The 55,228-nt window shown below is 50.6% G+C and carries 61 protein-coding genes, 1 tRNA gene and 3 rRNA genes (2 of these 65 cut by a window edge); 53 read left to right on the forward strand and 12 right to left on the reverse strand.

From position 1 onward, the window contains the following. The 33 genes from rpoC to rplQ form a co-directional block, all read left to right on the forward strand. A protein-coding gene (gene rpoC, locus K0I31_RS00800; protein ID WP_220079602.1) for a DNA-directed RNA polymerase subunit beta' crosses the window boundary here: on the forward strand, positions 1–1,195 show its 3' end. 3,020 nt of this gene lie to the left of the window's left edge; 1,195 of the gene's 4,215 nt are visible here — the last part of the coding sequence; its start codon lies beyond the left edge, outside the window; it ends in the stop codon at positions 1,193–1,195. A gap of 190 nt (positions 1,196–1,385) precedes the next feature. After that, positions 1,386–1,760 (forward strand): 30S ribosomal protein S12, encoded by a 375-nt coding sequence (gene rpsL, locus K0I31_RS00805; RefSeq protein WP_011863962.1) that lies wholly within the window; start codon positions 1,386–1,388, stop codon positions 1,758–1,760. Between the two features lie 80 nt (positions 1,761–1,840). Next, on the forward strand, positions 1,841–2,311 hold the full coding sequence (gene rpsG, locus K0I31_RS00810) for a 30S ribosomal protein S7 (RefSeq protein ID WP_011863963.1): 471 nt from the start codon (positions 1,841–1,843) through the stop codon (positions 2,309–2,311). Between the two features lie 75 nt (positions 2,312–2,386). Beyond that, complete coding sequence (gene fusA, locus K0I31_RS00815) at positions 2,387–4,483, forward strand: elongation factor G (RefSeq protein ID WP_220079603.1); 2,097 nt, start codon at positions 2,387–2,389, stop codon at positions 4,481–4,483. A gap of 79 nt (positions 4,484–4,562) precedes the next feature. Beyond that, a complete protein-coding gene (gene tuf / locus K0I31_RS00820) occupies positions 4,563–5,747 on the forward strand; it encodes an elongation factor Tu (RefSeq protein WP_011863953.1) in 1,185 nt (394 codons plus the stop codon). A 361-nt stretch (positions 5,748–6,108) separates the two neighbouring features. Further along, complete coding sequence (rpsJ, locus tag K0I31_RS00825) at positions 6,109–6,420, forward strand: 30S ribosomal protein S10 (RefSeq protein ID WP_011070616.1); 312 nt, start codon at positions 6,109–6,111, stop codon at positions 6,418–6,420. A gap of 27 nt (positions 6,421–6,447) precedes the next feature. After that, a complete protein-coding gene (rplC, locus tag K0I31_RS00830) occupies positions 6,448–7,086 on the forward strand; it encodes a 50S ribosomal protein L3 (protein ID WP_011863966.1) in 639 nt (212 codons plus the stop codon). 16 nt (positions 7,087–7,102) lie between these two features. Next, positions 7,103–7,708: a 50S ribosomal protein L4 gene (rplD, locus tag K0I31_RS00835; protein ID WP_011863967.1), complete on the forward strand. Its 606-nt coding sequence runs from the start codon at positions 7,103–7,105 to the stop codon at positions 7,706–7,708. Further along, positions 7,705–8,004, forward strand: a complete 300-nt coding sequence (gene rplW / locus K0I31_RS00840) for a 50S ribosomal protein L23 (RefSeq protein WP_011863968.1) — start codon at positions 7,705–7,707, stop codon at positions 8,002–8,004. The genes rplD and rplW overlap by 4 nt, the downstream gene beginning before the upstream one ends. A 16-nt stretch (positions 8,005–8,020) precedes the next feature. Further along, the gene (gene rplB, locus K0I31_RS00845; RefSeq protein WP_011863969.1) at positions 8,021–8,848 is read left to right on the forward strand and encodes a 50S ribosomal protein L2; all 828 of its coding nucleotides are present in this window, start codon (positions 8,021–8,023) and stop codon (positions 8,846–8,848) included. 11 nt (positions 8,849–8,859) lie between these two features. Further along, complete coding sequence (gene rpsS, locus K0I31_RS00850) at positions 8,860–9,138, forward strand: 30S ribosomal protein S19 (protein WP_011863970.1); 279 nt, start codon at positions 8,860–8,862, stop codon at positions 9,136–9,138. Between the two features lie 15 nt (positions 9,139–9,153). After that, positions 9,154–9,486: a 50S ribosomal protein L22 gene (gene rplV, locus K0I31_RS00855; RefSeq protein ID WP_011863971.1), complete on the forward strand. Its 333-nt coding sequence runs from the start codon at positions 9,154–9,156 to the stop codon at positions 9,484–9,486. Positions 9,487–9,495: 9 nt separating this feature from the next. Then, positions 9,496–10,185 (forward strand): 30S ribosomal protein S3, encoded by a 690-nt coding sequence (gene rpsC, locus K0I31_RS00860; protein ID WP_011863972.1) that lies wholly within the window; start codon positions 9,496–9,498, stop codon positions 10,183–10,185. An 11-nt stretch (positions 10,186–10,196) separates the two neighbouring features. After that, complete coding sequence (gene rplP / locus K0I31_RS00865) at positions 10,197–10,607, forward strand: 50S ribosomal protein L16 (RefSeq protein ID WP_011863973.1); 411 nt, start codon at positions 10,197–10,199, stop codon at positions 10,605–10,607. Beyond that, on the forward strand, positions 10,607–10,798 hold the full coding sequence (rpmC, locus tag K0I31_RS00870) for a 50S ribosomal protein L29 (protein ID WP_011863974.1): 192 nt from the start codon (positions 10,607–10,609) through the stop codon (positions 10,796–10,798). The genes rplP and rpmC overlap by 1 nt, the downstream gene beginning before the upstream one ends. Next, the gene (gene rpsQ, locus K0I31_RS00875; protein WP_011863975.1) at positions 10,798–11,046 is read left to right on the forward strand and encodes a 30S ribosomal protein S17; all 249 of its coding nucleotides are present in this window, start codon (positions 10,798–10,800) and stop codon (positions 11,044–11,046) included. The genes rpmC and rpsQ overlap by 1 nt, the downstream gene beginning before the upstream one ends. A 179-nt stretch (positions 11,047–11,225) precedes the next feature. After that, a complete protein-coding gene (gene rplN, locus K0I31_RS00880) occupies positions 11,226–11,594 on the forward strand; it encodes a 50S ribosomal protein L14 (protein ID WP_011863976.1) in 369 nt (122 codons plus the stop codon). An 11-nt stretch (positions 11,595–11,605) separates the two neighbouring features. Next, positions 11,606–11,920 carry a 50S ribosomal protein L24 gene (rplX, locus tag K0I31_RS00885; protein ID WP_011863977.1) on the forward strand — a complete coding sequence of 105 codons (315 nt, stop codon included), beginning with the start codon at positions 11,606–11,608 and terminating at the stop codon, positions 11,918–11,920. Positions 11,921–11,932: 12 nt separating this feature from the next. Continuing rightward, a complete protein-coding gene (gene rplE, locus K0I31_RS00890) occupies positions 11,933–12,472 on the forward strand; it encodes a 50S ribosomal protein L5 (RefSeq protein ID WP_011863978.1) in 540 nt (179 codons plus the stop codon). A 10-nt stretch (positions 12,473–12,482) separates the two neighbouring features. Next, the gene (gene rpsN, locus K0I31_RS00895) at positions 12,483–12,788 is read left to right on the forward strand and encodes a 30S ribosomal protein S14 (RefSeq protein ID WP_011863979.1); all 306 of its coding nucleotides are present in this window, start codon (positions 12,483–12,485) and stop codon (positions 12,786–12,788) included. Positions 12,789–12,811: 23 nt separating this feature from the next. Next, entirely contained in the window at positions 12,812–13,204 is a 393-nt protein-coding gene (rpsH, locus tag K0I31_RS00900) for a 30S ribosomal protein S8 (RefSeq protein WP_011863980.1), read from the forward strand. Between the two features lie 10 nt (positions 13,205–13,214). Next, complete coding sequence (rplF, locus tag K0I31_RS00905) at positions 13,215–13,745, forward strand: 50S ribosomal protein L6 (protein ID WP_011863981.1); 531 nt, start codon at positions 13,215–13,217, stop codon at positions 13,743–13,745. Positions 13,746–13,755: 10 nt separating this feature from the next. Then, positions 13,756–14,106, forward strand: coding sequence for a 50S ribosomal protein L18 (rplR, locus tag K0I31_RS00910; RefSeq protein WP_011863982.1), 351 nt, complete (start codon positions 13,756–13,758; stop codon positions 14,104–14,106). A 13-nt stretch (positions 14,107–14,119) separates the two neighbouring features. Then, on the forward strand, positions 14,120–14,623 hold the full coding sequence (gene rpsE / locus K0I31_RS00915) for a 30S ribosomal protein S5 (RefSeq protein WP_011863983.1): 504 nt from the start codon (positions 14,120–14,122) through the stop codon (positions 14,621–14,623). 5 nt (positions 14,624–14,628) lie between these two features. Next, the gene (rpmD, locus tag K0I31_RS00920) at positions 14,629–14,811 is read left to right on the forward strand and encodes a 50S ribosomal protein L30 (RefSeq protein WP_011863984.1); all 183 of its coding nucleotides are present in this window, start codon (positions 14,629–14,631) and stop codon (positions 14,809–14,811) included. Positions 14,812–14,814: 3 nt separating this feature from the next. Further along, positions 14,815–15,249, forward strand: coding sequence for a 50S ribosomal protein L15 (gene rplO / locus K0I31_RS00925; protein ID WP_011863985.1), 435 nt, complete (start codon positions 14,815–14,817; stop codon positions 15,247–15,249). Between the two features lie 7 nt (positions 15,250–15,256). Then, complete coding sequence (gene secY / locus K0I31_RS00930; protein WP_011863986.1) at positions 15,257–16,597, forward strand: preprotein translocase subunit SecY; 1,341 nt, start codon at positions 15,257–15,259, stop codon at positions 16,595–16,597. A gap of 21 nt (positions 16,598–16,618) precedes the next feature. After that, positions 16,619–16,732, forward strand: coding sequence for a 50S ribosomal protein L36 (gene rpmJ, locus K0I31_RS00935; protein ID WP_006083579.1), 114 nt, complete (start codon positions 16,619–16,621; stop codon positions 16,730–16,732). 117 nt (positions 16,733–16,849) lie between these two features. Further along, positions 16,850–17,206 (forward strand): 30S ribosomal protein S13, encoded by a 357-nt coding sequence (gene rpsM, locus K0I31_RS00940; protein ID WP_011863987.1) that lies wholly within the window; start codon positions 16,850–16,852, stop codon positions 17,204–17,206. A gap of 17 nt (positions 17,207–17,223) precedes the next feature. Further along, entirely contained in the window at positions 17,224–17,616 is a 393-nt protein-coding gene (rpsK, locus tag K0I31_RS00945; protein WP_011863988.1) for a 30S ribosomal protein S11, read from the forward strand. A gap of 36 nt (positions 17,617–17,652) precedes the next feature. Then, positions 17,653–18,273: a 30S ribosomal protein S4 gene (gene rpsD, locus K0I31_RS00950; RefSeq protein ID WP_011863989.1), complete on the forward strand. Its 621-nt coding sequence runs from the start codon at positions 17,653–17,655 to the stop codon at positions 18,271–18,273. A gap of 24 nt (positions 18,274–18,297) precedes the next feature. Further along, positions 18,298–19,287, forward strand: coding sequence for a DNA-directed RNA polymerase subunit alpha (locus tag K0I31_RS00955; protein ID WP_011863990.1), 990 nt, complete (start codon positions 18,298–18,300; stop codon positions 19,285–19,287). Positions 19,288–19,326: 39 nt separating this feature from the next. After that, positions 19,327–19,719, forward strand: coding sequence for a 50S ribosomal protein L17 (gene rplQ / locus K0I31_RS00960; protein WP_011863991.1), 393 nt, complete (start codon positions 19,327–19,329; stop codon positions 19,717–19,719). Positions 19,720–19,775: 56 nt separating this feature from the next. Here rplQ and K0I31_RS00965 read toward each other — a convergent pair whose 3' ends face one another. The 6 genes from K0I31_RS00965 to ccmA all read right to left on the reverse strand — a co-directional run bounded on the left by K0I31_RS00965 (position 19,776) and on the right by ccmA (position 23,666). Then, entirely contained in the window at positions 19,776–20,753 is a 978-nt protein-coding gene (locus tag K0I31_RS00965; RefSeq protein ID WP_220079604.1) for an ABC transporter substrate-binding protein, read from the reverse strand. Between the two features lie 134 nt (positions 20,754–20,887). Next, entirely contained in the window at positions 20,888–21,373 is a 486-nt protein-coding gene (gene ccmE, locus K0I31_RS00970) for a cytochrome c maturation protein CcmE (protein ID WP_220079605.1), read from the reverse strand. Next, positions 21,370–21,570 carry a heme exporter protein CcmD gene (gene ccmD / locus K0I31_RS00975; RefSeq protein WP_011863994.1) on the reverse strand — a complete coding sequence of 67 codons (201 nt, stop codon included), beginning with the start codon at positions 21,568–21,570 and terminating at the stop codon, positions 21,370–21,372. The genes ccmE and ccmD overlap by 4 nt, the downstream gene beginning before the upstream one ends. Further along, entirely contained in the window at positions 21,570–22,316 is a 747-nt protein-coding gene (locus K0I31_RS00980) for a heme ABC transporter permease (protein WP_011863995.1), read from the reverse strand. Before K0I31_RS00980 ends, ccmD begins: the two co-directional genes overlap by 1 nt. Before the next feature lies 1 nt (position 22,317). Further along, on the reverse strand, positions 22,318–23,004 hold the full coding sequence (ccmB, locus tag K0I31_RS00985; protein WP_011863996.1) for a heme exporter protein CcmB: 687 nt from the start codon (positions 23,002–23,004) through the stop codon (positions 22,318–22,320). Positions 23,005–23,015: 11 nt separating this feature from the next. Next, positions 23,016–23,666: a cytochrome c biogenesis heme-transporting ATPase CcmA gene (gene ccmA, locus K0I31_RS00990; RefSeq protein WP_011863997.1), complete on the reverse strand. Its 651-nt coding sequence runs from the start codon at positions 23,664–23,666 to the stop codon at positions 23,016–23,018. A gap of 332 nt (positions 23,667–23,998) precedes the next feature. Here ccmA and K0I31_RS00995 point away from each other — a divergent pair, with 332 nt between their 5' ends. Beyond that, entirely contained in the window at positions 23,999–24,292 is a 294-nt protein-coding gene (locus K0I31_RS00995) for a c-type cytochrome (RefSeq protein WP_011863998.1), read from the forward strand. A 178-nt stretch (positions 24,293–24,470) separates the two neighbouring features. On the opposite strand, the gene ccmI is transcribed toward K0I31_RS00995, so the two are convergent. After that, complete coding sequence (ccmI, locus tag K0I31_RS01000; protein ID WP_011863999.1) at positions 24,471–25,721, reverse strand: c-type cytochrome biogenesis protein CcmI; 1,251 nt, start codon at positions 25,719–25,721, stop codon at positions 24,471–24,473. Between the two features lie 411 nt (positions 25,722–26,132). Between ccmI and K0I31_RS01005 the strand changes: the two genes are divergently transcribed. The 8 genes from K0I31_RS01005 to K0I31_RS01040 all read left to right on the forward strand — a co-directional run bounded on the left by K0I31_RS01005 (position 26,133) and on the right by K0I31_RS01040 (position 35,330). After that, a complete protein-coding gene (locus K0I31_RS01005) occupies positions 26,133–28,109 on the forward strand; it encodes a heme lyase CcmF/NrfE family subunit (RefSeq protein ID WP_220079606.1) in 1,977 nt (658 codons plus the stop codon). Positions 28,110–28,126: 17 nt separating this feature from the next. Further along, on the forward strand, positions 28,127–28,684 hold the full coding sequence (locus tag K0I31_RS01010; RefSeq protein ID WP_220079607.1) for a DsbE family thiol:disulfide interchange protein: 558 nt from the start codon (positions 28,127–28,129) through the stop codon (positions 28,682–28,684). Continuing rightward, a complete protein-coding gene (nrfF, locus tag K0I31_RS01015; RefSeq protein WP_011864002.1) occupies positions 28,684–29,163 on the forward strand; it encodes a heme lyase NrfEFG subunit NrfF in 480 nt (159 codons plus the stop codon). Before K0I31_RS01010 ends, nrfF begins: the two co-directional genes overlap by 1 nt. Beyond that, on the forward strand, positions 29,160–29,747 hold the full coding sequence (locus K0I31_RS01020) for a TlpA disulfide reductase family protein (protein WP_220079608.1): 588 nt from the start codon (positions 29,160–29,162) through the stop codon (positions 29,745–29,747). Before nrfF ends, K0I31_RS01020 begins: the two co-directional genes overlap by 4 nt. A 535-nt stretch (positions 29,748–30,282) precedes the next feature. Next, positions 30,283–31,825 (forward strand): 16S ribosomal RNA (locus K0I31_RS01025). A gap of 251 nt (positions 31,826–32,076) precedes the next feature. Further along, positions 32,077–34,969: ribosomal RNA gene (locus K0I31_RS01030) — 23S ribosomal RNA — on the forward strand. A 132-nt stretch (positions 34,970–35,101) separates the two neighbouring features. Continuing rightward, positions 35,102–35,217 (forward strand): 5S ribosomal RNA (gene rrf, locus K0I31_RS01035). The 16S, 23S and 5S rRNA genes sit together here with 1 tRNA gene alongside, the layout of an rRNA operon. A 36-nt stretch (positions 35,218–35,253) precedes the next feature. Next, a tRNA-Asp gene (locus K0I31_RS01040) sits at positions 35,254–35,330 on the forward strand. Between the two features lie 101 nt (positions 35,331–35,431). Here the strand turns inward: K0I31_RS01040 and K0I31_RS01045 are convergent. Next, a complete protein-coding gene (locus K0I31_RS01045) occupies positions 35,432–35,938 on the reverse strand; it encodes an Hcp family type VI secretion system effector (RefSeq protein ID WP_286670327.1) in 507 nt (168 codons plus the stop codon). Positions 35,939–36,148: 210 nt separating this feature from the next. Between K0I31_RS01045 and K0I31_RS01050 the strand changes: the two genes are divergently transcribed. Continuing rightward, entirely contained in the window at positions 36,149–37,423 is a 1,275-nt protein-coding gene (locus K0I31_RS01050; protein WP_220079609.1) for a CinA family nicotinamide mononucleotide deamidase-related protein, read from the forward strand. A gap of 57 nt (positions 37,424–37,480) precedes the next feature. Here the strand turns inward: K0I31_RS01050 and K0I31_RS01055 are convergent, their stop codons facing one another. The 3 genes from K0I31_RS01055 to argE form a co-directional block, all read right to left on the reverse strand. Next, the gene (locus tag K0I31_RS01055) at positions 37,481–38,020 is read right to left on the reverse strand and encodes a YceB family lipoprotein (protein ID WP_011864006.1); all 540 of its coding nucleotides are present in this window, start codon (positions 38,018–38,020) and stop codon (positions 37,481–37,483) included. Beyond that, the gene (gene ppc / locus K0I31_RS01060; protein ID WP_220079610.1) at positions 38,020–40,656 is read right to left on the reverse strand and encodes a phosphoenolpyruvate carboxylase; all 2,637 of its coding nucleotides are present in this window, start codon (positions 40,654–40,656) and stop codon (positions 38,020–38,022) included. Before ppc ends, K0I31_RS01055 begins: the two co-directional genes overlap by 1 nt. Before the next feature lie 117 nt (positions 40,657–40,773). Then, positions 40,774–41,931 carry an acetylornithine deacetylase gene (argE, locus tag K0I31_RS01065; RefSeq protein WP_220080751.1) on the reverse strand — a complete coding sequence of 386 codons (1,158 nt, stop codon included), beginning with the start codon at positions 41,929–41,931 and terminating at the stop codon, positions 40,774–40,776. Between the two features lie 276 nt (positions 41,932–42,207). On the opposite strand from argE, the gene argC reads away from it, so the two are divergent. The 5 genes from argC to argH all read left to right on the forward strand — a co-directional run bounded on the left by argC (position 42,208) and on the right by argH (position 47,670). Beyond that, positions 42,208–43,188 carry an N-acetyl-gamma-glutamyl-phosphate reductase gene (gene argC / locus K0I31_RS01070; protein WP_220079611.1) on the forward strand — a complete coding sequence of 327 codons (981 nt, stop codon included), beginning with the start codon at positions 42,208–42,210 and terminating at the stop codon, positions 43,186–43,188. A 28-nt stretch (positions 43,189–43,216) separates the two neighbouring features. Continuing rightward, positions 43,217–44,002, forward strand: a complete 786-nt coding sequence (argB, locus tag K0I31_RS01075) for an acetylglutamate kinase (protein WP_220079612.1) — start codon at positions 43,217–43,219, stop codon at positions 44,000–44,002. 42 nt (positions 44,003–44,044) lie between these two features. Then, positions 44,045–44,950, forward strand: a complete 906-nt coding sequence (locus K0I31_RS01080; RefSeq protein WP_011864011.1) for an ornithine carbamoyltransferase — start codon at positions 44,045–44,047, stop codon at positions 44,948–44,950. 53 nt (positions 44,951–45,003) lie between these two features. After that, complete coding sequence (locus tag K0I31_RS01085) at positions 45,004–46,227, forward strand: argininosuccinate synthase (RefSeq protein WP_144203908.1); 1,224 nt, start codon at positions 45,004–45,006, stop codon at positions 46,225–46,227. An 81-nt stretch (positions 46,228–46,308) separates the two neighbouring features. Continuing rightward, on the forward strand, positions 46,309–47,670 hold the full coding sequence (gene argH, locus K0I31_RS01090) for an argininosuccinate lyase (protein ID WP_220079613.1): 1,362 nt from the start codon (positions 46,309–46,311) through the stop codon (positions 47,668–47,670). A gap of 171 nt (positions 47,671–47,841) precedes the next feature. Here argH and K0I31_RS01095 read toward each other — a convergent pair whose 3' ends face one another. Then, the gene (locus tag K0I31_RS01095) at positions 47,842–50,427 is read right to left on the reverse strand and encodes a penicillin-binding protein 1A (RefSeq protein WP_220079614.1); all 2,586 of its coding nucleotides are present in this window, start codon (positions 50,425–50,427) and stop codon (positions 47,842–47,844) included. Between the two features lie 184 nt (positions 50,428–50,611). Here K0I31_RS01095 and K0I31_RS01100 point away from each other — a divergent pair, with 184 nt between their 5' ends. The 5 genes in view from K0I31_RS01100 to K0I31_RS01120 are tightly spaced (at most 22 nt apart) and all read left to right on the forward strand, a layout consistent with a single transcriptional unit that may run on beyond the window. Continuing rightward, positions 50,612–51,691 carry a pilus assembly protein PilM gene (locus K0I31_RS01100; RefSeq protein WP_220072800.1) on the forward strand — a complete coding sequence of 360 codons (1,080 nt, stop codon included), beginning with the start codon at positions 50,612–50,614 and terminating at the stop codon, positions 51,689–51,691. Beyond that, positions 51,679–52,260: a PilN domain-containing protein gene (locus K0I31_RS01105; protein ID WP_011864016.1), complete on the forward strand. Its 582-nt coding sequence runs from the start codon at positions 51,679–51,681 to the stop codon at positions 52,258–52,260. Before K0I31_RS01100 ends, K0I31_RS01105 begins: the two co-directional genes overlap by 13 nt. Beyond that, positions 52,257–52,880 (forward strand): type IV pilus inner membrane component PilO, encoded by a 624-nt coding sequence (locus tag K0I31_RS01110; protein ID WP_220079615.1) that lies wholly within the window; start codon positions 52,257–52,259, stop codon positions 52,878–52,880. Before K0I31_RS01105 ends, K0I31_RS01110 begins: the two co-directional genes overlap by 4 nt. Further along, entirely contained in the window at positions 52,877–53,392 is a 516-nt protein-coding gene (locus tag K0I31_RS01115; protein WP_220079616.1) for a pilus assembly protein PilP, read from the forward strand. Before K0I31_RS01110 ends, K0I31_RS01115 begins: the two co-directional genes overlap by 4 nt. 22 nt (positions 53,393–53,414) lie before the next feature. Continuing rightward, positions 53,415–55,228, forward strand: the 5' portion of a protein-coding gene (locus K0I31_RS01120) for a type IV pilus secretin PilQ (protein WP_220080752.1). It continues 238 nt past the right edge of the window; only the first 1,814 of its 2,052 coding nucleotides appear in the window; the start codon lies at positions 53,415–53,417; the stop codon falls past the right edge of the window.

Genomic DNA, 55,228 nt, shown 5'->3' on the forward strand with positions numbered 1-55,228 from the left:
AGACGCAACGGTTAATGCCGGTGAAGTCATCGCTAACTGGGATCCGCACACTCACCCAATCGTTTCTGAGGTAGCGGGTAGCATCAAGTTCGTTGACATGATCGAAGGTGTCACCATGACACGTCAGACCGACGAGCTAACGGGTCTATCTTCTATCGTGGTTATGGATGTGGGTCAACGTCCTACTGCGGGTAAAGAGATGCGTCCGGCGATTCGTCTGGTTGGTGCCGATGGCAATGACCTGATGATCCCTGGTACCGAAGTACCAGCGCAATACTTCTTGCCTGGTAAGGCGATCGTTAACCAAGACGATAACGCACAAATCGCCGTCGGTGACGCGCTTGCACGTATTCCGCAAGAATCATCTAAGACTCGCGATATTACCGGTGGTCTGCCACGCGTTGCAGACTTGTTCGAAGCGCGTAAGCCGAAAGAGCCTGCCATCTTGGCTGAGTACTCAGGTACTATCTCGTTCGGTAAAGAGACCAAAGGTAAGCGTCGTCTAGTGATCACACCTGCCGATGGTGGTAAGCCATACGAGGAGATGATTCCTAAGTGGCGTAACCTGAACGTGTTCGAAGGTGAGAAGGTTGAACGCGGCGAAGTTATCGCCGACGGTCCAGAAGCTGCACACGACATCCTGCGTCTGCGTGGTATTCACAAGGTGGCTAACTACATCGTTAACGAAGTGCAAGACGTTTACCGTTTGCAAGGCGTGAAGATTAACGATAAGCACATCGAAGTGATCATCCGTCAGATGCTGCGTAAGTGTGAGATCACCGAAGCCGGTGACAGTGAGTTCCTCCCGGGCGAACAGGTTGAAGTGTCTCGCGTTAAGATCGCTAACCGCGAACTTGAAGCGCAAGGCAAAGAACCTGCTAAGTTCGAGCGTGAACTACTGGGTATCACCAAGGCCTCGTTGGCGACCGAGTCGTTTATCTCGGCGGCATCGTTCCAGGAAACCACTCGCGTATTGACCGAAGCTGCCGTAGGCGGTAAGAGCGATAAGCTACGTGGCCTGAAAGAGAACGTGATCGTGGGTCGTCTGATCCCGGCCGGTACAGGTTATGCGTACCACACCAGCCGTAACCAGGCTGCACAGAATGGCCCGGCAGAAGAAGTGCCGGCAATCAGTGCCAGTGAAGCAGAGCAAAACCTTGCCGATCTATTGAACCTGGCGGGCAGCCCTGAATAATCAGTGCTAGTCGGTAAATAGATTGTAAAAAAGGCACCTCAGGTGCCTTTTTTTTACTTAAATTGGGTAAAAAGTTGGCTATTTCTTGACAGCGACCCCTTACCTTTCTAAAATTTCGCGTCCCACACCTGTGGGATATAGATTTTTCACACCTTACTGTTGAGTTTAATCAACTGATTCGGAGCTATACATGGCAACTGTAAACCAGTTGGTACGTAAGCCTCGCTCGCCAAAAGTCATCAAGACTAACGTGCCTGCGTTGAATGCGTGTCCACAAAAGCGTGGTGTTTGTACTCGCGTGTACACAACCACACCTAAAAAACCTAACTCTGCACTACGTAAAGTAGCTCGTGTGCGTCTAACTAACGGTTTCGAAGTTACTTCGTACATCGGCGGTGAAGGCCACAACCTGCAGGAACACAGCGTGATTCTAATCCGTGGTGGTCGTGTTAAAGACTTACCAGGTGTTCGTTATCACACTGTTCGTGGCGCATTAGACTGTGCTGGTGTTAGTGAGCGTCGTCAAGGACGTTCTAAGTACGGAGCTAAGCGTCCTAAGTCTTAACGTTTTCCGTTAAGTAAGGCCAAGCTAGAGATAAATGTGATTCCAGTTTTGGGGTCCCTGAAGCATACGGAGAAATTGTTATGCCAAGACGTCGCGTTGTAGGACAACGTAAAATCCTACCAGATCCAAAATTTAATAGTGAGTTGCTGGCTAAGTTCATCAACGTCATTATGCAGGACGGCAAAAAGTCGACTGCTGAAAAAATCATTTACAAGGCACTAGACGTTGTCGCTGAGAAGAAAGGCGAAGAGCACCTAGTGATCCTTGAAGCAGCCCTGGATAACGTACGTCCAACTGTCGAGGTTAAGTCTCGTCGTGTTGGTGGTTCTACTTACCAGGTACCATGTGAAGTTCGTCCAGTGCGTCGTAACGCACTAGCGATGCGCTGGTTAGTTGAAGCTGCACGTAAGCGTGGTGAAAAATCTATGGCTCTACGTCTAGCAGGTGAAATGCTAGATGCTGCCGAAAACAAAGGCACTGCTGTTAAGAAGCGCGAAGACGTGCATCGTATGGCAGAAGCAAACAAAGCGTTTGCTCATTACCGCTGGTAATCTTTTGGTGCAGGCGATTGCCTGCACCATGTTTTACATCACTAAGGTGCCTACCTTAGTAAAGAGGGTTTAATCGTGGCTCGTACAACTCCAATTGAGCGCTACCGTAATATCGGTATCTGTGCTCACGTTGACGCAGGAAAAACCACAACTACAGAACGTGTTCTCTTCTATACCGGTATGTCTCACAAGATCGGTGAGGTGCATGATGGCGCTGCCACCATGGACTGGATGGAACAGGAGCAGGAGCGTGGTATTACTATCACCTCGGCGGCAACGACCACGTTCTGGCGCGGTATGGATGCTCAATTTACCGAGCATCGTATCAACATCATCGACACCCCTGGCCACGTTGACTTCACTATTGAAGTTGAGCGTTCGCTACGTGTACTCGATGGCGCAGTAGTTGTGTTCTGTGGTTCATCTGGTGTTGAACCTCAGTCCGAAACTGTATGGCGACAAGCGGACAAGTACCACGTCCCGCGCTTAGTGTTTGTCAATAAGATGGACCGCGCTGGTGCTGACTTTGAACGCGTCGTTGGACAGATACGTAACCGTCTGGGAGCGACTTGTGTACCTATTCAATTGAACATAGGTGCAGAAGAAGAGTTTAAGGGTGTCATTGACCTGATCAAGATGAAGGCCATTAACTGGAACGAATCAGATCAAGGTATGACCTTCAATTATGAAGAAATTCCCGCAGAGTTGGCCGGCAAGGCCGCTGAGATGCGTGAATACCTAGTTGAGAGTGCGGCCGAAGCCTCTGAAGAACTGATGGACAAGTACCTTGAAGAAGGTGAGCTATCGGAAGAAGAGATCAAGGCAGCATTACGTCAGCGAACTCTGGCTAACGAGATCGTACTGGCTACCTGTGGTTCTGCATTTAAGAACAAGGGTGTGCAGGCGGTACTCGATGCTGTTATCGATTATTTGCCATCGCCAGTCGAAGTACCCGCCATTAAGGGTATTGACGAAAATGAGAATGAAGTCGAACGTCCAGCGGACGACAACGCGCCATTCTCTGCGTTAGCATTTAAGATCGCGACAGACCCATTCGTAGGAACACTGACCTTTGTGCGTGTTTATTCAGGCGTATTGGAAGCAGGTTCTGGCGTATATAACTCGGTCAAACAAAAGCGTGAGCGTATTGGTCGTATGGTGCAGATGCATGCAAACGACCGTAAAGAGATCAAAGAAGTCCGTGCTGGTGACATCGCGGCGGCTATTGGTCTGAAGGATGTTACCACTGGTGACACCCTATGCGATGCTGACCATAAAGTTATTCTCGAACGTATGGAGTTCCCTGAGCCCGTAATCACGATTGCTGTGGAGCCTAGATCTCAAGCCGACCAAGATAAGATGGGTATAGCGCTGCAGAAACTTGCTGCAGAAGATCCCTCTTTCCGTGTTGAGACCAACGAAGAATCGGGTCAAACCCTGATCTCTGGTATGGGCGAGTTGCACTTAGACATCATCGTCGACCGTATGCGTCGCGAATTCAGTGTCGAATGTAACGTAGGTAAGCCACAAGTAGCGTATCGTGAGACTATTCGCTCGAGTGTAGAAGTCGAAGGCAAGTTCGTTCGTCAATCTGGTGGCCGAGGTCAATTTGGTCACGTTTGGTTGAAGCTTGAACCTCAAGAAGAAGGTTTCGGCTATGAATTTGTCAACGAGATTGTTGGTGGTGTTGTTCCAAGAGAATACATCCCTGCAGTAGATAAAGGTATCCAGGAACAGATGAAGAATGGCGTACTCGCCGGTTTCCCTGTTCTGGACGTCAAAGTAACGCTGTTCGACGGCTCATACCATGATGTCGACTCGAACGAGATGGCGTTTAAGGTGGCCGCCTCTATGGGCTTCAAGAAGGGTGCTCTCGAAGCAGACCCTGTGTTACTCGAACCTTGTATGAAGGTTGAAGTAACCACTCCTGAAGATTACATGGGGGATGTAGTAGGCGACTTAAACCGACGTCGCGGCATGATCGAAGGTATGGACGACGGCATTGGCGGCGTCAAAATCGTTCGAGCTGTAGTACCTCTATCTGAAATGTTTGGTTACGCGACAGACTTGCGTAGCGCTACCCAAGGACGTGCCTCATACTCTATGGAGTTCCTGAAGTACTCGGATGCGCCGCAGAATGTTGCAAAATCAGTTATAGAAGCGCGCGGATAACCGCAAACTAGTCTATAACTCATAATTGAATGCTATTACTCAGCAAGGCTGAGTATTTCTGAAAAGAAAGGAATATATCGTGGCTAAAGAAAAATTTGAACGTAGTAAACCCCATGTTAACGTTGGTACCATCGGTCACGTTGACCATGGTAAAACAACTCTAACTGCTGCTATCTCTCACGTACTGACTAAGACTTACGGTGGTGAAGCTAAAGATTTCGCACAGATCGATAACGCTCCAGAAGAGCGTGAGCGCGGTATTACCATCAATACCTCTCACATCGAGTACGACACTCCAACTCGTCACTACGCACACGTAGACTGCCCAGGCCACGCTGACTATGTTAAAAACATGATCACTGGTGCTGCACAGATGGACGGCGCTATCCTAGTAGTAGCTTCTACTGACGGTCCAATGCCACAGACTCGTGAGCACATCCTGCTTTCTCGTCAGGTAGGTGTACCTTTCATCATCGTATTCATGAACAAATGTGACATGGTTGACGATGAAGAGCTGCTAGAACTAGTAGAGATGGAAGTTCGTGAACTGCTATCTGAATACGACTTCCCAGGTGATGACCTACCAGTTATCCAAGGTTCAGCTCTGAAAGCCCTAGAAGGCGAGCCAGAGTGGGAAGCTAAGATCCTAGAACTAGCTGAAGCACTAGACTCTTACATTCCAGAGCCAGAGCGTGCAATCGACGGTGCATTCATTCTGCCAATCGAAGACGTATTCTCAATCTCAGGCCGTGGTACTGTAGTAACAGGTCGTGTTGAGCGCGGTATCGTTAAAGTTGGTGACGAAGTAGAAATCGTAGGTATCAAAGACACTACTAAGACTACTTGTACTGGTGTTGAAATGTTCCGTAAGCTGCTTGACGAAGGTCGTGCAGGTGAGAACTGTGGTGTACTACTACGTGGTACTAAGCGTGATGAAGTTGAGCGTGGTCAAGTACTGGCTCAGCCTGGTTCTATCACTCCACACACTCAGTTCGAATCAGAAGTATACGTACTGTCAAAAGAAGAAGGTGGTCGTCACACTCCATTCTTCAAAGGCTACCGTCCACAGTTCTACTTCCGTACAACTGACGTAACCGGTACTATCGAGCTGCCAGAAGGCGTTGAAATGGTAATGCCTGGTGACAACATCAAGATGGTTGTTACTCTGATCTGCCCAATCGCGATGGACGAAGGTCTACGTTTCGCTATCCGTGAAGGTGGCCGTACAGTTGGTGCTGGTGTTGTAGCTAAGATCATCGCTTAATAGCATTTGATTTTACAAACACACTGAAAAAGGCAGCTTAGGCTGCCTTTTTTATTGCCGGCGATTTGTTGGAGGAAGGGGGCTAGCTTTTCTGATCTGGATAAGTATAATACTCGCCACTTTAAGAGTTAACGCATAACTGCTGTTAATTCGTTCAACGGGCTTGATCTTAAACTTTAGATCAGTATAATAGCCCCTCGCCTTAACCATTAGGCGAAGTTTGTCGGTTCTCGAAACCGACGTAAAATAATACAGCGACTCCGATTTGGAGTCGAACGGTTAAATCATCTCGCTCTGCTTTTCCAGTAAGGAAGAAGCTAGAGGGTGATTTTTTATGTGTCCATTTTAGGAGCTCTGGTCAATGCAGAACCAAAGAATCCGTATCCGCCTCAAAGGATTTGATCATCGTCTGATCGATCAATCTACCGCGGAAATCGTTGAAACTGCTAAGCGCACAGGCGCCCAGGTACGTGGTCCAATCCCACTACCAACGCGTAAAGAGCGTTATACCGTTTTGATCTCTCCACACGTTAATAAAGATGCGCGTGATCAGTACGAACTTCGTACTCATAAGCGTCTTGTTGACATCGTAGAGCCGACTGAAAAGACTGTAGATGCACTTATGCGTCTAGATCTGGCGGCAGGTGTTGACGTTCAAATTAGCTTAGGTTAATTGAGATCCTTAGAAGAGGTTTGAGAGATGGCTATCGGTCTTATCGGTCGTAAAGTAGGTATGACTCGCATCTTCACTGAAGATGGTGCGTCAATACCTGTAACAGTAATTGAAATTGCAGCTAACCGCGTTGCTCAAGTGAAAACTTTAGAAACTGACGGTTACCGTGCACTTCAAATTACTACTGGTACCAAAAAAGCTAATCGCATCACTAAACCAGAAGCAGGTCACTTTGCTAAGGCTGGCGTTGAAGCTGGTCGTGGTTTGTGGGAAATGCGTCTGGCTGACGGTGAAGGCGAAGGCATCGAAGTAGGTGCTGAGCTTAATGTTGATATCTTCGCTGACGTAGCGAAAGTTGATGTTACTGGTCAATCAAAGGGTAAAGGTTTCCAAGGCGGTATCAAGCGTTGGAATTTCCGCACTCAAGATGCAACACACGGTAACTCATTGGCACATAGAGCTAACGGTTCTATCGGTCAAAACCAAACACCTGGTCGCGTTTTCAAAGGTAAGAAAATGTCTGGCCACATGGGTGCAGAGCGTGTTACTACCCAGAATCTAGACGTTGTACGTGTAGACGCTGAGCGTAACCTGCTATTGGTTAAGGGTGCAGTTCCAGGCGCTACTAATGGCGACCTGATCATCAAGCCTGCCGTTAAAGCTTAGGTCTGAGGAGATAGTAATGGAATTGGTATTGAAAGACGCACAGAGTGCTCTTGAAGTTTCCGAAACTACCTTCGGCCGTGACTTTAATGAAGCACTGGTTCATCAGGTAGTTGTAGCATACGCTGCAAACGCGCGTCAGGGTACTCGTGCTCAAAAGACTCGCGCAGAAGTAACTGGCTCTGGCAAAAAGCCATGGCGCCAAAAAGGTACTGGCCGTGCTCGTGCTGGTACTGTTAAAGGCCCAATCTGGCGTGGCGGTGGCGTTTCATTCGCTGCTAAAACCCAAGATCACAGCCAAAAAGTAAACAAGAAGATGTACCGCGGAGCGCTTAAGAGCATTCTGTCTGAATTAGTACGTCAAGATCGTCTTGTTGTTGTTGAGTCATTCGGTGTTGAAGCTCCTAAGACTAAAGAGTTGAAGGCTAAGCTGAAAGACATGAAGCTGGAAGACGTATTAATTGTTACTCCAGAGATTGACGAGAACTTGTTCTTAGCTGCACGCAACCTGTACAAAGTTGACGTTCGCGACGTTGCTGGTATCGATCCAGTAAGCCTAATCGCGTTCGAAAAAGTACTGGTTACTGCCGATGCTGTTAAGCAAATCGAGGAGATGCTGGGATGATAAGCGAAGAACGTTTGCTAAAAGTTATTCTAGCGCCACACATCTCTGAAAAGAGTACTGTTTGCGCTGAAAATAACAACACGGTCGTTTTCCGTGTAGCTATCGATGCGACTAAAGCTGAAGTTAAAGCTGCAGTAGCTAAGTTGTTCGAAGTTGAAGTAGATTCAGTTCGCACTTTGGTTAACAAAGGTAAGACTAAGCGTCACGGTGCCCGTACTGGCCGTCGTAGCGATTGGAAAAAAGCCTATGTGACTTTAGCTGCTGGTGCTGACATCGATTTCGTCGGCGCTGAGTAAGCAAAGGAGAATTATCATGGCAGTTATTAAGTGTAAGCCAACCTCTGCTGGTCGTCGCCACGTTGTTAAAGTGGTGAACAGCGATCTGCATAAGGGTAAACCCTTTGCTGGCCTGTTGGCGAAAAAAGCTAAGAGCGGTGGCCGTAACAACACCGGTCGTATTACTGTTCGTCACGTAGGTGGTGGACACAAGCAGCACTACCGTATTGTTGACTTCAAGCGCAACAAAGACGGTATCCCTGCTAAAGTAGAGCGTTTGGAATATGATCCAAACCGTACCGCTAACATCGCACTTGTTTTGTATGCTGATGGTGAGCGTCGTTATATCCTTGCTGCTAAAGGCATGCAAGCTGGTGATCAAATCCAGTCTGGTATCGATGCTGAAATCAAAGCGGGTAACGCTTTGCCACTACGCAACATCCCAGTAGGTAGCGTTGTTCACGCAGTTGAAATGAAGCCTGGTAAAGGTGCTCAGATCGCTCGTTCAGCAGGTACCTACGTACAAGTTGTAGCTCGTGATGGCGCATACGCCACTCTACGTCTTCGCTCTGGCGAAATGCGTAAAGTGCCAGTAGATTGCCGCGCGACATTAGGTGAAGTTGGTAATGCCGAGCATATGCTACGCCAGTTGGGTAAAGCAGGTGCTAAGCGCTGGAGAGGCGTACGCCCAACAGTTCGTGGTGTTGCAATGAACCCAGTAGACCATCCACATGGTGGTGGTGAAGGCCGTACATCTGGTGGCCGTCACCCAGTGACTCCATGGGGTGTCCCAACTAAGGGTTATAAGACCCGTAGTAACAAACGCACCGACAAGTACATCGTACGTCGTCGTAACAAAAAGTAAGAGGATTCGCCATGCCACGTTCTCTCAAGAAAGGTCCATTCATTGACCTACACTTGCTGAAGAAGGTAGAGAAAGCGATGGAAGCGGGTGACAAGAAGCCTATCAAGACTTGGTCTCGCCGCTCAATGATCATTCCTAACATGATTGGAATGACCATCGCTGTCCATAATGGTCGTCAGCACGTACCTGTGTTCGTAACTGACGAGATGATCGGCCACAAGCTTGGTGAATTTTCACCAACTCGCACTTATCGCGGCCATGCTGCTGATAAGAAAGCGAAGAAGCGTTAATACGGGAGACTCGAGATGGAAGTTTTAGCTAAACATCGTTTTGCCCGTACGTCGCCTCAAAAGTGTCGTTTGGTTGCAGATCAAATTCGTGGACTGCCTGTTGCTAAGGCTCTTGAAATTTTGACTTTCAGCCCTAAGAAAGCAGCTGTACTTGTTAAGAAAGTACTAGACTCTGCTATCGCTAATGCTGAGCACAACGAAGGTGCTGACATTGACGAGCTGAAAGTTGGAAAAGTCTTTGTAGACGAGGGTCCAACTATGAAGCGTATCATGCCACGTGCTAAAGGCCGTGCTGATCGTATTATCAAGCGTACCAGCCACATCACTGTGGTTGTGTCAGATCGCTAGGAGTTAGCAATGGGACAGAAAGTACATCCTAATGGTATCCGTCTGGGTATCACTAAGCCTTGGATCTCGACTTGGTACGCTGATAAATCAGATTATGCCAACAATCTAAGCAGCGACTGGGAAGTGCGTAAGTTTCTAGAAAAGAAACTTAAGCAAGCCTCAGTCTCTAAGATTGTTATCGAGCGTCCAGCTAAGAGTGTTCGCGTTACCATTCACACTGCCCGTCCAGGTGTTGTGATCGGTAAGAAAGGCGAAGATGTTGAAAAGCTGCGCAACGAAGTTGCTAAGTTGACTGGTATTCCAGCTCAAATCAACATCGCTGAAATCCGTAAGCCAGAGCTAGATGCGAAGCTGGTTGCCGAAGGCATCGCTTCTCAGCTAGAGCGTCGTGTAATGTTCCGTCGTGCTATGAAGCGTGCGGTACAGAACGCTATGCGTCTAGGTGCTAAGGGTATCAAAGTTGAAGTGAGCGGCCGTTTAGGCGGTGCTGAGATTGCGCGTTCAGAGTGGTATCGTGAAGGTCGTGTGCCTCTACATACACTGCGTGCTGATATCGATTATTCTACTGCAGAAAGTCACACTCAATACGGTGTGATCGGCGTTAAAGTTTGGGTCTTCAAAGGTGAAGTTCTAGACGGCGTTGTTCCTGCGCTAGAAGAGCCGAAACAGCAGCCGAAGCGTAAGCCTCGCGGTAAATAGGAGAGCTGGCAATGCTGCAACCAAAACGAATGAAGTTTCGTAAAATGTTCAAAGGCCGTAACCGCGGTCTGGCGAACGGCACTGAAGTAAGCTTCGGTGAGTTCGGTTTGAAAGCTGTTGGACGTGGCCGTCTGACTGCTCGTCAAATCGAATCTGCGCGTCGTGCTATGACACGTCACATTAAACGTCAAGGTCAAATTTGGATCCGCGTTTTCCCTGACAAGCCAATCACCTCTAAGCCTCTTGAAGTGCGTATGGGTAAAGGTAAGGGTAACGTTGAATACTGGGTTTGCCAGATTCAACCTGGTAAGGTTCTTTATGAGATGAATGGTGTATCAGAAGAGTTGGCTCGTGAAGCTTTCACTCTTGCTGCTGCCAAGCTTCCTATTAAGACTACCTTCGTAACTAAGACGGTGATGTAATGAAAGCGAGCGAACTAACTCAGAAGAGCGTTGAAGAACTGAACGCTGAACTGCTTGGTCTGCTGCGTGAGCAGTTTAATCTGCGTATGCAACACGCCACTGGTCAGTTGACTCAGACTCACCAGCTCAAAATCGTGCGTCGTAACATTGCGCGCGTTAAGACCATTATTACTTCTAAGGCGGGTGCATAATGACTGATAAAATCCGTACTTTGCAAGGTCGTGTACTTAGCAACAAGATGGACAAGTCTATCACTGTAGCTATTGAGCGTAAGGTTAAGCATCCTCTATACGGGAAGTTTATCAAGCGTACTACTAAGATCCATGCACATGACGAAACAAATCAGTGTAATGCTGGCGATATCGTGACTATTCGCGAATGCCGTCCGCTGTCTAAGACTAAGTCTTGGACTCTGGTTGAAGTAGTAACAAAAGCCTAATTTAATTAGGTGATTAGCGAAACGGCTCCTAGATTTGGGGCCGTTTTTATTTTTAATACTATCTATTCCTATTTTGCGGTGTTATACTTGCGCGCCATTTTAGACGTTATTTGGTCTAGAATGGTTTAAAAATGCCCCAAATATGGGATTAGTGAAGTAACGATAGCGGAGCACTTAAAATGATCCAAATGCAATCGACTCTAGAAGTCGCCTGTAACAGTGGCGCTCGTAGAGTTCAGTGTATTAAGGTCTTGGGTGGCTCTCATCGTCGTTATGCCGGTATCGGCGACGTCATCAAGGTTTCTGTAAAAGAAGCAATTCCTCGCGGTAAAGCGAAGAAAGGTGACGTGTATAACGCGGTGGTAGTCCGTACTAAGAAAGGCGTACGTCGTCCAGATGGTTCTGTCATTCGCTTCGATCGCAATGCAGCGGTATTGCTAAACGCAAACCTTGCACCGATTGGTACTCGTATCTTTGGACCAGTGACGCGTGAACTGCGTACAGAACAATTTATGAAAATTGTTTCTCTGGCACCAGAAGTACTGTAAGGAGCTTCAAAATGGCAGCTAAAATCCGTCGTGAAGACGAAGTAATTGTACTAGCAGGTAAAGACAAGGGTAAACGCGGTAAGGTTTCTCGAGTTTTACCAACTGGTAAATTAATTGTAGAAGGCATCAATCTGATCAAGAAGCACCAGAAGCCTAACCCACAAATGGGTGTGACTGGTGGTATCGTTGAGAAAGAAGCGCCAATACAAGCATCAAATGTAGCGATTTTCAACTCTGCCACTGGCAAAGCTGATCGCGTTGGTTTCCGATTTGAAGACGGCAAAAAAGTCCGTTTCTTTAAGTCGAACAGTGAACTCGTTAAGTAATTGGAGTAAACGATGGCGAAACTGCATGATAAATATAAAGAGACTGTTATCGCTGAGCTTTCTAAGAAGTTCGGTTATACCAGTGTCATGCAAGTCCCTCGGATTGAGAAAATCACCCTTAACATGGGTGTTGGCGAAGCTGTAGCAGATAAGAAAGTTATGGAGCACGCGCTTCGTGACATGACTGCTATCGCTGGTCAAAAGCCAGTTGTAACTGTTGCTCGTAAATCAGTTGCTGGTTTTAAAATCCGTGATGGCTACCCGATTGGCTGCAAGGTTACCCTGCGTGGTGAACGCATGTGGGAATTCCTTGAGCGTTTAGTTGATATCGCAATCCCGCGTATCCGCGACTTCCGTGGTCTGAGCGCTAAGTCGTTCGACGGACGTGGTAACTACGCAATGGGTGTACGTGAGCAAATCATCTTCCCGGAAATCGATTACGATAAAATCGATAAGATCCGCGGTATGGATATTGTTATCACTACTACTGCGAAGAATGACGAAGAAGGCCGTGCTTTACTAGACGCCTTTAACTTCCCATTCAAGAAATAAGGGTAGCGAAATGGCAAAAAGTTCAATGAAAGCACGTGAAGCAAAACGTGCCAAGCTCGTGGCTAAGTATGCTGAAAAGCGTCTAGCTCTTAAGGCTATCATTAGCAATCCAACTACTTCTGATGAAGATCGTTGGGATGCAGTTCTTAAGCTGCAAGGTCTACCACGTGACTCAAGTGCTGCGCGTCAGCGTAATCGTTGTAGTCAAACTGGTCGCCCACATGGTTTCCTACGCAAGTTCGGCCTGAGCCGTATCAAATTGCGTGAAGCTACCATGCGTGGTGAAGTTCCTGGTCTGCGTAAGGCCAGCTGGTAATACTTGTCACGGAGTAAGCTAATATGAGCATGCAAGATCCAATTGCGGATATGTTAACTCGCATTCGTAACGGCCAAGCTGCTAACAAAGTATCAGTATCTATGCCTTCTGCTAAGCTGAAAGTTGCTATCGCACAGACGCTTAAAGAAGAAGGTTACATCACTGACTACACCGTAGCAGGCGAAGCCAAGCCGGTTTTGGAAATCACTTTGAAGTATTTCCAAGGCCAACCAGTCGTTGAGACTATCCAGCGCGTAAGTCGTCCTGGTCTTCGTATTTACAAAGGTAAAAACGATCTACCAAAGGTGATGGGCGGTCTGGGTGTCGCAATCGTGTCCACTTCTAAAGGTTTGATGACTGATCGTGCCGCCCGCCAACAAGGCATGGGTGGAGAAGTTATCTGCTACGTAGCATAAGGAGCTAGCAATGTCTCGTGTCGCAAAAGCACCAGTCGCTATCCCTGCAGGCGTAGAAGTGACTTTAAACGAACAAACTATCACCGTAAAAGGTGCTAAAGGTAGTTTGACTCGAGTAATCAACGCTGACGTTTCTGTTGTTGTTGAAAACAACGAAATCAAGTGTTCACCAGCTGAAGGCGTAACTAGCGCTGCACAAGCTGGTACAGCTCGAGCACTAATCAACAACATGGTTGTTGGTGTTAACGAAGGTTTCGAAAGAAAGCTGACTCTAGTTGGTGTTGGTTACCGTGCAAAAATTGCTGGTAACGGTATCGACCTGACTCTAGGTTTCTCACACCCTCTAGTACACCAGCTTCCTGACGGCGTAACTGCTGAGTGTCCATCACAAACTGAAATCGTACTTAAGAGTACTGATAAGCAGCTTGTTGGTCAGGTTGCAGCAGAAATTCGTGGCTACCGTCCACCAGAGCCTTACAAAGGCAAGGGTGTTCGCTATGCTGATGAACAAGTACGCCGTAAAGAGGCTAAGAAGAAGTAGGTAACGCGATATGGATAAGAAAACATCTCGCTTACGCCGCGCGACTCGCGCCCGTAAGAAGATCCAAGAGCTGGGCGTTAACCGTCTGGTTGTACATCGTACACCACGTCACACATACGCACAGGTTATTGATGCCAACGCGCAAGTTGTGGCGGCAGCTTCTACTGCTGAAAAAGCGGTATCAGAGCAGCTTAAATACACAGGTAACGTAGAAGCGGCTAAAGCAGTAGGTAAGACTATTGCTGAGCGTGCTATCGAGAAAGGCGTAACTGTAGTTGCATTCGATCGTTCCGGCTTTAAGTATCACGGACGCGTAGCTGCCCTGGCAGACGCTGCTCGTGAAGCTGGCCTACAGTTCTAAGGAATGATTAAAAATGGCTAAATTTGAAGCTCCACAAAAAGACGATCTGCAAGAGAAGTTAGTTGCAGTAAATCGTGTTTCTAAAGTAGTTAAAGGCGGACGTATCTTTAGCTTCACTGCACTGACTGTAGTGGGTGACGGCAACGGTAAAGTCGGCTATGGCTATGGTAAAGCGCGTGAAGTACCTGCTGCTATCCAGAAAGCAATGGAAAAGGCTCGCCGTAACATTGTTTCTGTTGAACTTGTAAATGGTACTTTGCACCACCCTGTTAAGGGCCGTCACACTGGTTCGCGTGTTTACATGCAACCAGCTTCTGAAGGTACTGGTATTATTGCCGGTGGTGCGATGCGTGCCGTATTGGAAGTAGCAGGCGTTCATAACGTTCTGTCAAAAGCATACGGTTCTACTAACCCGATCAACATCGTTCGCGCAACTGTAGATGCGTTGGTGCACATGAAGTCACCAGCTCAAATCGCAGCTAAGCGTGGCCTGAATGTTGATGAAATTCGAGGTTAAGCACCATGGCTACTAAAACATTAAAAGTAACTCAGACTAAGAGTTCAATTGGCCGTCTGCCTAAGCACCGCGCCACATTGACTGGTCTAGGTCTACGCCGTATTAATCACACCGTTGAGCTGGAAGATACTCCTGCGGTTCGCGGTATGATTAACAAGGTTTACTACATGGTTAAGGTGGAGGATTAATCAATGAAATTGAATACTCTATCACCTGCTGCAGGTGCAAAATCAGCAGCTAAGCGTGTAGGTCGCGGTATCGGTTCTGGCCTAGGTAAGACTGCTGGTCGCGGTCACAAAGGTCAGAAGTCACGTTCTGGTGGCGGTGTTCGCGTCGGTTTCGAAGGTGGTCAAATGCCACTTAAGATCCGTTTGCCTAAGTTTGGTTTTACTTCGCGTAAAGCGATGGTAACTGCCGAAATTCGTGTAAGCGAACTGGCTAAAGTTAACGGTGATGTTGTCGACTTGAATGCACTGAAAGATGCGAATCTTGTTACTCGCAACATACAGTTTGCTAAAGTCGTTCTTTCAGGTACCATTGAACGCCCAGTGACCGTTAAAGGTCTGAAGGTAACCAAAGGTGCACGTGCAGCGATCGAAGCTGCCGGCGGAAAGATCGAGGAATAATACGTCGATGGCAAAACCAGGACTTGATTTAAAAAGCGCGAAGGGCGGTTTATCAGAATTGAAAGCCCGCCTACTGTTCGTGATTGGTGCGATTATCGTCTTTAGAGCCGGTTCGTTCGTACCAATTCCTGGTATTGACGCAGCTGTATTAGCAGAGCTGTTTAATCAGCAGAAGGGTACCATCTTAGGCATGTTTAACATGTTCTCTGGTGGCGCCCTTGAACGTGCTTCTATCTTTGCTCTTGGTATCATGCCGTACATCTCGGCATCGATCATCATGCAGCTATTGACTGTGGTACATCCTGCACTGGCCGAACTGAAGAAGGAAGGCGAGTCAGGACGTAAGAAGATCAGTCAGTATACTCGATATGGCACACTGGTCTTGGGTACATTCCAAGCGATCGGTATCGCAACGGGTCTGCCAAACCTGGTCCCTGGTTTAGTTGTAAACCTTGGATTCGGTTTCTACTTCGTTGCAGTAGTGAGTTTGGTCACAGGAACCATGTTCCTCATGTGGCTGGGTGAACAGATCACCGAACGAGGCATAGGTAACGGTATCTCGATTCTTATTTTCGCAGGTATTGTAGCCGGTCTACCTTCTGCTATCGGCCAAACGGCCGAGCAGGCGCGTCAAGGCGACTTGAACGTACTAGTATTATTGTTGATTGCAGTGATCGTATTTGCTGTGACCTATTTTGTTGTGTTTGTTGAGCGTGGACAGCGTCGTATCGTTGTTAACTATGCTAAGCGTCAGCAGGGCCGTAAGGTGTTTGCCGCGCAGAGCACTCACTTACCGCTTAAGGTCAACATGGCAGGTGTGATTCCACCAATCTTTGCGTCAAGCATCATTTTGTTCCCAGGCACACTGGCTCAGTGGTTTGGTCAGAATGAAGGCTTGTCTTGGTTAAGTGATTTTTCACTTGCTGTATCGCCAGGTCAGCCGCTTTACTCATTGTTGTATGCAACAGCGATTATCTTCTTCTGTTTCTTCTATACTGCGTTGGTATTTAACCCACGTGAAACAGCAGACAATCTGAAGAAGAGTGGTGCGTTTATTCCCGGGATCCGTCCTGGAGAACAGACTTCGCGATATATAGATAAAGTAATGACTCGCCTAACACTGGCCGGTGCATTATATATTACCTTTATCTGTTTAATTCCGGAGTTCATGTTAATCGCGTGGAAAGTACAGTTCTATTTTGGCGGTACTTCACTACTAATTATGGTAGTCGTGATCATGGACTTCATGGCTCAGGTTCAGACCCATATGATGTCACATCAGTATGAGTCTGTGATGAAGAAAGCTAACCTAGTGAATAAAGCGAACTTAGATCGCTTTGGTCGCTAAGTAGCTTTACGGAGTGATGAAATGAAAGTTCGAGCTTCCGTGAAGAAGATCTGCCGTAACTGCAAGATCGTAAAGCGTAGCGGCGTTGTACGCGTTATCTGTGTTGAACCAAAACACAAACAGCGTCAAGGCTAAAAACTTTTTGACCAGCTCAGTTTCTGAGCTGGTCAAAATATTATTTGCAAAATCGTCATCTGTCGAGTATCCTACCGGGCTTTTCACAGATGGCCTTTAACTTATGAGGAGTGCATAGTGGCCCGTATCGCTGGCATTAACATTCCTGATCAGAAGCACACAGTCATTGCATTGACTGCTATCTACGGTATTGGACTAACTCGCGCACAACAAATCTGCGCGGCTACTTCAATTGCTGAAGATGCTAAGATCAAGGAATTGAGCGAAGCTCAAATAGACACACTACGCGAAGAAGTTGCTAAATACATTGTAGAAGGTGACTTGCGTCGTGAGATCTCTATGAACATCAAGCGTCTGATGGACCTTGGTTGTTATCGTGGTCTCCGCCACCGTCGTAGCCTGCCCCTTCGTGGGCAACGTACCAAGACCAATGCGCGTACTCGCAAAGGTCCACGTAAGCCAATTAGAAAGTAACGGGAAGGTAAACCAATATGGCTAAAGTTCCGTCACGTTCAACGCGCAAGCGCGTACGTAAACAGGTTGCTGATGGCATGGCTCATATCCATGCATCTTTCAACAACACCATTATCACCATTACAGATCGTCAAGGTAATGCACTTTCTTGGGCAACTTCTGGTGGTTCAGGTTTCCGTGGTTCACGTAAATCTACCCCATTTGCTGCACAGGTAGCTGCTGAGCGCGCAGGTGTTGCTGCTCAGGACTACGGTGTTAAAAACCTTGAAGTTTTCGTGAAGGGTCCAGGTCCAGGACGTGAGTCAGCTATTCGAGCGCTGAACGCGGTTGGTTACAAGATAACCAACATTACCGATGTGACGCCGATCCCTCATAATGGTTGTCGTCCTCCTAAGAAACGTCGCGTGTAATCGCCCCGTTTTTAATAGGATAGTTGGAGAAAGAACATGGCAAGATACTTGGGTCCAAAGCTCAAGCTCACTCGCCGAGAAGGTACAGACCTTTTCCTGAAAAGCGGTGTGAGAGCAATTGATTCGAAGTGTAAGCTTGAAGCTGCACCTGGACAACACGGCGCTCGTAAAGCTCGTTTGTCTGAGTACGGCGTTCAGCTGCGCGAAAAACAAAAAGTTCGTCGTACTTATGGTGTGCTTGAAAAGCAATTCCGTAACTACTACAAAGACGCTGCACGTCTAAAAGGTAACACTGGTGAAAACCTGCTTACTCTTTTGGAAACTCGTTTAGATAACGTTGTTTATCGTATGGGTTTTGGTGCTACCCGTGCTGAAGCACGTCAGCTAGTTAGCCATAAGTCAATTATGGTAAACGGCCGCGTTGTTAACATTCCATCATTCAAAGTGTCTGCGAATGATGTAATTAGCGTTCGTGAGAAGTCTCAAAAGCAAGCTCGTATCAAAGCTGCTCTAGAGGTTGCTTCTCAGCGCGAAAAGCCAACATGGGTTGAAGTAGATGCCGCTAAGATGGAAGGTGCTTTCAAGCGTCTGCCTGAGCGTAGCGATTTATCTGCGGATATTAACGAACAGCTGATCGTCGAGCTTTACTCTAAGTAAAGCTAATAAACAAGAGAGGACACAATGCAGGGTTCTGTTACAGAATTTCTTAAACCGCGTCTCGTTGATATCGAGCAGGTTAACCCAACACGTGCCAAGGTTACACTGGAGCCGCTTGAGCGTGGTTTTGGTCATACTTTAGGTAACGCGTTGCGTCGTATCCTATTGTCGTCTATGCCCGGCTGCGCGGTTACCGAAGTCGAGATTGATGGTGTACTGCACGAATACAGCAGCAAGGAAGGCGTACAAGAGGATATCCTAGAGATCCTACTAAACCTTAAAGGTTTAGCAGTGGTTATCGAGGGTAAAGACGAGGCTATGCTTACATTAAGCAAGTCAGGCGCAGGCCCTGTTACCGCAGCAGATATCACGCACGATGGTGATGTTACTATTATGAATCCTGATCATGTTATCTGTCATCTGACTGGTAACAATGACATTAGCATGCGTATCCGCGTTGAGCGTGGTCGTGGTTATGTACCAGCTTCGGCTCGTGCACAAACTGAAGACGACGATCGCCCAATTGGCCGTCTGCTAGTGGATTCATCTTTCTCACCTGTCGCGCGTATTGCTTACAATGTTGAAGCAGCACGTGTTGAACAGCGTACTGACTTGGACAAACTCGTTATCGATATGACCACTAATGGCACTATCGATCCTGAGGAAGCGATTCGTCGTTCTGCAACCATCCTGGCTGAACAGCTAGATGCGTTTGTTGAGCTTCGTGATGTCACTGAGCCAGAACAGAAAGAAGAGAAACCAGAGTTCGACCCAATTCTGTTGCGTCCTGTCGACGATCTAGAGCTAACTGTACGTTCGGCTAACTGTTTGAAAGCCGAAGCGATTCATTACATCGGAGATCTGGTACAGCGTACTGAGGTTGAGCTACTTAAAACGCCTAACTTGGGTAAGAAGTCTCTTACCGAAATTAAGGATGTGTTGGCTTCTCGCGGACTTTCATTAGGTATGCGTCTAGAAAACTGGCCTCCAGCCAGTTTAGCAGACGACCTATAAGTCCTAGTTTGTACAGATTTAGGTAATAAGGATTAGGTCATGCGCCATCGTAAGAGTGGTCGTCAACTAAACCGTAACAGCAGTCATCGTCAAGCTATGTTCCGTAACATGGCAAGCTCTTTAGTCCGTCACGAAGTGATCAAGACTACTGTAGCTAAAGCGAAAGAATTGCGTCGCGTAGTTGAACCTCTAATAACACTTGCTAAGAGTGACAGTGTTGCAAACCGTCGTTTGGCATTTGCACGTACTCGCGACGCTGAAGTCGTAGGTAAGTTATTTAATGAATTGGGTCCACGCTACCAGGAACGTCCTGGTGGATACACCCGTATCCTTAAGTGCGGTCTTCGTACTGGTGATAAGGCGCCTATGGCGTATATCGAACTAGTAGGTCGTCCAGAAGCTGCTGAAGCTGTTGAAGAAGCTGCTGAGTAACACTTAAGTTCATTGTAAAAAGCCGGGCATTGCCCGGCTTTTTTATTGCTTCAAATCTATTCTACCCAATCTGCCTTCTCGGCGATCTCCTTAGGGATCGACAGATGCCATTTGGCCACGCCAGACAGGCTGAATCGAAATGCGCCCTTGCTGTCACTAACATAGCCTAAATTGCTGGCCTGCTCGCCGGCTAACAGTCGATTGACCAGCTTTGCAGCCAGCAGGCCGTGCTCGTAGCCGTTCAGCACATAGCCGCCTGGGTTGGCATGTCTACCCACGGTAAAGTCCCAGAAACCGAAATGGGGTACTGGGGCATGGTCTGCCGTCCAAGTGATCATCGCACTCGGGTCCATATAGTCGCCACCATCTTTGGTTAGTGTGTGATAGAGCCCGGTAAAAATCCCCTGGTAGCCTGCCTTCTTGGCATCGATCACTGCCTGTTGCCACTCCTTGGCCGAATTGGTCAGGGTGAAGGCAATGGTCAGCTTGCCTATCTGTATGGGCTTAAAGTCGGCGCTGATCGGGCTGAAGGCCGCGCGGGAGGTCGCGCTATTGTCAGAAAGGATCAAAAGCTTCTTGGTCTCTTTCCCAGGCAGTAGGCAGTCGACCAAGAGTAGGGAACGCTTGAACAGCGGCCGCTCGAGTATGCCGGTAAATTGCCGATAGGTCGGCAGGCCATGATCTCTGGGATTAGTATTGAGGCCGAGAAACACCACTGGGGTCTTGGTGGTCGCGATGCGCTCGCTCAGTAGTGAGATGGCGTTGTCGTCGGCGAGTATGATGATGTCTGGCTTGTCGCGTTTAACGGCTTCCCAGGCGTCGTCAGCGCGTTTGACATAGGCATCACGGGGGAGACGCTTGGAGTCGAGATAGATCTCCGTCATCTTGGTGGGCTCGCTAAGGTTTTCCAATATCGCCTGGCGATAGTCTCGTACCCAGGGGTAGCCCTCATGATAGCTGTGAATGAACATCAGCCTGGCACCCGATGCCGGAAGGCTGGCCCAGAGCAGTAGGAGGCAGGCAAGTATGCGCATGGATGGATTTCCCTTAAAGCTTTCACCCCAAAGTCTTTTACATAGTTATAGTCGATCTTGCTCCTAAGTTGTGCACAGGCAATAAAAAAGGCCTCAAATGAGGCCTTTAGGTTTTTACGCTAAGAATATGCGGTCTAGTAACCGGATTTCTGTGTAGAGTCGTATTCGAGTTTCTCGTGGGTCTGGCCCATGGCCTCGGCAACTTCTGGCGGCATGTAGTTTTCGTCATGCTTGGCCAATACTTCGGTCGCTTCCAGCTTACCACCTTCGATCAGTACGCCCTGGGCGACGATACCTTGTCCCTCACGGAAGAGGTCGGGTAATAGATCGTCATAGGTCACCATAACTTCGCCACCGGCGGCGTCATGTACGGCAAACTCAACGTGTAGGCTCTCTGGATCGCGTACCAGTGAACCCACAGTAACCATGCCACCGACACGAATACGTTGACCGATTTCTGGCTTAACGCCTGTGTCTTTCTTACCGTGAACGATCTCTGTTGGGGTATAGAAAAGGTTCAAGTTCGAATTGAGCGCATAAAGTAGCAAGGACGCGATGGCGGCTACGCCACCAATCAGGGCGGTTGCTAAGGCGAGTCTTTTCTTACGTCTGGCGTTCACTGTTCTTTACTCCGGTTGGCTTTGAGGCGTTCTTCGCGTTGCATCTTCTTGGATATCTCGGTGAGGATCTTGCGCTTTTGGCGCAGGCTCACCACGATTAAGGTTCCTAGTGCGAAGGCGGTTATGCCGTAAGATAGCCACACATAAAAGGCGTAGCCACCCATGTTAAAAAAATCTGCTAATGAATCGAACTGCATTATTTGACTCCTTCAGCTTGCGCGAGTTCCCTGACCCAGGGACGCATACCGTTTCTGGCAAGGATCTCGGCTCTGAAACGAATAAGCGTGATAGCGCCTATCATCAGGCCGAAACCGAAGATGTTGATCAGCAGTGGATATAACATCTCTGGTGCCATGGATGATTTTTCGGTGATCTTGATGGTGGCAGGCTGGTGCAGTGAGTTCCACCATTCTACTGAGTACTTGATGATAGGAATGTTGATCACGCCAACGATGGCCAGAATACCGGCGGCGCGTGCGGCGAGAACTTTATCTTCGAAAGAGGCGTACAGAGAGATCACACCCAGGTAGAGGAACAGCAACACTAGTTCTGATGTCAGGCGAGCATCCCACACCCACCAGGTGCCCCACATAGGCTTGCCCCAGGCAGCACCTGTGATGAGGGCGATAAAGGTAACGACCGCACCGATAGGCGCGATGGCCGCTGCCGCCCAGTCGGCAGACTTAATCTGCCATACCAGGCCGATAAAGGCCGAGGTCGCCATCGCCATGTAGGCCGACATCGACATAGAAGCCGCAGGTACGTGGATGAAGATAATGCGGTAACTGTCACCCTGCTGGTAATCTACCGGCGCAAACAACAGACCCCAGATAGAACCCACACCAATAAACGCGATTGCAAGCGTCGCAAACCAAGGCAATAGCCTGCCTGAGAGGTTATAGGCTTTTTGAGGGTCTGCGTAAGAATGTAGCCATTTCCACATATTAGTTAGTACTCACTCTTAATGAGGCACCAATTGCAAAAGGTGCCAATATTAACGAACCGACCAGCATAGCGCCTATGATAGCGAGATGGCCGCTGTAGGGTAGATTTAGACCAGCGGCATCGATGGCGCTGGTTGCAAAAATTAGTACCGGTATGTAAAGCGGTAGGATCAACAGGCTCAGTAGCACGCCGCCCTTACGCAAGCCGACGGTAAGCGCGACACCTATGGCGCCCAACAGGCTGAGTACGGGCGTGCCCAGTGCCAGGGTGGCCATTAGCGCGCCATAGCTGTTGGCTTCAAGATGCAGCAGCACGGCGAGTAGCGGGGCAACCAATATCAGTGGTACGCCGGTCAATATCCAGTGGGCCAGCACTTTTGCCAATACCATGAGTGACAATGGCTGTGGGCTAAGTAGCATCTGTTCTAGGCTGCCGTCGACGAAGTCCGCCTTAAACAGGCGCTCGAGTGACAACATAGATGCCAGCAGGGCGGCTACCCAGATGATCCCAGGTGCTACGCGAGTCAGTACCTGCGGCTCGGGACCAATGCCCAGCGGGAAGAGAGTGACCACTAGGATAAAAAACAGTAAGGGATTGAAGATGTCACCCTTGTGACGAATCGCTATTTTAAGATCGCGTCTAAGTAGGGTGAAAAACGCTTGGGTGAAACTGATACCTTTATTCATTCACTGCACCTTTAAATAAAGCGGTAATCGAGGCGAATCTTACGGAGAATATCGTCACCGATAATGCTCATATCCTGGTGGGTGGTCATGATGACACAACCGCCGCTTTGAGCATGTTGTAAAAACAGGTGTTCCAATTCTTCGACGCCTTTCTTATCGATTGCAGTAAATGGTTCGTCCAATAGCCAGACCTTACAGTTGGTATGCCAGAGTCGGGCTAGGGCGGTACGACGATGTTGACCCGCCGACAGGTGGCCGGCCAAAGCCTCTTCGAAGCCAGACAGGTTTACCTTAGCGAGGATCTGGTTGGTTTCGAAATCATCATACCCGCTGATTCTTAAATTGAAGTTAAGATTCTCTTCGGCGGTTAACTCGCTTTTTACACCTGCAAGGTGGCCGAGATACAAAAGGTCGTCATTGTATTCGTCGCGGCAGCGAGTAATGTCAGTACCCTTGTACTTGGCTTCGCCCGCATAGGGACGTGACAGGCCGGCGAGGATCCTCAGCAGGCTGGTTTTACCCGCGCCATTAGGGCCTTCGATTTGAACGATCTCACCCGCTTGGATATCAAAGCTCAGCTCGTCGAAGAGAATTCGCTCTTCGCGGATACAAGTCAAGTTATCGGCTGATACCAGTGTTGTTGCTGTTTTTTCTTCTACCACTGAACCCTCTATCTCAAGCCTGATGTAAACATAAGCGATATTAACATAATCCCCTTGAGGGGTTTAGTCTTGCTATCTGATTAGTGTCAGCAATTTGATATGCTTCCAAAAAGTAAAACCTTTTCGTCATTGAGATTGAACTTTTTCAACAATTGCTAATGTATCAGGTAACTCGGGCACCTATAACATGTTGAACCATCAAATTCTGATATTAATCACAAAAAGGTGAGATTTGTTGAAGTTTGATGTATCCTAGGGCCGCTATAGAATAAGTCTGCCCCAGTTTAGGGTGGCATAGAGCTCTGTTAATATTTGCATTAGGAACATTGAACATGAAAAAACTGTTAGCATTGTCTGCAGTGGCTGCATTGACCTTGTCTGCAAACACTTTTGCACAAGAAGGTGAAGCTGTATATAACAAGGCATGCCATGTATGCCACAGTATGGGTGTCGCCGGTGCCCCTAAAGCTCATGATGCAGCTGCATGGGAGCCTCGTTTAGCGAAAGGCCTAGACGCACTACTAGGTAGTGTTAAGACTGGTCTGAACGCTATGCCACCAGGTGGTATGTGCACAGATTGTACCGACGAAGATTACAAGAACGCTATCGAGTTCATGTCTAAGTAATTTGACTTCGTTGAAAAAAGCCGACCTTATGGTCGGTTTTTTTATGCCTATCGCTAAGTAGTTTTTAATAAAGAGGCTCTCGCGATCATGATAGGTGAGCAATAAAAAAGCCGGCTAATGCCGGCTTTTCTGTGCGATACGGAACCTGATTTATTGAATCGGTAATATTGGACCGAGATTACTGAACCAGAGTATCAATCACCAGCTTAGCGGTTGATCCCACATCCATGGTTTCCAGACGGCCCTGTAGATCGCCAGGCTGCGCCTTAACCGAACCATGCTTAGAGAGCACGGCGATCACTTCAACCTGTTTGGCGTCGCTCAGCTTGATATCGCCGCCCATGCCAGTGCTGTCATCTAAGGTGATAGAGACAGGCAGAGATTTCGCCGATACCTTAGTCGCCGCGAGTGGCACCTTAGGGCCTTGGGTGTTGCGGGCAAAGATAAACAGCATATCGCTACCGCTGACATTCTCTAGCAGCTCGGGTGCGATAGACACATCTATGGTTACTGTCTTACCGGTAGTGGCCTTGGCCTGCTGATGAGTCGCATCGTTAGGCATCTCGCCGGTCTCGGCTTGCATTCTCATCTTGGCGCTCTCGATGGCATTGATGATGGCGCTGCGATCCACATCGCTTCTGTCGCTGTCGAGAATGATCTGCCAGGCATCGATCGCCTTCTTATATTGGGCGCTGAAGAAGGCGTCCATACCCACAAGCAGCAGGGTAGAAGGATCTTCAGGATCTAATGCCAATGACTGGTCGATAATGGCCTGTACCGCAGGAGTGATTCTTTGGTTGGCCTTGTAGTACATGGCTGTGGCCTTAGGACCAAGCAGCTCGGCGTGGGTACCCACTAGCTCCATCGCCTTGTCGAATGCTTTTACCGCATCATCATAACGGTTGGCGCTGATGTAGGCATGGCCAAGGCTAAACAGCAGCTGGCTGTTTTCCGGCTCGGCTTGCAGCTGTGATTCCATCATCTGAATGCGCTGGGTCATGATCTGAGCGGCATCCATTCCTGCGTGTGGATTGTCGGGAACCGCCTTGTCTAGGTTGGCATAGGCACCTAGGTTGGCATAGAAGTAGCCAGAAACACCTAGTACCACTACAGACATCAGGGTTGGCCAGAGTAGGCTCTTAGGCTTGATCTGACCGACCAGAGATTCATCTTCGCCTTGCTTCATGTCCTGTAGCAGGCTGATCTCGAGTTCTTTCTTTAGCGCGTTAAACTCATCTTGATCCAGCAGCTCATCCTCAAGTTCCTTCTCTAGGGTCGCCAGGCGATTGTTAAAAAGTTCGAGGTTGGTGGCCTTACGCACACCGGCTTCTTCGGCCTGCAGCATCTTTTGCTGGCGGAAGTGTGGAAACCAAATCAGCACTAGGCTGACTAATACAAAAAGCGCAATAAAAATCCAGAGTGTGGTCATTATTTCTTTTTCACATTAGTTGCAGGAATGCGGGAATGCCGCGCGATATAGGGATCAGATTATACGGAAAGATTATTCATTGAACAGTAATATAAGGGTTTCCAGTCGTTAAATACTGATACTTTTGCACTGGTTCACAGTTCGATTCTATTTTCAAAAATTGGCTGAAACTTAAGTTTCAAACAAGGGTCAGAGCATAAAATCTGCCAGTTTATAACAATTGTAACCCTGCGTTTCTGTTCGCAAGAATGAGACAGGTCACCCAGAATTGTGCGAAAGAGGCAGACAGATACAATAGCAAATACTAAAATGACTCAAATTTTGTACCTTGAGTAGTGTGAATTGCAAACTCTGGTGAATTAGGTGAAGCTAATGCTTCAACTGGTTCTCATATAGGACTGAGGAAACCCCATGATCCCTGAATTAGGACACTTTTCGTTGATAATAGGATTGGCATTCGCCTTTCTATTGGCCAGCGTCCCCTTAATCGGTGTTGCTCGCAAAGATCAATATCTGGTGCGTTATGCCTGGCCGTTGAGTTACGGCATGTTTTTCTTTATCGCTCTCTCCGTGATCGTCCTGGGTTATAGCTTTGCCGTCGACGATTTCTCTGTAGCCTATGTTGCACACCACTCAAACTCTCAGCTGCCGATCTTCTTCAAGATCGCCGCGGTATGGGGGGGTCACGAAGGTTCATTACTCTTCTGGGTGTTTGCCCTGTCTGTCTGGACGGCATCGGTTGCCTTCTTCAGTAAGGGGTTAGAAGAGGTCTTCACCGCTCGCGTACTCGCCATTTTGGCGATGATAGTAATAGGCTTCTGTCTCTTCATGCTGCTGACTTCTAGCCCATTTGAGCGCCTGTTCCCGATTCCTATGGAGGGACGCGACCTTAACCCTATGCTGCAGGACGTGGGACTCATCTTCCACCCTCCTATGCTGTACCTGGGTTATGTTGGCTTCTCGGTGAGCTTTGCCTTCGCCATCGCCGCGCTCATGGGCGGACGTCTCGATTCTGCCTGGGCACGTTGGAGCCGTCCTTGGACCCTGGCTGCGTGGATCTTCCTGACCGGCGGTATCTCGCTCGGTTCTTGGTGGGCATATTACGAGCTAGGCTGGGGCGGCTGGTGGTTCTGGGATCCCGTCGAAAACGCGTCATTCATGCCTTGGCTGATCGGTACAGCTCTGCTGCACTCAGTGATCGTGACCGAGAAGCGTGCAACCTTCCGTAACTGGACGGTACTCCTCTCTATCTTTGCATTCTCTCTGAGTCTGCTTGGCACCTTCATCGTGCGTTCAGGCGTACTGACCTCGGTGCACTCATTCGCGGCGGATCCTAGCCGTGGTATGTTCATTCTCTTGTTGCTGGGTCTCGCCATCGGCGGCTCACTGACGCTGTTTGCCTTCCGCGCAAGCGACATGAAGAGCCCTGCGCGTTTCGAGCTGATGTCGAAAGAAACCATGCTGCTGGTAGGTAACATCCTGCTTACTGTGGCTTGTGGTACCGTACTGCTGGGTACACTCTACCCACTGCTGATCGATGCCCTCAACATGGGTAAGATCTCTGTAGGCCCACCATACTTCAACGCGGTATTCGTACCTATCGCACTCGTGCTGTTTGCCTTCATGGGTATTGGCCCTAGCATCCGCTGGAAGCGCGCCAAGGCCGGTGAACTCAAGGCCAAGCTGCTGGTGCCTGCCATCGTCTCTGCGGTTATCGGTGTAGTGACGCCTTTCCTGGTGGACGGCAAGTTTAATGCTTGGGTGATGTTCGGTATCGGCCTGGCCGCTTGGGTAACATTTGCGACACTGCGCGCCGCCTACGACATCATGCAGTCTAAAGATGGCCTGAGCCTGGCGCGTATGGGGCGCAGCCAGCTGGGTATGATTATCGCTCACTTAGGTATCGCCGTCTCTGTGGTCGGCGCGACTATGGTGTCTAACTACTCTATCGAGAAGAGTGTTCGCATGGGCCCTGGTATCACCCAGGAGCTGGCGGGCTATAGCTTCCACTACATCGAGACCAAAAATGTCGTTGGTCCTAACTATACCGCCCAGCAGGGTCAGGTCGAAGTGACCAAAGACGGTGAGTTCATCACTCTGCTTAAGCCAGATCGTCGTCAGTACAACGTACGTACCATGGACATGACAGAGGCGGGTATCGATTGGGGACTGTTCCGCGATCTCTATATCACCATGGGCGATCCTATCAGCCGCACCGAGTTTGCCGTGCGTCTGAACTACAAGCCATTCGTGCGCTGGTTATGGTTCGGTAGCATCTTCATGATGGTAGGTGGTCTGTTCGCCGCGTCTGATAAGCGTTACCGCAGAGCCAAGGCGACCGAAACCGACGGCGAGAAAGCCAAACAAGCAAAATTAGCAACCGCATAACTTGAATTGGGGCAAGTATGAAGAAAAGGCTAGTATTATTTATTCCTTTGATTCTGTTTTTGGTGATGGGAGTGTTCCTCTATAAGGGACTCTTCCTGAATCCGCAGCAGCTGGACTCTGCATTAGAAGGAAAGCCGATACCGGCTTTCCAACTGCAAAAGCTTGAAGATGCCAATGAGATCATTACTAATGACAGCATCAAGGGGCAGGTCTCACTGCTGAACGTGTGGGCCACCTGGTGTCCTTCATGTAAGTATGAGCATCCCTATCTGATGCGTTTGGCAAGACAGAACATCTTGCCTATCTATGGTATCAACTATCGCGATGAGCGTGCCATGGCGATCCGTGAGCTGAGCCGCGAAGGCGATCCTTACACTAAGAATATCTATGACCATGACGGGCGTTTAGGTCTGGATCTTGGGGTGTACGGTGCGCCCGAGAGCTATCTGGTGGATCACAACGGTATCATCCGCTTCCGTTATGCCGGTCCTATCGATATGCGTGTCTGGAATGAGACACTCTATCCCATGATTCAAGAGTTACAGGCACAGGCTAAAGCTGAGGGAGCATCTTAATGAAGACCTTAGTCGGGTTTATTACCGCAATACTGTTATCTTTCTCGCTGGTGGGCGCCGCGATGGCGACCCCAGTGGATACCTATGAGTTTAAGTCGGTAGATAACCAGAAACGAGCCCTCGAATTGGCTCACTCGCTGCGTTGTCCTCAGTGTCAAAACCAGAACCTGATCGATTCCAATTCACCTGTGGCGCAAGATCTGCGACTCGAAGTCTATCAAATGGTCGATGCCGGTAAGGGCGACGAAGAGATTATCGAGTTCATGACCAGTCGTTACGGCGAGTTCGTCCTCTATAAGCCACGCATGGAAGCCAAGACTTACATCCTATGGCTAGGGCCAATCGCGCTATTGCTGGTGGGCTTAGTGATCGGCTTTATCTTCGTTAGACAGCAGCGTATCAGCAATGCCGTCGAACAGGAGATCAGCGCCGAGGAGCAAGCCGAGTTGGATAGACTGCTCAAGCGAGACGATAAATGAACTCAAAGTTAGCCACGGCGCTGCTGTCGGCGGCTCTCGCCTTAGGCGGATATGCCGCCAGCGTGCAAGCCTATCCCGGCATGCAGAAGAAGCAAGGCGGTGAGGTGCAGTCGAGTGTCGATCTGATCAACGTGTTGCCAAAAGCCTATCCGATATATCCTGTGCCCTTTACGGATGCCCAGGGTAAGTCGATTGACTTCAGTCAGTATCGCGGACAGGTAGTGATGGTCAACATGTGGGCCACCTGGTGCCCCCCCTGTGTGCGTGAGCTGCCGGCTATAGATCGCTTCAAAGGCAAATTCGATCCTAGACAGTTTCGTGTCCTACCGATATCGATCGATATGAATGGCAAGGAGAAGGTTGAACCCTTCCTGGCCTCGTTGGGGATGGATAAGTTCGAGACTTACTATGATCCACAGCAGCAGCTGGGTCAGGTCTTCCCCCTAGATACGATACCGGCGACCTTTATTCTCAATCAGCAGGGTGAATTGATTGCCTTCGTCAGAACGTTTGTCGACTGGGATGATGAGAAAGCGGTGAAACTGATCGAGAGCTTTATCGCGTCAGAGACTCAAAAGCAGTAAAACACGGCAATATCGGCCGTAAATCATACGAAAAAGATCGCAGTTGCCTAAAAGATCGGCATGCGATCTTTTTTTTTGTAAAAAGCCCTTGCGCAAAAGATTTGGCTCCCTATAATGCGCTCCCACTGACACGGCAAACGGCGCTACTTACCAAGTGAGTAGGTAACGAATGTTGAGTCAAGGCGATAAGCGGTTCGAGTTTTTAAGCCGGTAGTTACAACGCGAAAGCACAGTAATTAACCACTTAAAAATCTTTTGAAAAAAGCGCTTGACGCCGACAGGGAGAAGCGTAGAATACGCAGCCCTAGCCCGCTGGAGTCCAGTATGAGGCAAACGTTCTTTAACAAGATAAAACAAGAAATCTGTGTGGACACTCACAGGTATTGAGTTAATCGAAAACGATTTAAATCTCAATGCAACGATGAGTGTTCATAGCAATATGTACAACATATAGATGATTCTTCCGAGTCATTTATGTGAATCAGAATTCATTGAGTCGCTTCCTTTTGAATAAAGAGTGAAGCAAAAAAACTTTTAATTGAAGAGTTTGATCATGGCTCAGATTGAACGCTGGCGGCAGGCCTAACACATGCAAGTCGAGCGGTAACAGAAAGTAGCTTGCTACTTTGCTGACGAGCGGCGGACGGGTGAGTAATGCCTAGGGAACTGCCCAGTCGAGGGGGATAACAGTTGGAAACGACTGCTAATACCGCATACGCCCTACGGGGGAAAAGAGGGGATCTTCGGACCTTCTGCGATTGGATGTACCTAGGTGGGATTAGCTAGTAGGTGAGGTAATGGCTCACCTAGGCGACGATCCCTAGCTGTTCTGAGAGGATGATCAGCCACACTGGGACTGAGACACGGCCCAGACTCCTACGGGAGGCAGCAGTGGGGAATATTGCACAATGGGCGCAAGCCTGATGCAGCCATGCCGCGTGTGTGAAGAAGGCCTTCGGGTTGTAAAGCACTTTCAGCGAGGAGGAAAGGTTAACGGTTAATACCCGTTAGCTGTGACGTTACTCGCAGAAGAAGCACCGGCTAACTTCGTGCCAGCAGCCGCGGTAATACGAGGGGTGCAAGCGTTAATCGGAATTACTGGGCGTAAAGCGTACGCAGGCGGTTGATTAAGCGAGATGTGAAAGCCCCGGGCTTAACCTGGGAACTGCATTTCGAACTGGTCAACTAGAGTCTTGTAGAGGGGGGTAGAATTTCAGGTGTAGCGGTGAAATGCGTAGAGATCTGAAGGAATACCGGTGGCGAAGGCGGCCCCCTGGACAAAGACTGACGCTCAGGTACGAAAGCGTGGGGAGCAAACAGGATTAGATACCCTGGTAGTCCACGCCGTAAACGATGTCTACTCGGAATTTGGTGTCTTGAACACTGGGTTCTCAAGCTAACGCATTAAGTAGACCGCCTGGGGAGTACGGCCGCAAGGTTAAAACTCAAATGAATTGACGGGGGCCCGCACAAGCGGTGGAGCATGTGGTTTAATTCGATGCAACGCGAAGAACCTTACCTACTCTTGACATCCAGAGAACTTTCCAGAGATGGATTGGTGCCTTCGGGAACTCTGAGACAGGTGCTGCATGGCTGTCGTCAGCTCGTGTTGTGAAATGTTGGGTTAAGTCCCGCAACGAGCGCAACCCTTATCCTTACTTGCCAGCGGGTAATGCCGGGAACTTTAGGGAGACTGCCGGTGATAAACCGGAGGAAGGTGGGGACGACGTCAAGTCATCATGGCCCTTACGAGTAGGGCTACACACGTGCTACAATGGTCGGTACAGAGGGTTGCGAAGCCGCGAGGTGGAGCTAATCTCACAAAGCCGGTCGTAGTCCGGATTGGAGTCTGCAACTCGACTCCATGAAGTCGGAATCGCTAGTAATCGTGGATCAGAATGCCACGGTGAATACGTTCCCGGGCCTTGTACACACCGCCCGTCACACCATGGGAGTGGGCTGCACCAGAAGTAGATAGCTTAACCTTCGGGAGGGCGTTTACCACGGTGTGGTTCATGACTGGGGTGAAGTCGTAACAAGGTAGCCCTAGGGGAACCTGGGGCTGGATCACCTCCTTACCTATACGATTGACTGATATTTGTTGAGTGTTCACACAGATAACTTGTTCTTGTTAGAGCGAGTGGCACGTCCGAGCGACGATGCTTGTTCTTTAAAAATTTGGAAAGCTGATAGTAATAATCGAAAGATTATTGCGAAAAATAATTGAGTTCTCAAAACACACTTTAATCAAGTGACTTGAGTATTCTTTTGGCGAAAGTAGAAACCGTTAGTTGCGATGCAGCTCAGATGAAACTCATTTGGGTTGTATGGTTAAGTGACTAAGCGTATACGGTGGATGCCTTGGCAGTCAGAGGCGATGAAGGACGTAGTAACTTGCGAAAAGCGTTGGCGAGCTAGTAACAAGCATTTGAGCTAACGATGTCCGAATGGGGAAACCCGGCACCATAAGGTGTCATCACTAAGTGAATACATAGCTTAGTGAGGCGAACGAGGGGAACTGAAACATCTAAGTACCCTTAGGAAAAGAAATCAACCGAGATTCCCCTAGTAGCGGCGAGCGAACGGGGATTAGCCCTTAAGCCTAGAGGGTGTTAGTGGAATGTGTTGGAAAGCACAGCGATACAGGGTGATAGCCCCGTACATGAAAACTAACTTTAGGTGAAAACGAGTAGGACGGGACACGTGATATCTTGTTCGAATATGGGGGGACCATCCTCCAAGGCTAAATACTCCTGACTGACCGATAGTGAACCAGTACCGTGAGGGAAAGGCGAAAAGAACCCCTGTGAGGGGAGTGAAATAGAACCTGAAACCGTATACGTACAAGCAGTGGGAGCGGTTCTTGAGACCGTGACTGCGTACCTTTTGTATAATGGGTCAGCGACTTACATTTTGTAGCGAGGTTAAGCGAATAGCGGAGCCGTAGGGAAACCGAGTGTTAACTGCGCGTTTAGTTGCAAGGTGTAGACCCGAAACCCGGTGATCTAGCCATGGGCAGGTTGAAGGTTGAGTAACATCAACTGGAGGACCGAACACACGTATGTTGAAAAATGCGGTGATGACTTGTGGCTGGGGGTGAAAGGCCAATCAAACCGGGAGATATCTGGTTCTCCTCGAAAGCTATTTAGGTAGCGCCTCGAGCGAATACCATTGGGGGTAGAGCACTGTTAAGGCTAGGGGGTCATCCCGACTTACCAACCCTTTGCAAACTCCGAATACCAATGAGTACTACTCGGGAGACACACGGCGGGTGCTAACGTCCGTCGTGAAAAGGGAAACAACCCAGACCATCAGCTAAGGTCCCAAAGTTATTGCTAAGTGGGAAACGATGTGGGAAGGCTTAGACAGCTAGGATGTTGGCTTAGAAGCAGCCATCATTTAAAGAAAGCGTAATAGCTCACTAGTCGAGTCGGCCTGCGCGGAAGATATAACGGGGCTAAGCAATACACCGAAGCTATGGGTACTAGCGCTTGCGCTAGTGCGGTAGAGGAGCGTTCTGTAAGCCGTTGAAGGTGAAGGGGTAACCCACGCTGGAGGTATCAGAAGTGCGAATGCTGACATGAGTAACGATAAAGGGGGTGAAAAACCTCCTCGCCGAAAGACCAAGGGTTCCTGTCCAACGTTAATCGGGGCAGGGTGAGTCGACCCCTAAGGCGAGGCCGAAAGGCGTAGTCGATGGGAAACGGGTTAATATTCCCGTACTTCTGCTAACTGCGATGGAGAGACGGAGAAGGCTAGGCTAGCGCGGCGTTGGTTGTCCGCGTTTAAGGCTGTAGGTAGGGTACTTAGGCAAATCCGGGTACCTAATACTGAGAGTTGATGACGAGTCACTACGGTGATGAAGTAGTTGATGCCATGCTTCCAGGAAAATCTTCTAAGCTTCAGGTTAGCAGGAATCGTACCCCAAACCGACACAGGTGGTCGGGTAGAGAATACCAAGGCGCTTGAGAGAACTCGGCTGAAGGAACTAGGCAAAATGGTACCGTAACTTCGGGAGAAGGTACGCTCCTGTTGGTGATGAGACTTGCTCTCTAAGCTGACGGGAGTCGCAGATACCAGGTGGCTGCAACTGTTTATCAAAAACACAGCACTGTGCAAAATCGCAAGATGACGTATACGGTGTGACGCCTGCCCGGTGCCGGAAGGTTAATTGATTGGGTTATCTTCGGAGAAGCTCATGATCGAAGCCCCGGTAAACGGCGGCCGTAACTATAACGGTCCTAAGGTAGCGAAATTCCTTGTCGGGTAAGTTCCGACCTGCACGAATGGCGTAATGATGGCCACGCTGTCTCCAGCCGAGACTCAGTGAAGTTGAAATTGCGGTGAAGATGCCGTATACCCGCGGCTAGACGGAAAGACCCCGTGAACCTTTACTATAGCTTGGCACTGAACATTGACCCTACATGTGTAGGATAGGTGGGAGACTTTGAAGCGGGAACGCCAGTTCTCGTGGAGTCATCCTTGAAATACCACCCTTGTAGTGTTGATGTTCTAACTCTGGCCCCTGAATCGGGGTTGAGGACAGTGCCTGGTGGGTAGTTTGACTGGGGCGGTCTCCTCCCAAAGAGTAACGGAGGAGCACGAAGGTTGGCTAAGTACGGTCGGACATCGTACGGTTAGTGCAATGGCATAAGCCAGCTTAACTGCGAGACATACACGTCGAGCAGGTGCGAAAGCAGGTCATAGTGATCCGGTGGTTCTGAATGGAAGGGCCATCGCTCAACGGATAAAAGGTACTCCGGGGATAACAGGCTGATACCGCCCAAGAGTTCATATCGACGGCGGTGTTTGGCACCTCGATGTCGGCTCATCACATCCTGGGGCTGAAGTCGGTCCCAAGGGTATGGCTGTTCGCCATTTAAAGTGGTACGCGAGCTGGGTTCAGAACGTCGTGAGACAGTTCGGTCCCTATCTGCCGTGGGCGTTGGATGATTGAAGGGAGCTGCTCCTAGTACGAGAGGACCGGAGTGGACGAACCGCTGGTGTTCGGGTTGTCATGCCAATGGCATTGCCCGGTAGCTACGTTCGGAATCGATAACCGCTGAAAGCATCTAAGCGGGAAGCGAGCCCTAAGATGAGTCATCCCTAGACCTTTAAGGTCTCTAAAGAGCCGTCCGAGACTAGGACGTTGATAGGCAGGGTGTGTAAGCGTTGTGAGGCGTTGAGCTAACCTGTACTAATGACTCGTGAGGCTTAACCATACAACCCAAAAGGGTTTTACTGCAAAGTAAGTAATGGTTTACCGAATCAAAAGAATACGAAGTACTTGATTGAAGTGCGAACTCTAATTGACTCTTGAATAAAGAGTACAGCTTTCCGAATTTCCAATTTTGTCTGGAAACCATAGCATTGTGGTCCCACCTGATCCCATCCCGAACTCAGAAGTGAAACGCAATCGCGCCGATGGTAGTGTGGGGTCTCCCCATGTGAGAGTAGGTCATTTCCAGGCGCCTAATTTAGTATCCCGCGTAAGCGTGTTACTAAAGGAGCGGTAGTTCAGTTGGTTAGAATACCGGCCTGTCACGCCGGGGGTCGCGGGTTCGAGTCCCGTCCGCTCCGCCAACATTAAGATGAAAGCCCTAGCAGCAATGCTAGGGCTTTTTTCGTTTCTGTTTCTTCAAAATCTTCATGCACTAAGCCATAGGAATACAGTCTCTCATCGCCTATCTGCATTTCTCGCTTGTGATGGTGGCCGAGATCGCTGGCCCACCGCTGCCATCTGCCTTTTGTGGCGTGTATTGGTATTTGAGCTCTTCAAAGTTTAGGGTGATGTTCTCGGTGAGGCGATCTTCGCCGCCTGAGCCGCCGGTAGACAGGCTGGAGACCCATACGTCGCGTAATTCGATCACTATATACTCAAGAGGCGTTCCACCCGCCTTGCGCACCGTCAGTGTCGCTCTAGGGTATTGCATGTGGCTCATTTGGTTCATGAGGAGCTGGGGTGAGGCGCTATCCACATACTTGGTCACACTGATATCTTGAATGCAGGTGCGTCGCATATCGCTGCTTGCTCCCCAAGACCAGGCGAGTACATCGATCTCGTTGCGGTGCTGCGCGTCCAGGCTCTCGCCATCGACGCCATCTATCTTGAGAAACATATCCGTAGCCGCGTTCAGCGACAAGGAGCTGAGCGCTAATAGGCCCATGGCTGCGAGTTTATAAATAATCATTCTACCTATTGCCGAGTTGGGTTAATTGTTTATTGAGTCTAGTTTGCATTTAGAAATGGGTTCGCTTTTGCTTAGAACTAAAGAATCTGTAAACACCTCATAACGCCCAGTAGCATGAATATCGAGCGAGCCGCCAGTTTGTCTATTGCTATTCCACGCGGCCTTACCTACCTTATGGCCAAGTGAATGGCTTAGTCTCAAGGGATGGATATGAAAATAGAAATGATCTGCACCGGTGAAGAGGTGTTATCCGGACAGATAGTCGATACCAATGCGGCATGGGCGGCAAATGCCTTGATGGATCATGGCATAGAGATGCAGCAGCGGATCACGGTAGGCGATAGATTGGACGATCTGGTCGAGGTGTTTCGTCAGCGTAGCGAGCACGCCGATGTCATCCTGGTCAATGGCGGACTCGGCCCGACCAGCGATGATATGTCTTCCGAGGCGATGGCCATTGCCAAGGGTGAGCCCCTGGTCGAGTGCACCCTGTGGCGGGAGCGTATTCAAGAGTGGTTTACCCGTAACGGTCGACACATGCCAGAGAGCAATCTGAAACAGGCGATGTTACCTGCGTCGGCCATCATGGTGGACAACCCTGTGGGCACGGCCTGCGGATTTCGAGTAAAGCTCAATCGTGCCTGGCTCTTCTTTACTCCCGGTGTGCCTTTCGAGTTTAAGAAGATGGTGACAGAGCAGTTCATTCCTTTTGTGGAGCAGATCGCCGATAGCCATGTCGAAGTCGAGGTGCAGAAGCTGCTGACCATAGGTCAGGGGGAATCGGCACTGGCCGATAAGCTAGAGGGTATGACTTTACCGGATGGCATGACCTTGGGCTATCGCTCCTTCATGCCCTATATCGAGATTAAGTTGTTTGCCCGAGGGAAAGCAGCCATAGGCGAATTAGACAGGGTCAAGGCTGAGGTGCTCGATCGTCTGGGCGATGCGGTCGTCGGCCACAACGTTACCTCGCTGGCACAGGTGATTCATAACGGGCTGCTGGCTTCGGGTAAGCATTTGAGTATTGCCGAGTCCTGTACCGGCGGCATGATTGCCAACAACCTGGTAGCCTTTGCCGGCAGCTCCAATTACCTGGACCAGGGGCTGGTGACCTATAGCAACGAGTCTAAGGTGCGCGTGTTAGGGGTTAAACCTGCGACTCTGGATGACCATGGGGCGGTCTCTATCGCCACGGTTGAGGAGATGGCCAAGGGGGCAAGAAGCCTGCTGGACAGCGATTATGCGCTGGCGACCAGTGGCATTGCCGGGCCCGATGGTGGCAGTGAGGCAAAGCCGGTTGGCACTGTGGCGATCGCCCTGGCGACTCGGCAAGGTGTCTATAGCCAGATGCTTAAGTTCCCGGCGCGTTCCCGCGAGCTGGTGCGGCAGCTGAGCACGGCTGTTGCCTTGGATATGCTAAGGCGTGAGCTGCAGGAGTCTCCCGTTCTGGTGGACTATTCCTCTTATCCGCGATTCGCAAGATAGACTAGATAAGGCGCCAAGCATAATGGCGCCTTAAATAGAGTTGATTATGTGGCGAGGTTAATCTTTAAAGATAAGGTTAATCTTGCCCGGAACGACCTGGATACGTTTGGTCATCTCGGCGACAAGCGCCTGATTACCCTCTTGTGTATCGAGCACATACACGGGCTGGGTCTCGAGGAAGTGGGTCATGAAACCCATGATCTGAGGACTCACCTGGCCTATGGCCTGCTCGAGATCCTTTGGGTTAGAGCTCAGGCTGACCAGGGTAAGGTCCTTAAGATAGAGGCTGTGCTGGTCGGCATCATACCAAGGCTTGGCTTCAAACTCGGCCGTCATGGTGGCATTGAGCGGCATTAGCGGGTTGGCCACCTTGATCAGGCTGCTCGCCGTGATCGCCATGGTGTCGGCCTTGTGGCCAAGTTTGACCTTCACATCATTGATCTTCATCTCTATGCCAAAGAAGCGATTGCCCTCTTTGACCTCGAAATGCATCTCGTCGTTCAGGTAGTTGGTGAGCTGGCGCTCGCTGATGCTGTATTGACTGACACATGCAGTCAAACTCAGCATCAGCACGCCTATTAGGGCTAGGCTTCTCATTAACCCGTGTTTCTCATGCCCGCCGCCACGCCAGCGATGGTGAGCATCAGTGCCAGTTCGACATTGCTTGATCCTGCCTGCTCCTTACGGGTACGCGCCAGGAGCTCGGCCTGGAGGAAGTTGAGCGGGTCGATATAGGGGTTGCGCAGCTCTACCGATTCACGATTCCATGGGGTATGCGACATCAAGGCGTCGGACTGGGTCAGCTCCAAGACCACCTTAATGCCTGTTGCCATACGGCTACGTAGGGCTTCGCCGAGATGATGTAGCTCTTGCGGCACCAGGCAGGTCTCATAGTACTTCGCCAGGTTAGGCTCGGCCTTGGCGTAGACCATCTCTAGCATGGAGATGCGTGTCTCGAAGAAGGGCCACTTCTGCTCCATCTCCCTTAGCAGGGCGAGTTCGCCGCGGTCGGCTGCCTGTTGCAGCGCCTCGCCGGCGCCTAGCCATGCGGGGAGCATCAAGCGGTTCTGCGACCAGGCGAAGATCCAGGGGATCGCACGCAGGCTCTCGATACCACCATCCACCCGACGTTTCGCGGGGCGGCTACCCAGTGGTAGCTTACCGAGCTCGACTTCTGGAGTTGCCGCGCGGAAGTAGGCGACGAAATCTGGCTCCTCACGCACTATGGCGCGATAGGCGGTGACCGAGTCACTGGCGAGTCGTTCCATCGCCTCGCGCCACTCTGGCTTAGGTTCTGGTGGCGGCAACAGGGTGGCCTCCATCACGGCCGAGGTATATAGCGCCAGGCTCTGCACTGCCAGCTTAGGCAGGCCGAACTTGAAGCGGATCATCTCGCCTTGTTCCGTTACCCTGATGCGGCCATCTACCGAACCGGGTGGCTGCGACAGGATCGCCTTGTGGGCTGGTCCGCCGCCACGGCCTATGGTGCCGCCACGACCGTGGAACAGGGTGAGCTTGATGTCTGCCTGGTTACAGACCTTAACCAGTTTTTCCTGCGCACTGTATTGTGCCCAGGCGGCCGCCATCACGCCGGCATCTTTGGCCGAGTCTGAGTAGCCTATCATCACCTCCTGGCTGCCCTTGCAGTAGCCGCGGTACCAGTCGATGGCGAATAGCGCCGAGATACAGCTGGCGGCGTTGTTGAGGTCCTCTAAGGTCTCGAACAGTGGCACCACTCGCATCGGGTGCTGGCACCCTGCCTCTTTCAATAGCAGGAGCACAGTCAACACGTCCGACGGTTGACTGGCCATGGAGATGACATAGGAGCCCAGGGCCTTAGGCGACTGGCTGGCGATCAACCTGACCGTGCTGATCACCTCGGCAACTTCGGCACTCGGTTCCCAGTTATGGGGGATCAGCGGGCGTTTGCCACTCAGTTCCCGCAGCAGGAAGGCCTGCTTCTCATGTTCGTCCCAGTGGTCGAAGTCGCCAAGGCCCAGATAACGGGTCAGCTCGGCGATGACGTCGCTATGGCGCTGGGCATCCTGGCGGATATCCAGGCGCAACATATGGATGCCAAAGCAGGCCAGACGACGCAGCATATCCAGCAGTAGGCCATTGGCGATCAGGCTCATACCCGATTCGGTCAGGCTGCGATAGAGCAGGGTCAAGGGCTGTTTAAGATCGTCCTCATGCCAGATAAGGCTATCGAGATCCACCTCGGGTGAATGCCCCTCGAGGCGGGCATTTAGGTAATCTATGGTGTCGCGCAGTTTCTGTCTTAGCTCCCGCAGCACCACGCGGTAAGGTTCATGGCTGTTGTCTGTGAGGGCCAAAAGTTCCTCATTGGCCTCCTCCATCGATAGTTCGTTGACCAGCAAGACCACATCTTTGAGATAGAGGCGCGCCGCGGTGTGGCGGTTGCGATCCAATACTTCCTGGGTGACTTTGGCGGTGACGAAGGGGTTGCCGTCGCGATCGCCGCCCATCCAGCTGGAGAAGCGAATGGGCGCTATGTCGCTGGGCAGCTGCTTACCGGTGCGCTCTTCGACCTGTTCGTTGAGCTGGCGCAGAAAATCGGGAATGGCTTGCCAGAGTGACGCCTCTATGGTGCTTAGTCCCCAGCGGGCTTCGTCCACCGGTGTTGGGCGCTCGTGGCGTATCTCGTTGGTGTGCCAGATCTGGGCGATAAGCTGTCTGAGTCTGAGGTGATTCTGTTTCTTCTCGCGCTCGGTGAGCTGCGGGTTCTCCATGGTGGCGAGACAATCGACCACGGCGGAGTATTTCTGGATCAGGGTGCGACGGGAGATCTCGGTCGGGTGCGCCGTAAGCACAAGGTCGATATCCAGTGTCTGTAGACACTCGAGCATCTTATCTTGGTCGATGCGCCCATTTAGCATGCGCCCCAGGAGTTGATCCACAGGATCGGGCACGCAGACCAGCTCGTCACAGTTGCGGCTGATGGTATGGAACTGCTCGGCGATATTGGCCAGGTTGAGAAACTGGTTGAAGGCCTTGGCAAATGGTACCAACTCTTCGTCGGGTAAGGCGGCCAGTAGGGTAAGCATCTGTTCCCTGGCGGTATCGTTGCCTTGGCGTGAGCTCTTGGCCAGGTGTCTGATCTGTTCAATCTTATCTAAAAAGGGCTCGTCCATGTGTGTGCGAATAGTATCGCCTAATATTTGGCCTAATGTGCCCACATTGGATCGCAGCGACGCGTACATATCTGTCATAAATGCTCCATACCCACGAGTTAATCAATCACCATACCTAGGCTATCAGGTTTAGGTCAATACGGCATATCTTCATATCGTATGCTTATGTGTTCTATATCACCTTGCATGAATTTTTTATGGCGCCTTTATGCAGGCGTGGTAAATCAGCTGTTTTAGCAAGTCGACGGTTTTGTTGATGTAGGCGGTGTTCAGGTACTCATCTGGCTGATGTGCCTGCTCTATGCTGCCCGGTCCCCAGACCAAGGTTTGACAGCCCAGCTGCTGAATATAGGGGGCCTCGGTGGCATAGTTGACCACCTCGGGGGCCTGATTCGACAGTTGTGCGACCAGCTGTGACCATTGAGCATCCGCCTGTCCCGCGAAGGGCTGAGAACCGGGATAGAGCTGGCTTATGCTGATGGACCCTGGATAGCGCTGGCTCAGTTCGGCCAGGTATTGGGTCAGTAGTTGCTCCAAGACCTCTAACGGCAGGCCCGGCAGTGGGCGGATATCCAGGTGCAGATCGCAGCAGCCGCAGATGCGGTTGGCGGCGTCGCCGCCGTGAATATGGCCAAAGTTCATGGTGGGATAGGGCACGCTGAAGGCCTCTTCGCGGTAGTGCTCCGCCAGGTGTTGCTTCAGCTTGAGGAGTTGGCCTATCACCTGATGCATGATCTCTATGGCGTTGAGCCCCTTGGCCGGATCCGAAGAGTGACCGCTGCGCCCCGTGATGCGGATGCCCTGGGCCAGGTGTCCCTTATGCATGTAGACAGGCTTAAGGCCGGTGGGCTCGCCGATCAAAGCGTATTCGGGGGCGATGGCCTTAGACTTGGCGAAGGCTTTGGCGCCATTCATTGTGGTCTCTTCATCGGCGCTGGCGAGTATGTAGAGCGGCCGCACGAAGTCTTGGGTCGGCATCTGGCGCACCGCCTCTATAATCAGGGCGAAGAAGCCCTTCATATCGCAGCTGCCTAGCCCATACCAGCGATTATCCTTCTCGGTCAGGGTAAAGGGATCCTGACTCCAGCGTCCCTCGTCGAAGGGAACCGTATCTGTATGTCCCGCCAGCAGCAGTCCACCGCGCCCCTGGCCGATCTTTGCCAGCAGGTTGTGTTTACCTCGTGTGTCGGGGACGGCCTGCATCTGGCAGTCGAAGCCCAGATCGGTGAGCCACTGGCTCAGCAGGGTCACCACGCCTTGGTTGCTCATGTCGAGTTCGGCTTCGAGGGCGCTGATGGACGGCATAGCGATCAGCTCGCGGAAAGATTGCTTGATATCGGGAAAGGTTTTCATCATTTGACTCAAATCACCAATTTTATTTAAAAATATCTATTCAATATTATTGCATAATTAGTTTGTTGTGTTAGTCTATCAAACAGCTAAAACGAGCGCCATTATTAAAGGCTTAACTTAGAGATAAAAAATGAACAATTTCTTCTTACTTTTTGCATATAAGGTTAGCTGTAATCACTTCCTGCGACGATAATCTTGTCATATTGGTATCTATACCAGGGCTTAAGCAGTGCCCCTCTCTTTTTTACCGTTAACACAATATAGAAGTCATAAAGTATGAAAAGCATAGCGATAATTGGCGCCAGTGGTTACACAGGTGCTCAGGTTACTTCACTGATCCAGGCCGATGATCAGCTTAAGATTCAAGGCCTCTATGTCTCTGAAAACAGTCTAGATAAAGGCAAAACTCTGGCTAGTTTGTATCCGGTTTACAGCCATATCGATCTTAGTCTGGCGCCACTGACCGAGCAGGCCAAGCAGACCATAGTCGATGAGGCCGATGCCGTGGTGTTGGCGACCGATCATGGTGTGAGCCTGCACCTGGCGGCCTGGTTCTATCAGGCGGGTCTGGCGGTGTTCGACCTCTCCGGCGCCTACCGTTTTTCCGATAGCGAGCAGTATCCCAAATGGTATGGTTTCGAGCATATCTACCCAGAGGTGTTGGCCGAGGCTGTCTATGGCCTGGCGGAGTGGAACGCCGAGGCGATTGCCGCGAGCAAGATGATTGCCGTGCCTGGCTGTTATCCCACGGCTTCACTGACGGCCCTGAAACCCCTGAAAGATCTGATGACAGACAGCCTGCCGGTGATCAACGCCGTCAGTGGTGTGACCGGGGCCGGCAGAAAGGCGCAGCTGCACACCAGCTTCTGCGAGGTGAGCCTGACGCCCTACGGCGTGCTGGGTCATAGACATCAACCTGAGATCGCGACTCAGCTGGGGCAGCAGGTGATCTTCACTCCTCACCTGGGCAACTTTAAGCGTGGCATTCTGGCGACCATTACCGTGCAGATGAAGCCCGGGGTGAGCGAAGCCGATATTGCCAAGGCCTATGAGGTGTATGAGTCGGCGCCTCTGGTGAATGTGTACCATAATCAATTTCCTAAGGTTGACGACGTGGTGCATACCCCTAACTGCCTGCTGGGATGGAAGTACGACCCCCTCAATGGCTACCTGGTGGTGGCGAGCGCTATCGACAATCTGATGAAAGGTGCGGCGAGTCAGGCGCATCAATGCATAAAGATTCATTTCAATTATTAATATTGTCACCTGTGAGAGAGAAGTAGCTATGTCGGCAAATAAGAAAACCTTAGTGCTTAAAGTGGGTGGCGCCCTGATGCAGTGTGAGATGGGGATGGCGCGCCTGATGGCAAGCGCGGCCAACATCATTAAGTCGGGCCAATCTGTCATCTTAGTTCATGGCGGCGGTTGCCTGGTAGACGAGCAGCTCAAGGCCAATGGCATGGAGACGGTTAAGCTGGACGGTTTGCGTGTCACCCCCGAAGAGCAGGTGCCTATTGTGGTTGGCGCGCTGGCGGGAACCTCTAACAAGATCTTGCAGGCCAGTGCCATCAAGGCGGGCATCACGAGTGTGGGCATGAGCCTGTGTGATGGCGCCATAGTGAATGGCAGCATCAAAGATGAGCAGCTCGGCTTCGTGGGTGAAGTGTCGCCCAATGACCCGACTTATCTGAACTTCCTGTTGGCCCAGGGCTGGATGCCAATTGTCAGCTCGATTGCCGTAGATGATGCGGGCAACTTGCTGAACGTCAACGCCGATCAGGCGGCGACCGTGATTGCCAAGCTAGTGGAAGGCCGGTTGGTGCTGTTGTCCGACGTGAGTGGTGTGCTCGACGGTAAGGGACAGCTGATCAAGACCCTGGATAAGGCCCACGCCGATGAGCTAACCAAGTTAGGCGTTATCGATAAGGGGATGAAGGTCAAGGTCGAGGCGGCACTAGAGGTTGCCCAGTGGATGGGACAGCCGGTACAGGTCGCCTCATGGCGCGACGCCGAGCAGTTGAGCGCGCTGGAGAAGGGCGAGTCTATCGGCACACAGGTTATGCCACATTAATTAAACGGAACATGAGAAGAGTATTCATCTAGGAGTAGATATATGAATCACCTACTATCGATAAAAGAGCTTACCCAGCAGCAGCTGATCGACTTACTCGCCCTGGCGAAGACGATCAAGGCCAACCCAGAAGACTATCGCAAGGCACTCGACGGTAAGAGTGTGGTGATGTTATTCGAGAAGCCATCGCTGCGAACCCGCGTAAGCTTCGATATCGGTATCAATAAGTTAGGTGGTCATTGTCTCTACCTGGATCAGCAAAACGGTGCCTTGGGCAAGCGTGAGCCGGTATCCGACTTTGCCGCCAACATCTCTTGTTGGGCCGATGCCATTGTCGCGAGAACCTTTGCCCATTCGACCATAGAGCAGCTCGCCGAACATGGCACTGTGCCTGTGATCAACGCGCTGTCGGACATGTATCACCCCTGTCAGGGGCTGGCGGACTTTCTGACCCTGGCGGAGCAGTTTGATGATGTCAGCAAGGTAAAGCTGGCCTATGTAGGCGATGGTAACAACGTGACCCACTCGCTCATGTATGGTGCGGCGCTGCTGGGTGCCAAGATGACGGTGATCTGCCCGCAGGGCCACTTCCCCGACGGTAAGGTAGTGCTGGAGGCACAAGCCATTGCCGAGGCCCATGGTGGTGAGTTGGTATTGAGCTCAGATGTCGAGGCGATCGCCGGCCATGATGCCATCTATACTGATACTTGGATCTCCATGGGAGACAAGGCCAGTCTAGATGAGATCAAAGCCAAATTTGCGCCTTATCATGTAGATACCGATATGATGAACAAGGCGGGAGCCAAATTCTTTATGCACTGCCTACCCGCCTATCGTGGTGTCGAGGTGGCTGCCGAGGTGGTCGATGGGGCCGGCTCACTGATCTTGCAACAGGCAGAAAACCGCATGCATGCGCAAAATGCCGTGTTGGTGACCCTACTGAGTTAACGAATCTTCCCAATGGTGATTGGGCCAACGAATTGAGTATTTAGGAAAACGAAATGTCTATCGAAAACAACAAAGCATCGGTGAAAAAAGTGGTACTGGCCTACTCGGGTGGTCTGGATACATCGGCGATCATTCCTTGGCTGAAAGAGACCTATGATAACTGTGAGATCGTTGCCTTCTGCGCCGACGTGGGTCAGGGCGAGGCCGAGCTTGAAGGGCTGCATGAGAAGGCGATCGCCTCGGGTGCGTCTGAGTGCCATATCGTGGATCTGAAAGAGGAGCTGGTGGCCGATTATATCTACCCCACCATAGCCACAGGCGCCATCTACGAAGGCACCTATCTGCTGGGCACCTCAATGGCCAGACCTATCATCGCCAAGGCTCAGGTGGAAGTAGCACGTAAAGTGGGCGCCGATGCCGTATGTCACGGTTGTACCGGTAAGGGTAACGATCAGGTGCGTTTCGAGGGCTGTTTCGCCGCCCTGGCACCGGATCTTACCGTGATCGCCCCCTGGCGTGAGTGGAGCATGGTGAGCCGTGAAGATCTGCTGGACTATCTGGCAGAGCGCAACATCAAGACGACCGCCTCGGCCACCAAGATCTATAGCCGTGACGCCAACGCCTGGCACATCTCTCACGAAGGTGGTGAGCTGGAAGATCCGTGGAACGAGCCAAGCAAAGAAGTATGGACCATGACTGTTGCGCCAGAAGATGCGCCCGATGAGCCTGAGTATGTGTCGGTAGAGATGGAAGCCGGTCGTATTACTAAGGTTAATGGTCAGTCATACACTCCTTATGGTGCCCTGATGGCCCTTAATGAGATTGCCGGCGCCCATGGCGTGGGCCGTATCGATATCACCGAAAACCGTCTGGTGGGCATGAAGTCTCGTGGTTGTTACGAAACCCCAGGCGGCACGGTAATGTTTGCCGCGCTCAGAGCGATCGAAGAGCTGGTACTGGACAAGACCAGCCGCGAATGGCGTGAGCAGGTAGGTGCCAAGATGGCGCATCTGGTCTATGACGGTCGTTGGTTTACCCCATTGTGTGAATCCCTACTGGGCGCCTCTCAGCCACTGGCAAACCTGCTGAACGGTGAAGTGGTACTTAAGCTCTATAAGGGCCAGGCACAGGCGGTGAAGAAACGTTCTCCTAATAGCCTGTACTCCGAGGAGTTTGCTACCTTTGGTGAAGACGAAGTCTATAACCAGAAAGATGCGGAAGGCTTCATTCGTCTCTATTCACTGGCGAGCCGCATCCGGGCGCTAAACGTTAAGTAGAGTCGACGGGGTAATAAAGGGGCGGCGAACGCTCCTTTATTTTAAGAGCAGATTTACGAGCTGATTTAAGAGGATAGTGAGATGGCGTTATGGGGCGGAAGATTTAGCCAAGAGAGCAGCGCACTGTTTAAACTTTTCAATGATTCCCTGCCGGTCGATTATCGGCTGGTGGAAGAAGATATTGTTGGTTCCATTGCCTGGGCCGATGCCATCACAGGTGTGGGCATTCTCACCCAGCAAGAGTGTCAGTCCCTCAAACAGGCATTGCAAGAACTGCTGGCCGAGGTGAAGGATCAGCCAGAGACCATCCTGGCCTCCGGCGCCGAAGACATTCATAGTTTCGTTGAGCAAGCCTTGATTGCCAAGGTCGGTGACCTGGGTAAGAAGCTGCATACAGGCCGCTCGCGTAACGATCAGGTGGCGACCGATCTTAAGCTCTGGTGCAAGAAGGAGGGTCAGGCCCTGCTCGAACTGCTGGCACAGTTAAAGGCAGCCTTGCTGTCACTTGCTGAGCGTGAGCTGGACGCCGTCATGCCGGGCTACACTCACCTACAGCGGGCGCAGCCTGTGGCCTTCGGTCACTGGTGTCTGGCCTATGTGGAGATGTTTGAGCGTGATATCAGCCGTCTGCAAGACTGTCTGCAGCGCCTCGATACCTGTCCGCTGGGCACGGGCGCGCTGGCTGGTACCGCTTATCCAATGGACAGATACGCGCTGGCTAAGTCATTGGGATTCGCCTCGCCAACCCTTAATAGCCTGGATTCTGTGTCTGACAGGGATCATGTGATCGAGCTATGCTCAGACGCCGCCATCAGCATGATGCACCAGAGCCGCATGGCCGAAGATTTGATCTTCTTCAATAGCGGTGAGGCGGGCTTTATCGAACTGGACGATCAGGTTACCTCTGGCTCTTCCTTGATGCCGCAGAAGAAAAACCCGGATGCGCTCGAGCTTATCCGTGGCAAGACGGGCCGTGTCTATGGCAGCCTGATGGGCATTCTGACCACCATGAAGGCTCTGCCTCTGGCTTACAACAAGGATATGCAGGAAGACAAAGAGGGCCTGTTTGACGTGATGGACAGCTGGTCTATCTGTCTGGAGATGGCGACTCTGGTGCTGTCTGGCTTAAAGGTCAACAGAGAGAATACCCTGTCGGCGGCTCAGCAGGGTTATGCCAATGCAACCGAGCTGGCGGACTATCTGGTAGCCAAAGGCATGCCGTTTAGAGAGGCGCATCATGTGGTGGGTGAGGTGGTAGTCGAGGCGATTGCCCAGAAGAAGCCTATCGAAGAGTTCGAGTTGGCTAGCCTGCAGGTGTTCGCCAGTGTCATCCAGGAAGATGTATATCAATGTCTGACAATAGACTCTTGTCTGGCTAAACGTGAGGCGCTGGGTGGTACGTCACTCGCTCAGGTGAAGGCTGCGTTGGCCGCCAAGGGCTAGTTTAGATAAATTCTGTCTAATCAATCGATTAAAAAACCTGCAGTCGCAGGTTTTTTTACATCTAAAGTTTTATTCGCACCAAAAAATTGGCGCTATGAATTCACTGAAAAATAGCGAAAGGCCAGTGGATTTCACTGGACTGGTGGCGAATGACACCAGCCCATCTGAAGACTATTGGAACAGATCTTCTACCGAATCGTCGATAAAGATATCTTCCTGAGTCTGCGCTTCGGTGGCAAACTCCTTCGGCTCGGTGCCCTGGATGAAATACTCGAACTTGGTGGTGTAGTCTGTCTTGCGGCTCAACTTGCCTGTGGCCAGATCGATACGGGCCGAGACTATCCCTTCAGGTGGAGGAGAAGGTAGCTCAGGCGCGCCTTGGAGGGCGTTTTTCATAAACTCGTTCCAGCCTGGGCCAGCGGTCTTGGCACCGGCCTCGGCGCCCGAGATCTGATCTTTCGCGCCGTTGGTGTTCCAGGCGGTGCGGCCCAATTCGATGCTGTGATCGTCGAAGCCGACCCATACGGTAGTTGCCAGCGTCGGTGTGAAGCCACTGAACCAGGTATCTTTCGATTCGTTAGTGGTACCTGTCTTACCCGCGATATCGTGACGGTTTACCACACGGGCGGCGCGCCAGGCGGTGCCGTTCCATCCTGTGCCCTTGCTCCAATCGCCGCCGCCCCAGATAACGCTCTTCAAGGCTTCGGTGATCAGGAAGGCAGTCTGTTTGCTGATGATCTGCGGTGCGTGGCGAGCCGTGCTCGGACAGCTAGGATCTTCGGCGTTAGCCTCTTGGCTCGCGACTTCTAGGCCTTCTACCTCTTGATTTGCCACTTCCTGATTAGGCAGTTCCTGCGCCATAGCTGCAAAAGGATCGTCCGTTGGCAGCGTCTGTGGCTCGGCTAACTCAGGTGTGCAGGCTAGCGTAGGGCTAGCTTCTTCTACCGTCTGCTCGTAGGCATTGTCGATATGGTCGATAAAGTAAGGCTCGACCCGGTAGCCGCCATTTGCAAATACCGAGAAGGCGGTGACCACCTGCAACGGCGTCACCGACGGTGAGCCCAGCGCCAGTGATTCGTTTTGCGGCAGATCGTCGCGGTCGAAACCGAACTTGACCAGGGTGTCGATAGCGCTCTCTAGCCCGGTATAGCGCATGGCGCGTACAGACATGACGTTTATCGATTGTGCTAGACCGACTCTCAGGCGTGTCGGCCCAGTATACTTGTCAGGCGAGTTCTTTGGTCGCCACGCAGTGCCCTGACGTATGTCGGCATTGTTGATGGGCGCGTTGTTGATCAGCGTAGCCAGGGTGTAGCCTTTCTCCAGCGCACCTGTGTAGATGAAGGGCTTGATGTTGGAGCCCAGCTGACGCTTGGCCTGAGTGACACGGTTGTATTGGCTGGTGTGGAAGCTGTAGCCGCCCACTAGAGTCTTGATGGCGCCATCCTTAGGATCCAGCGAGACGATGGCGCTGGCCACCTCAGGAATTTGCGATAGCTGCCAGATGTTACCATTGTTGCGGATCCAGACCTGCTCGCCTGCCTTGAGGATCTCGCCAGCCGTTTTAGGCGCCTTGCCCTGACGCTTGTTGCTGATGAACTTGCGCGCCCACTTGAGTCCTTCCCACTCCAGGGTGAGGGTTTCGCCCTTCGCATTGATGACCTTGACGCTCTGCTCGGCAATCTCGAGCACGGCGGCGGGCTCGAGTCCTTGGAAGCCCTGGGTTTGCTTCAGCTGGGTGACGATTTGGGTCTCATCTAGCTTGGCCGCGCCTTCTGCATCCCATAACACCTTAGTCGCGCCGCGATAACCGTGGCGCTCGTCATAGGCGTAGACGTTATTGCGCAGTGCATCCTGGGCCAGCATCTGCAGGCGAGAGTCGACAGTGGTATAGACGTTGTAACCGCCGGTATAGGCTTCCTCTTCACCGAGTTTTTCGACCAGATAGTCGCGAGCCATCTCTGAGATGTAAGGTGCATAGAGCTCTACCTCGGCGCCATGGTACTTGGCGGTGATAGGGGCTCTTATCGCTTCCTGATACTCGTCCTGGCTAATGTTCTCTTTCTCCAGCATACGGCTGAGTACCCAGTTGCGACGATTCATCGCGCGGGCTGGATTACGTATAGGGTTGGCGGCAGAAGGCGCCTGTGGCAGACCGGCAATCATGGCCATCTCTGGCAGGGTAAGCTCTTCGAGTTCCTTGCCATAGTAGACCTGGGCGGCGGCGCCGACACCGTAGGCGCGGTTACCCAGGAAAGAGCGGTTGAGATAGAGGGTTAAGATCTCTTTCTTACTCAGGGCTTGCTCGATTTTCAGGGCCAGGAAGATCTCTTTGATCTTACGAATGTAGGTCTTCTCTCTGGAGAGGAAGAAGCCGCGGGCAACCTGCTGGGTGATGGTACTCGCCCCTTGGCTCTTCTTGCCTGTGGTAGCGAGAATTACTGCGGCACGTATGATGCCGATGGGGTCGATCCCCTTATGTTCGAAGAAGCGGGCGTCTTCTGTGTCGAGCACCGCATTAATTAATTGTTGCGGTACCTGCTCATATTCGACTGGAATGCGGCGTTTTTCGCCAAATTGTGAAATTAATTTGCCATCAGCGCTGTAAATTCGTAATGGAGTTTGCAATTTTACGGTTTTAAGAGTGGTAACATCGGGAAGGTCCGGCAGCACATAAAAATAGGCCGCAGCAATTGCACCTATTCCCAAAAGGGCTAGGCTAAATAGAGCGATGGTAATTCGTTTAAACCACTTCACCAGATAATTCCAATAAATTTAGCAGGCACAATAGTATATAAGGCGAGCAGCTATTGGTGAAGCAAAAATGGTTGTCAAAAAAATGGCAATTGTAAAAGTTACAAACATTTTGTACAAATATCTATAACGAGTTGATTTTGTGCTAATCTAATTCCTGAAACTATAACAAAAGTGACGATGGACTATGCTTTCAAATTTATGGAAGCGTCAGGCTCCGCAGATGGTCGGGATCGATATCGGTTCCCACGAGATAAAAGCAATACTGCTGAGTAAGACTGCTGATGGTTATAAAATTTTGAGTCACGCCGCGGTGCCCGTTAAAAAAGGCGCCGTTAATGATCATGAGATAAGAGATTCAGACGCGGTTTTGGAGTCCTTAAGATTGATCAAACGATCTTTGCCTAAGAGCGTAAAATATGCTGCGGCTGCGGTTTCGGGATCGGCTGTGATGACCAAGGTGATCTACATGGATGCTTCACTGAGTGAAGAGGAGATGGAGACCCAGATCGAGATCGAAGCCGACAACCTTATCCCCTATTCGCTCGATGAAGTCAGCATAGATTTTGAAACCCTAAGTGTTAACAGCGCCGACCCCTCCAAGGTGGATGTGCTGCTGAGCGCCTGCCGCACAGAGAATATCGATGCCAGAGTCGATAGCCTGGACGATATTAATCTCGAAGCCAAAGTGATTGATGTTGAAGGGTATGCGCTGGGACGCTCCTTCGAGTTGGTCGCCGCTCAGTTGCCCGATGGCGCCGAAGATAAGGTGGTTGCGCTGGTTGATATCGGCGCGAATATGACCACCTTTGCCGTGGTGGAGAAGGGTGAGACGACCTTTATCCGCGAACAGGCCTTTGGTGGTGAGCAGTTTACCCAGTCTATCCTATCTTTCTACGGCATGTCGCACGAGCAGGCCGAGAAGGCCAAGCTTGAAGGCGATTTGCCACGTAATTATATGTTCGAGGTACTCTCGCCCTTCCAGACGCAACTGCTACAACAGATTAAGCGCACCTTGCAGATTTACTGTACTTCGAGTGGCAAGGATAAGGTGGATCATATCGTCTTGTGTGGTGGCACCTCAAAGCTGGAAGGCATGGCTAATCTGCTCACGAATGAACTCGGCGTTCATACCATCATTGCCGACCCTTTCTTGGGTTGCTTGCATGCGGACGAGCAAGTGAAGACACAACTACAGCCCAATATTAATAAATACATGGTCGCGTGTGGATTAGCGCTGAGGAGTTACTCTCAATGGCGAACATAAACTTATTGCCCTGGCGCGAAGAAGCAAGAGAAAAACAAAAACGCGATTATCTGGGCATATTAGCTGCTGTATTTATCGGCGCGGCATTAGTCGTTTATTTAGCCTTAACGGTTCTCGATATGATGACCGAGGAGCAGAGAGGAAGAAATGCCTATCTGCAGGGTGAAATTCAGCTGTTAGAAAAACAAATTGCCGAAATTAAAAAGATTCGCGAGCGTAAGAAAGATATCGAGCGTCGTACCGAGATCATATTAAACCTGCAACAGGCAAGAAACTTACCCACCCATGTATTGGATGAGTTGGTGCGTGTCGTACCGCCGGGAATATATCTTTCCAGCATCGAAAAGAAGGGCAGCTTGCTGTGGATCCAGGGGCGTAGTGAGTCTAACAACAACGTCGCCAACATGATGCGCAAGATTAAGGCTTCAATGTGGTTACACGATCCCAACATGCAATCGATCGTCTCGCAGAATGATGAGATGCGTCAGCTACAGCGTTTCAGTTTAAGGGTCTCTATCGGTGAAGAAGATGCAGATAATGCCAAAGCGACACAAGGAGCGAGCAAATGAAACTCGATCTGAGTGAATTCAATGATATCGATTTTGAGAACATTGGCGGTTGGCCTACCCAGGTTAAGGTGGTATTCGCGTCTTTCCTGGCCATTATTATCTTCGTCGCTGGATATTTCCTGTTTGTCTCTGATGCCGTAGATGTGCTTAAGCGTGAGCAAGACAAAGAGATCACCTTGCGGGATGATTTTAAAGCGAAATATCAATTAGCGGCTAATCTTAAGTTGTATCGGGAGCAACTGGCAGTCATGGAAGTTCAGTTTGCCGAGCTGCTGAAAATGTTGCCGTCGCAGAATGAGATGCCTGGCCTGCTCGACGATTTAACTTTCGTGGCTACCGATTCAGGGCTGGGGATTCAGAGCCTGGAGTGGCAAGAAGAGATACAACGCGATTTCTATATCGAGTTCCCTATCAGCATGTCGGTAACGGGAAATTATCATGAGATGGGCCATCTGGTCAGTGGCGTGGCTAAATTGCCGCGTATCGTGAGCCTGCATGACTTCGTGATCAAGCGTAATGATAGCGGTGAGCTCGCGATGGAGATCTTGGCCAAGACCTATCGTTTCAAAGAGGGAGCCCAGCTCCCGAAAGATAATGCGGCGAAGGGGGCGAAGAAATGAAGAAGCTACCTTTGCTATTCGTGGGCATGATGCTAGCAGGTTGTATGGGGGATCGCAGCGATCTTGAGTTATTTGTGACGACCACTAAGGCTCAACATGTCGCGCGCGTGCCCCCCTTGAAGGAGCCCCCTAAGTTTGAACATTTTGCCTATCAGGCAGAGTTGATGCGCAGTCCCTTCGTACCGCCTTCGAGAGAACTAACCGAAGAGGTGGTCGATACGACCAAAGATTGTTTACAGCCAGATCTGCAACGCCGCAAGGGCCGTCTAGAAACCTATGCGCTGGACAATTTAAAGATGCGCGGTACCTTGAGCGAAGATAAGAATATTTGGGCCTTAATCGAGACTAATGATGGCAGCGTATATCGTCTAGGTGTGGGCGAATACGTAGGTTTGTATCACGGGCGAATTGCTAAAGTTACACAGCAAATGGTCGAAATAGTTGAATTAATTCCAGATGGGACAGGTTGCTGGGCTGAAAGAATGAGCAACATGGAACTGACTGGTGAATAACAAAGCGAAGGATGAGGGAATAATGGAATCTTCTGCCGCGAAAAGCGTTTTATTAAAAAAGTCGCCCCTGTTTAAAGTGGCCTTTGGCTTGGCTTTATTATTGGGTGTGGCGCCGTATTCTTCAGCTGCGAACCGTCTGATTGATGTCAAATACCACTCGATTGTCGATCATCAGTTAGAGTTACAACTGGTGTTTGAGGATGCCGTGAAGGAGCCTGAGATCAATCTCAATGCTTCACCGGCACAGATCATCCTTGGATTCGACGATAGTTTGTCTGGGCTGGAAAAAGATGTCCTACCAATCAACAACGTCGGTGTTAAGTCCATGTCCACGCTGCAGGAAAGTGAACAGCTTAAGGTGCTGGTGGATCTGGCTAAGGTAAAGGCCTATCAAGGTAAAGTGATGGGGAATACCTATCGCCTGACCATTAACGATGAGGTTGCCAGTCGCAGTGACGTCGCCGCAAATCCTTTTGTTAACGGTATCAAGAACATCGACTTCCATCGCACCAGTGATGGTGGAGGTGAGTTGTTGGTCAAACTTAATAACTCATCGGTGGCCGCGAATGTGGAGCAGGTGGGTGCCAAGTTAGAACTTAAACTTTACAACACAGATATTGCCTCAGATCTTCTTTATGTCATGGATGTTCAAGACTTTGCGACGCCAGTAAAGAGCTTTGAGACCTTCAAGGATGAGTTGACGGCGCGCGTATTGGTGGATGTCTCCGGTCAATACGAGTACAACTACAAGCAGGAAGCCAACCTGTTCAGACTCAACGTGCGTAAGGCAGAGCGTGCAGCTGTCGTCAAGGAAGAGAAGAAGTATGAAGGTCGTTCGCTTTCTCTTAACTTCCAGAGCATCTCGGTACGTACAGTGCTGCAGATCATCGCCGATTATAACAATTTCAACCTAGTGACCAGCGATACGGTTGAAGGGGATATCACCCTGAGACTCGACGATGTGCCATGGGATCAAGCCTTGGATCTGATTCTGCAGACTAAGGGACTGGACAAGCGTATCGAAGGCAACATCTTGATGGTGGCACCTTCCGAAGAGATCGCAATTCGCGAGAGTCAGGAACTGAAAAACCAGCAGGAAGTGAAAGAACTTGCTCCGCTCTATTCTGAGTATCTGCAGATCAACTATGCCAAGGCGACAGATATTGCCGAGCTGCTTAAAGGCGACGATGCGTCTCTGTTGTCGGCTCGAGGCACGGTTGCCGTGGACGAAAGAACCAACACTCTGTTGGTGAAGGATACCGAAGAGAGTCTGGAAAACATTCACCGCTTGGTGGAGGTCTTGGATATCCCGATTCGCCAGGTTTTGATCGAATCTCGTATGGTTACCGTGAAGGACGACGTGTCTGAAGATCTCGGTATCAAGTGGGGGATCACAGATCAGCAGGGTAGCAAGGGAACTTCTGGTAGTCTGGAAGGCGCAAACGATATCGCCAATGGTGTCGTGCCCGATATCGGTGACAGATTGAATGTTAACCTGCCGGCCGCGGTGGCTAATCCAACCAGTATTGCCTTCCATGTGGCTAAGTTGGCCGACGGCACCTTATTGGATCTAGAGCTGAGTGCGCTGGAGCAAGAGAGCAAGGGTGAGATCATCGCTAGCCCACGTATTACCACGTCGAACCAGAAGGCGGCCTACATCGAGCAGGGTGTTGAGATCCCTTATGTTGAATCGGCTTCCAGTGGTGCGGCTACGGTGCAGTTTAAGAAGGCGGTATTGTCGCTGCGCGTGACGCCACAGATCACACCTGATAATCGCGTGATCTTAGATCTTGAGATCACCCAGGACTCTCAGGGTAAGACGGTCGACACACCACT

This window comes from Shewanella spartinae (assembly GCF_019457555.1).
GTDB classification, from domain to species: domain Bacteria; phylum Pseudomonadota; class Gammaproteobacteria; order Enterobacterales; family Shewanellaceae; genus Shewanella; species Shewanella loihica.

Excerpts from the sequence above, each read along its gene's own strand:
- rpsL (WP_011863962.1), top strand. The coding sequence starts at position 1,386 with ATGGCAACTGTAAACCAGTTGGTACGTAAGCCTCGCTCGCCAAAAGTC.
- rpsG (WP_011863963.1), top strand. The coding sequence starts at position 1,841 with ATGCCAAGACGTCGCGTTGTAGGACAACGTAAAATCCTACCAGATCCA.
- rpsJ (WP_011070616.1), top strand. The coding sequence starts at position 6,109 with ATGCAGAACCAAAGAATCCGTATCCGCCTCAAAGGATTTGATCATCGT.
- rplC (WP_011863966.1), top strand. The coding sequence starts at position 6,448 with ATGGCTATCGGTCTTATCGGTCGTAAAGTAGGTATGACTCGCATCTTC.
- rplD (WP_011863967.1), top strand. The coding sequence starts at position 7,103 with ATGGAATTGGTATTGAAAGACGCACAGAGTGCTCTTGAAGTTTCCGAA.
- rplW (WP_011863968.1), top strand. The coding sequence starts at position 7,705 with ATGATAAGCGAAGAACGTTTGCTAAAAGTTATTCTAGCGCCACACATC.
- rplB (WP_011863969.1), top strand. The coding sequence starts at position 8,021 with ATGGCAGTTATTAAGTGTAAGCCAACCTCTGCTGGTCGTCGCCACGTT.
- rpsS (WP_011863970.1), top strand. The coding sequence starts at position 8,860 with ATGCCACGTTCTCTCAAGAAAGGTCCATTCATTGACCTACACTTGCTG.
- rplV (WP_011863971.1), top strand. The coding sequence starts at position 9,154 with ATGGAAGTTTTAGCTAAACATCGTTTTGCCCGTACGTCGCCTCAAAAG.
- rpsC (WP_011863972.1), top strand. The coding sequence starts at position 9,496 with ATGGGACAGAAAGTACATCCTAATGGTATCCGTCTGGGTATCACTAAG.
- rplP (WP_011863973.1), top strand. The coding sequence starts at position 10,197 with ATGCTGCAACCAAAACGAATGAAGTTTCGTAAAATGTTCAAAGGCCGT.
- rpmC (WP_011863974.1), top strand. The coding sequence starts at position 10,607 with ATGAAAGCGAGCGAACTAACTCAGAAGAGCGTTGAAGAACTGAACGCT.
- rpsQ (WP_011863975.1), top strand. The coding sequence starts at position 10,798 with ATGACTGATAAAATCCGTACTTTGCAAGGTCGTGTACTTAGCAACAAG.
- rplN (WP_011863976.1), top strand. The coding sequence starts at position 11,226 with ATGATCCAAATGCAATCGACTCTAGAAGTCGCCTGTAACAGTGGCGCT.
- rplX (WP_011863977.1), top strand. The coding sequence starts at position 11,606 with ATGGCAGCTAAAATCCGTCGTGAAGACGAAGTAATTGTACTAGCAGGT.
- rplE (WP_011863978.1), top strand. The coding sequence starts at position 11,933 with ATGGCGAAACTGCATGATAAATATAAAGAGACTGTTATCGCTGAGCTT.
- rpsN (WP_011863979.1), top strand. The coding sequence starts at position 12,483 with ATGGCAAAAAGTTCAATGAAAGCACGTGAAGCAAAACGTGCCAAGCTC.
- rpsH (WP_011863980.1), top strand. The coding sequence starts at position 12,812 with ATGAGCATGCAAGATCCAATTGCGGATATGTTAACTCGCATTCGTAAC.
- rplF (WP_011863981.1), top strand. The coding sequence starts at position 13,215 with ATGTCTCGTGTCGCAAAAGCACCAGTCGCTATCCCTGCAGGCGTAGAA.
- rplR (WP_011863982.1), top strand. The coding sequence starts at position 13,756 with ATGGATAAGAAAACATCTCGCTTACGCCGCGCGACTCGCGCCCGTAAG.
- rpsE (WP_011863983.1), top strand. The coding sequence starts at position 14,120 with ATGGCTAAATTTGAAGCTCCACAAAAAGACGATCTGCAAGAGAAGTTA.
- rpmD (WP_011863984.1), top strand. The coding sequence starts at position 14,629 with ATGGCTACTAAAACATTAAAAGTAACTCAGACTAAGAGTTCAATTGGC.
- rplO (WP_011863985.1), top strand. The coding sequence starts at position 14,815 with ATGAAATTGAATACTCTATCACCTGCTGCAGGTGCAAAATCAGCAGCT.
- secY (WP_011863986.1), top strand. The coding sequence starts at position 15,257 with ATGGCAAAACCAGGACTTGATTTAAAAAGCGCGAAGGGCGGTTTATCA.
- rpmJ (WP_006083579.1), top strand. The coding sequence starts at position 16,619 with ATGAAAGTTCGAGCTTCCGTGAAGAAGATCTGCCGTAACTGCAAGATC.
- rpsK (WP_011863988.1), top strand. The coding sequence starts at position 17,224 with ATGGCTAAAGTTCCGTCACGTTCAACGCGCAAGCGCGTACGTAAACAG.
- rpsD (WP_011863989.1), top strand. The coding sequence starts at position 17,653 with ATGGCAAGATACTTGGGTCCAAAGCTCAAGCTCACTCGCCGAGAAGGT.
- K0I31_RS00955 (WP_011863990.1), top strand. The coding sequence starts at position 18,298 with ATGCAGGGTTCTGTTACAGAATTTCTTAAACCGCGTCTCGTTGATATC.
- rplQ (WP_011863991.1), top strand. The coding sequence starts at position 19,327 with ATGCGCCATCGTAAGAGTGGTCGTCAACTAAACCGTAACAGCAGTCAT.
- K0I31_RS00965 (WP_220079604.1), bottom strand. The coding sequence starts at position 20,753 with ATGCGCATACTTGCCTGCCTCCTACTGCTCTGGGCCAGCCTTCCGGCA.
- ccmD (WP_011863994.1), bottom strand. The coding sequence starts at position 21,570 with ATGCAGTTCGATTCATTAGCAGATTTTTTTAACATGGGTGGCTACGCC.
- K0I31_RS00980 (WP_011863995.1), bottom strand. The coding sequence starts at position 22,316 with ATGTGGAAATGGCTACATTCTTACGCAGACCCTCAAAAAGCCTATAAC.
- ccmB (WP_011863996.1), bottom strand. The coding sequence starts at position 23,004 with ATGAATAAAGGTATCAGTTTCACCCAAGCGTTTTTCACCCTACTTAGA.
- K0I31_RS00995 (WP_011863998.1), top strand. The coding sequence starts at position 23,999 with ATGAAAAAACTGTTAGCATTGTCTGCAGTGGCTGCATTGACCTTGTCT.
- ccmI (WP_011863999.1), bottom strand. The coding sequence starts at position 25,721 with ATGACCACACTCTGGATTTTTATTGCGCTTTTTGTATTAGTCAGCCTA.
- K0I31_RS01005 (WP_220079606.1), top strand. The coding sequence starts at position 26,133 with ATGATCCCTGAATTAGGACACTTTTCGTTGATAATAGGATTGGCATTC.
- K0I31_RS01010 (WP_220079607.1), top strand. The coding sequence starts at position 28,127 with ATGAAGAAAAGGCTAGTATTATTTATTCCTTTGATTCTGTTTTTGGTG.
- nrfF (WP_011864002.1), top strand. The coding sequence starts at position 28,684 with ATGAAGACCTTAGTCGGGTTTATTACCGCAATACTGTTATCTTTCTCG.
- K0I31_RS01020 (WP_220079608.1), top strand. The coding sequence starts at position 29,160 with ATGAACTCAAAGTTAGCCACGGCGCTGCTGTCGGCGGCTCTCGCCTTA.
- K0I31_RS01045 (WP_286670327.1), bottom strand. The coding sequence starts at position 35,938 with ATGATTATTTATAAACTCGCAGCCATGGGCCTATTAGCGCTCAGCTCC.
- K0I31_RS01050 (WP_220079609.1), top strand. The coding sequence starts at position 36,149 with ATGAAAATAGAAATGATCTGCACCGGTGAAGAGGTGTTATCCGGACAG.
- K0I31_RS01055 (WP_011864006.1), bottom strand. The coding sequence starts at position 38,020 with ATGAGAAGCCTAGCCCTAATAGGCGTGCTGATGCTGAGTTTGACTGCA.
- ppc (WP_220079610.1), bottom strand. The coding sequence starts at position 40,656 with ATGACAGATATGTACGCGTCGCTGCGATCCAATGTGGGCACATTAGGC.
- argE (WP_220080751.1), bottom strand. The coding sequence starts at position 41,931 with ATGAAAACCTTTCCCGATATCAAGCAATCTTTCCGCGAGCTGATCGCT.
- argC (WP_220079611.1), top strand. The coding sequence starts at position 42,208 with ATGAAAAGCATAGCGATAATTGGCGCCAGTGGTTACACAGGTGCTCAG.
- argB (WP_220079612.1), top strand. The coding sequence starts at position 43,217 with ATGTCGGCAAATAAGAAAACCTTAGTGCTTAAAGTGGGTGGCGCCCTG.
- K0I31_RS01080 (WP_011864011.1), top strand. The coding sequence starts at position 44,045 with ATGAATCACCTACTATCGATAAAAGAGCTTACCCAGCAGCAGCTGATC.
- K0I31_RS01085 (WP_144203908.1), top strand. The coding sequence starts at position 45,004 with ATGTCTATCGAAAACAACAAAGCATCGGTGAAAAAAGTGGTACTGGCC.
- argH (WP_220079613.1), top strand. The coding sequence starts at position 46,309 with ATGGCGTTATGGGGCGGAAGATTTAGCCAAGAGAGCAGCGCACTGTTT.
- K0I31_RS01100 (WP_220072800.1), top strand. The coding sequence starts at position 50,612 with ATGCTTTCAAATTTATGGAAGCGTCAGGCTCCGCAGATGGTCGGGATC.
- K0I31_RS01105 (WP_011864016.1), top strand. The coding sequence starts at position 51,679 with ATGGCGAACATAAACTTATTGCCCTGGCGCGAAGAAGCAAGAGAAAAA.
- K0I31_RS01110 (WP_220079615.1), top strand. The coding sequence starts at position 52,257 with ATGAAACTCGATCTGAGTGAATTCAATGATATCGATTTTGAGAACATT.
- K0I31_RS01115 (WP_220079616.1), top strand. The coding sequence starts at position 52,877 with ATGAAGAAGCTACCTTTGCTATTCGTGGGCATGATGCTAGCAGGTTGT.